Genomic DNA, 50,838 nt, shown 5'->3' with positions numbered 1-50,838 from the left:
CGCATGCAGTGGCGAACGGGACGGCGGCCCCAGCGTCGCGCAACAATTGAGATTTGGGGTAATGGGTCCTGGCCTTCGCCAGGACGACACTGAGTTTGCAGCACGGCATTTCTTCGTCATTCCGGGGCTCGCGAAGCGAGAGCCCGGAATCCATTCCTCCAAGCATCATGCGGCCCGATGGATTCCGGGTTCTCGCCTTGGCGAGCCCCGGAATGACGAGTAGATGGAGCCGTCCCCCTACCCCTTCGGCGGCGCCAGCGGCTGCACGATATCCTGGAACGGCGGCAGCGCCTCGCAGCGCGCGGCGTGCGCTTGCAGCGCCGGATAGCGCGCATCGAACAGATGCGGATGCGCCTCGCCGGTGAAGCGCAGCGCGCAGGCCACCGCGATGTCGGCATGGCCGATGCGATCGCCGAGCCAATATGGCAATGCTACCGACGCCCGCTCCTGCTCCAGCACCGCGAGCACGCGGGAGATCTGTCCCTCGCAACGCTCGACCCACAGCTTGAGCTGTTCCTTGCGCAGCACACGTTCGTAAACCAGGCTCACCGCCTTGTCGGCGAGCCCGGTCGCCAGCGCCATGATGCGCAGGTGCCGTCGCCGCTCGATGCCCGAACGCGCCAGCATCGCGCGCTCCGGCCCGACCAGCTCGTCGAGATAATCCAGGATCGCGCCGCTCTCGATCAGCGCCTCGCCGTCATCGAGCACCAGCGTCGGCACCCGCTGCACCGGATTATAGGCCGCAACCTTCTCCGCATCGCTGAAGGTCGACCACGGCTTGTGCTCGAACGGCAATCCATAGAACCGCAGCGCGATCGCGGTGCGGCGGACAAAGGGCGAGTCGTACTGGCCGATCAAAAACATCTGTCATCTCGTCGGTCATGCCGCGGCCGACCGCGCTTCGAAACCAGGCTTTCGAAGTGTGGCGGCCAAGCCGAGGACAAAGGTTGCGCTTTGCACCATCGTAGATGGGCTGCGCTGCATTGCAACCGGATCATGATCCGATCTGCATGACGAGCTATGCAATCACCGGCACATGCCTCGCCACATCGCGCGGCAGTTTGCCGTTGAGCCTCGGATCATCGGCCACCTCGATCTGCCGCTTGAACGCGCGGAAGCCGGAGCGCTGGTAGAACGCGACCGCGGAGGGATGATCGAAGGTGCAGGTGTGCACCCAGACGCGGCCGACGTCGCGCGACCAGGCGATCTCGAGTGCGCGATTCATCAGGAAGCGCGCGGCGCCGGTGCCGATGAACTTTGCGGTGACGCCGAAATAGAGCAGCTGGCATTCGCCTGCTACGCTGAAATCGAGTTCGAGCAGGCCTTCATCACGGCCATCCGCGACCAGCCCGTAGAGCTCGACGCCGGGCGCGTGAATCCGCGACGCAAGATCGGCGTCATCGAGCCCGGTGCGGGTGAACCACAGCCATTGCTCGCCGACGCGGAGGTAGAGATCGCGGTACCAGTCGAGCGCCGGTGGATCGACCTTGCGCAGCCGCCACGCGCCGGGCGGATCGTCGCGCATGGGCGGGCGCGCGGTCATTTCCAGATGTGTGACGACGGCGGCGATCTTGCCGTGAGGGATGTCGGAGTAACCGTCGGGCAGCAGCATTAAACGACCTTTGTTTCCACGTTACCGTACGGAAATATCGACATGTCACTGCGCAGATGCAATGCAACGCCGCGTAACAACGTTACCGATTTGTCAGTCGGTGTTTTGCCGAATCACGAGAGATAGAGAGCGCGCGGCGCCCACCACACATCCGGTGTCGTCCCTGCTTTCGCAGGGACGACGGTGGAGTTTGCCGCGCGACCGATCCCCTCACTCCCCCTCGTCGCTCGCCAGCACGCCCTTCACGGCGCGGGCCCAGCCGGCGAGCTTGCGCTCGCGCGTCGCCTCGCTCATTGCCGGCCGGAAGCGATGCTCGAGCCGCCAATTGTCGGCGAATTTTGCCGGCTCCGGATAGACGCCGGCATCGAGGCCGGCGAGATAGGCCGCCCCTAACGCCGTGGTCTCCTGGATCATTGGGCGGTCGACCGGCGCGTTGAGCAGATCGGCGAGCCGCTGCATGGTCCAGTCGGATGCGGTCATGCCGCCGTCGACGCGCAGCACGGTGTTGGCGGCATTGGCCTCCGGCCAGTCGGTGCGCATCGCTGCCCACAGATCGAAGGTCTGGTAGCAGACGCTCTCCAGGGTCGCGTGCGCGAGCTCGGCCGGGCCGGTGTTGCGGGTCAAGCCGAACAGCGCGCCGCGTACGCGCGGATTCCAGTATGGCGCGCCCATGCCGACGAAAGCCGGCACCAGGTAGACGCTCTGCATGCTGTCGGACTTGTCAGCGAGCGGCCCGGTCTCGGCGGCATGCTTGATGATGCCGAGCCCGTCGCGCAGCCACTGCACCGCAGAGCCGGCAACGAAGATCGAGCCTTCGAGCGCATAGGTGCGCTGGCCGCCGAGCTGGTAGGCTATGGTGGTGAGCAGCTTGTTCTTCGAGGCGACCGGCGTGGTGCCGGTGTTGAGCAGCGCGAAGCAGCCGGTGCCATAGGTCGACTTCATCATGCCGGGCTCGAAGCAGGCCTGGCCGATGGTCGCGGCCTGCTGGTCGCCGGCAATCCCCGAGATCGCGATCGGGCCGCCGAACAGATCAGCCGTGCTCTCGCCGAACCGGGCGGAGGAATCCTTCACCTCGGGCAGCATCGAGCGCGGCACACGCAGGAGGTTGATGAGGTCGTCGTCCCAGGCGCCGGTGTGGATGTTGAACAGCAGCGTGCGCGAGGCGTTGGTGGCATCGGTCGCGTGCACTCTCCCGCCGGTGAGCCGCCACAAGAGATAACAGTCGACGGTGCCGAACAGCAGCTCGCCACGCTCGGCGCGCTCGCGCGCGCCCGGCACGTGATCGAGGATCCAGGCGACTTTGGTGCCGGAGAAATAGGGATCGATGATCAGGCCGGTCTTGGCCGAGATCGCGGGCTCATGGCCTTCGGCCTTGAGCCTGGCGCAGATGTCGGCGGTGCGGCGGTCCTGCCAGACGATGGCGCGGTGCACGGCCTGGCCGGTGGCACGGTCCCAGACCACGGTGGTCTCGCGCTGGTTGGTGATGCCGATCGCGGCGATGTCCTTCGCCTTCAGGGAGGCCTTCTCCAGCGCCTCGCGGCACACCATCACGGTCGAGGTCCAGATGTCCTCCGGCTCGTGCTCGACCCAACCGGAGGCCGGGAAATGCTGCGGAAACTCCTGCTGCGCGACCGCGGCGATGGAGATGTCGCCGCGAAACACCATGGCGCGTGACGATGTGGTGCCCTGATCGATGGCCAGCACGAAAGACATGAGCGTTTCCCTTGAGGCTTGGTAGCAGGCGCCAAGGGAGCGGATTACCGCGGCGAGGTCAAGCTGGGTCGATGCGATGTCGCCGAAACCATCGGGCGCAACGGCGTCAGACCCGTCATCCTGAGGAGCGCCAACGGGTCCGCGCGAAGCGCGGCCCGATGACAGGCTCCGCGCGTCTCGAAGGATGCACGGCCACCAGCCGGGCCGTCGACCCTTCGAGACGGCCGCTACGCGGCCTCCTCAGGGTGACGGTGACAGATAAGATTACCGGGAGAGGAGACCGGCCGATCACATCGGCCGGTAGGTCCGCACATCCGACGGGACGTTGACGCCGATCTTGATCGCGCCGACCGAGCGGATGATGTCGTCGCCGAGCAACTGGGCGAAGCAGGCATAGCCCCAATCGTTCATGTGCAGGCCGTCGGCGATGACGAAATCGTTGATCGGGATCGCCTGCTTCTCGTGCCAGTCGCGCATCACCTCGAAGCGCGGGAAGATGCCGACATGGCGCAGCGCGGCGATGCGGCCGAGCAGCTTCACCATGCCCCGCGCGCTTTCCGGACGTTCGGTGACGCGCGGCGAATATTGCGGATCGACCAGCACGAGGTCGGCGCCGTCGGCCTGGATGCGCGCCACGCCGTCCTCGACCTGCTTGGCGGTCTCGACGGGATCGAGGTTGCGCAGCACCGCGTTGGTGCCGACCTGCCAGATCACCATGTCCGGATGCATGTCGATCACTTCGGTCTGCAGCCGCTTCATCATTTCCGGCGCGTCCTCGCCGCCCTTGCCACGGTTGAGCACGGTGATGTCGGCGGACGGATATTGCCGGCGCAGCTGCGCGGCGAGCCGGTTCGGATAGGTGAATTCCGGCGCCGACGAACCATAGCCCTGGGTCGAGGACGAGCCGAACGCGATGATGACGACCGGCTTGCCGGCGGCGAGCTTGGCCGCGACATGCGGCAGCGAGCCGGTGGTATTGGGCACGCCGGTCGGCTGATGACAGGGCACGCGGTGGAAGATGTCGGAGGCCGACCTCGCCACCTGCTTGACCTTGTCGAGCGCCTGGGAGGCAATGCCGGGCTGTTGTTGATTGGCGGTGTCGGCCGCCATCGCGGCGGGCTTGCCTGCATCAGGCCGTGCGGCGTCGGATTTTGTCGCGGCACCCGATGACAGCGCCGCATGCTGGTCGGCCTGGCCGGTCTGCGCACGCGACGGCGCGACCGACAGCGGCGCGAGCAGCGCGAGCACGGCCGCGGCGCGCAGGCTCGGCCCTGCGGCAAGGCAAAAAGGGAACGCGAAACGCATCAACTCTGCTTCCTCTAATTCTGCTGCACCGAGCCCAGATGGGCCGCATCAATCACGAATTTCGCCAGTGCGCGGCCGAGACAGGCATGAACCTTCTTGGCCAGGTCGACACCATGCGCGGTGCTGAACAGGTCAAAATATCCGGCGTCGCTCCATTGCTTCATGATCGCGAACCGGTCGAACAGCGGAACGTCGTGCTGCTGCGCCACCACCTTGATATTGTCGAGATATGGCGGTGCAGAGATCATCGTCTCCGTGCGCGGGCTGTATTGCAGATTGACCAGCACCACGTCTGCCCCGGCGCCCCGCAGCGCAACAACGCCTTCGTTGATGGCGGTACGGAAGTCGTCGGGATCGACCGCTCGCATAGCATCGACCGTTCCGGTCTGCCAGATAACCAAAGTAGGCTTTTTTGCCTCAACAAGCTTAACAAGGGCTCCCGCGGTCTCTTCGGCGGTGCTTTTTGCCTGTAATTCTACGGATAAATCGATGGTTGCCGCCGGAAACGCCTCTTTCAGCGCCGCCTGCAGCGTGGCCGGATAGGCACTCGCCTCGTTGCCGGGGATGGTCGAGGAGCGGCTGCCCACCACCAGCACGTTGAGCGGCTGATTGGCCTTCACCGCATCGGTAACCTTCGGCAGCGAGCTCTCGCTCGCCAGGAGATAGGCGGGCACGTCGCAAGGCGGTGCCGGTGGTGCGGGCTCGGGGGTGTCGCCGGCGCGCGCGGGCGCCGCCGCCAAAGTGGCGGCCAGCAACATCAGGCCCAGCATCGTCCGCGCGGACTTCATGCTCCCCCTCCCGCCAGATCGGCGTTGCCGGTGGCACCTTTTTTCGAGGCGCCTTTGTCGGCGGAGTGCTTGTACCACGAAATAATCCACGCCATGCCCCACATGATGAGGATGCCGCAGACGCTGATCAAGGCGTGCAATGCTGCACCGCCGGAGACTTCGGCCAGCACGAAGTGACCGGCAAAGGCGAGGAAAACCCCGAGACAGAATATCTCAAGCGAATGCTGGCCACACAGGATCAATGGTCGCAGCCAGCGCGATTTCAACCCCGGCCAATCCCGGGGCAGGAAGCGCACGGTGAGGGCTGCGAGCGCCAGGAAATGCGCGAACCGCAGCACGTCGAGGTCGGTCTTGTTGATCGGATACATCCACTGCTCGATCACCTTCGGCATGATGTGGCCGAGCTGCGGCACATACCAGGTCAGGGTCACGAAGAACGCCGCGACGAGATAGGCGATGCAGATCCACATCGTGATGTTCGACGACAGGATGCGCGACATCCGCCGCGCGCCGCCGAGTGCGCACCAGGCGCCGAACACGAACAGCAATTGCCAGGCGAACGGATTGAACGCCCAGAAGCCGTTCGGATAGGCCGACAGATAGAGATCGAACTGCCAGGTCAGCGCGTAGAGCAAGACCGACAGGCCGAGCGTGACGTCGGGCTTCCATTTCATCAGCCACAGGATCAGCGGCAAGAACAGCATCAAGACGATGTAAAGCGGCAGCACGTCCATGTTGACCGGGCGGAAGCGCAGCAGCAGCGCCTGCACGATGGTGACGTCAGGCTGCTTGAGGAAGTCCATGATCCCCATCTCTTCGGAATAGAGCGGGTTCTCGAACGAGGTCGCGACATAGGAGATCTCGGCGAGGAAGATCGTGAACAGGAAGACGTGCGCGACATAGATCTGCCAGACCCGGCGCAGGATGCGCGCGGTCGCGATCACGAAGCCGCCCTCCAGCATCGCGCGGCCATAGACAAAGGCCGCGGTGTAGCCGGAGATGAAGATGAAGATCTCGGTGGCGTCGGAGAAGCCGTAATTGCGGATCGTCAGCCAGGTCAAAAGATTGGTCGGCAGATGATCGATGAAGATCAGCCACAGCGCGAGCCCGCGGAACAGATCGAGCCGCAGCTCACGCTCGCCGGTCGCCGGCAGCGTGATCGCGGGCGCCGCCGCTGCAACCTTCGCCTCGGCTTTGGCGTCAGCCACCGGCGAACCGGCTATGGGATCGGCAATCGAGCTCATCAAACACCGTGTCAGCTGCGGACGCCCGCATGCCGTGCTGAAAAGATAATATCGGTCCGCGACTTGCCGACAAAGCGCAGAGTGCGGCGACATGCGGCCGCGCTTTAGAGCGGAACTATGTTGAAACCGCGATGAACGGACCGTCCACGGGGCCGGGTTTTCACAGCCCGGCAGGCGATTGGTTCCGGCTGACCAATTGGCTATGATGGCACCCTGATTGAGCGTGATCCGGTCGAAATCAGATCACGCACCAGGACCATCGGATTGAGCCGTATGTACCGCGCCATTACCCGCCAGATCGAAGTCACCGTCGAGCCGAACTTCATGCCCGAGCGCTCGTCGGTCGACCGGCGCGAGTATTTCTGGTCGTACAGGATCGTGATCGTCAATTCCGGCCCGGAAACGGTGCAGCTGCGGACGCGGCACTGGATCATCACCGACGCCACCGGCCGCCGCCAGGAGGTGCGTGGCGAGGGCGTGGTCGGCGAGCAGCCGGTGCTCGCGCCCGGCGAACGCTTCGAATACACCAGCGGCGTGCCGCTGCCGACCGCCTCCGGCTTCATGACCGGCAGCTACCAGATGGTCACCGAAGCCGGCGAGCGGTTCGAGATCGACGTGCCGACGTTCTCGCTGGACAGCCCGAGCCCGGACGGGAAGAGGGTGCTGAACTAGGCCGCGGCCGCCAATGATCCTGTTTTGCCCGGCGTGGCAGCAGACCTGCGTATTCTGCTCATCCGAGGCGCTCGTGGTCGTCCAGGCCGGCCTTCGGAATCGGCAGCTCGATCGTACAGACCGTTCCGTCGGAGCCGAATTCGCGGCGAACCACCGCATTTGGGATCGCCCTTTCAATGAGCTCGCTGCCAAAGCCGGCCGTCTCCGGTTGCTTGACGGCGGGACCGCCACTTTCGCGCCAGATAACCGTCAGATGCGATTGATCGCCCTGGGTGCGCAATGTCCAGCTCAGATCCACGGTACCGGCCTGTTGCGAGAATGAACCATATTTGGCCGCATTGGTTGCCAGCTCGTGGAAAACCAGGCCGAATGGCGTTGCCAGATCGGGAGGCAAGAAGATCGATCCACCCTTGACCTTGATCCGTTCGCTGTTGCCGGAGGTGTAGGGCTCAAGTTGTCTGCGCGCCAGTGTCGCGAGATCGGCCCCCTTCCAGTCGGAATCCACCAGCAGCGAATGGGCCCTGGCCAATGCCGTAAGGCGGCCATCCAACCTCTCGGTGAATTCATCGTAGGATTTGCTGAAGCGCCGGGTCTGATGCGCGATCGACTGCACGACCGTCAGGGTATTCTTGACCCGGTGCGTCAGTTCGCGCAGCAATAATTTCTGCTGCTCTTCCCACGCCTTGCGTTCGCTCACATCGCGCGTGCTTTCGAGGGCGAGCCGTCGCCCGTCAATCGTCTCGAGGATGATGCGGCTTTCAACGGTCAGTTCCCGGCCATTCTTGGTCTTGTGTTGAAGTTCGCCAGTCCAGTTGCCTTCATCGAGCAACTTGCTCCGCAACTCGGCGAATGATCCTCCGGGCACCATCGTGCCCAACAGCTGGTTCTTTCGTTTTCCAACCGCCTCGTCGCGGCTATAGCCGTAGAGCTGCTCGCTTCCACGATTCCACTCGAGGATGCCGCCGTCATAGTCCCAGATGAATATCGGATCGCGCGAAAGCTCGACAAGTTGCGTCTGCTGCCGGAGCTGGCGTTCGCTGATCCTGAGCGCATCTTCGATATGACGGCGGTCCGTCATGTCGACGAAGGTGAGGACGATCCCGTCGATCTTGTCGTCGACCGTTCGATAGGGGCGCAGGCGAACGTCGTACCAACGCCCGTTGCGACTGCGGATTTCATGCTTGATCGGGGAGAGATTGGCGAGCACCGCATGCGCGTCGCTGACAAGGTTCTGGTACTCCAGTCGATGCGCGAAATCCGCAATCGGGCGGCCTTCGTCGCTCGGCGTGATGCTGAACAGGTCGGTCACCTGCTGCGTGAAACGCTTGATGCGCAGGCTCGAGTCGAGGAACAGTATCCCGAAATCGGTCGCCGCCATCAGATTCTGGAGATCGCTGTGCGCGCGCGACACGGCCTCAAGCTTCAGCTTGAGCTCGCTGTTCACGGTCTGCAATTCTTCATTGATCGATTGCAGCTCTTCCTTGCTGGTCTCCAGCTCCTCGGAGGTTGAACGATATTCCTCGTTGATGGATTGCAGCTCTTCGTTGGCCGCGCGCAATTCCTCGTTGGCGGCGTCGGATTCCTCCCGGGTCGTCCGCAGCCGCGACTGGGTCTGCTGAAGCTCCTCGCGCAACCGGGCGACGATTTCCTTGGAGGCATCGTTCGCCGAGATGGCCCCTTCGATGGCGTGGTCGACCCGATCGCCCTCGATGAACAACACCACGGCGCTGCCGGCCCCGTGATCGTCGTGGTCGTCGAGTGGCTTCACATGCATCAGCACCCGGTGTGGCGCGCCGTTGAAGCGGACGGGGATCGGCAGGCTGAGCCAGGGCTGCGAGGTTTCGAATACCCGGTTGAGCGCCGACCTCAGCTCGAACCGCAGTTCCGGCCGCACCAGATCGACGATATTGCCGCTCAGCGGTCCGCCGGACGGTTGCAGGAATCGCCCCGCATTGTCGGACATGTGCAGCACGCGATGCGCCTGATCGACCAGTATGCTCGGTGGCGCGAGCTTTTCCAGTGCCTGGCGGTGCGCCGCAGCCTCATTGAGCAACGACGTCGTGCTTGGCGGCCTGATCGGATGCGCGGCCTGCTCGTGAATCAGGCCAACGCTGCCGAGCAGGCGCGGCAGCAGACGCAGTTCGCCCGGGCTGGCCGAGGACTGATAGATGCGCGCCTTGCGGTCGAACGTGCGGAACTGGCCGGGCGGATGGTCGGCGCTTTCCGACGTGCCCAGCATGAGAAATCCATCCGGATTGAGGGCATAATGGAACGTGTTGCACGCCAGCTCCTGCAATTCGCGATCCAGGTAGATCAGGAGGTTGCGGCAGGCGATGAGATCGAGCCGCGAGAAAGGGGGATCCTTGAGCAGGCTGTGACTGGCGAACAGCACCAAATCGCGCAGTTCCTGGCGGACGCGATATTGATCTCCGTCCCTGACAAAGAAACGCCGCAAGCGATCCTCGCTGACGTCCGTCTCGATCGCCGCCGGATAGATGCCCTCTCGGGCGATGGCGAGCGCCCGGGCGTCAATATCCGAGCCGAACACCTGGATGGTAGGCCGGATGTCCTGCCGCGAGGCCTGCTCCAGCAGCAGCATTGCGATCGAATACGCCTCCTCGCCGGTGGCACATCCGGGGACCCAGACACGGATCGAACGATCGCTCAGCTTGCCGTTGAACAGCTGCGGGATGACCTGCAGCTCAAGAGTCCGGAACGCTTCCTTGTCACGGAAAAACGACGTTACCGAAATCAGCAGGTCACCCAACAGCGCCTGTGCTTCATCGGTATTGTCACGCAGCACGTCGTAATAGTCCTTAGGGCTATCCGCCCGCGTGACCTGCATGCGCCGCGCAATCCTGCGCAGGATGGTCGCCCGCTTGTATTTGGAGAAATCGTGCCCGGTGCGAACGCGGACATGGGCGAGAATGCGCCGCAGCAGGTCCGCGTCCAGGCCGCGCAGCCCGCCGCCCGGTCCGTCATGGTTTTTTTCCCGCACCAGTTCGATCAGACGTTGCGCGATTTCGCCTATCGGTAGAACGAAATCCGCGATGCCGGTTGCGATTGCGCTGCGCGGCATCGAGGGGAATTCGGCCTCGTTGGGGTCCTGCACCAGGATGATGCCGCCCGATTCCTTGACCGCCCTGACGCCGACCGAGCCATCGGACCCGGCGCCGGTCAGGATGACCGCGCAACCATCCCCGTGCTGCTCCGCCAGCGAGCGGAAGAACAGGTCGATGGGGGCCCGCTTGCCGCGCGGCTCGTCGAATTCTGCGGTGGCGATTTCGTCGTTGGTGATGTGCAGCCGCCGGTCGGGCGGGATCACGTAGACATGGTCCGCCTTGAGCGGGATCGGTTCTCCGACCTGAAGGACGGGCATATGGGTGCGCGCGGCCAGGATGTTCGACATCTCGCTGCGCAGATCGGGGTCGAGATGCACCACCACGACGAAGGCGGCGCCGGTTTTCTCGGGTAATGCGGCAAACAGTTGCTGCAATGCGTGGACGCCGCCGGCGGAGGCACCAATCCCGACGACGACCGTCTTGGCGAGGTTCGGCTCACTCGTTTCGTCCCGTTCCTCGTCGCTGGTATCGGCCATTAGGCAGTCTCACTTACATTTTCGGTCGAGTCGGGATTTTTGATAATGTTATCACGAGTTTCGCGCGATGAATTTCTATTTGGGTTGATTTCGGAACCAACGAGCCATGCTGGGGTTCCCTCCTTGGGGCCATGGAGCACTTCATGGCAAACCGCGACATCCTTGCGATAGGCACCTCCGCCGGCGGGTTCGAAGCGCTGCGCTTTCTTGCCGGTGAGTTCTCACCTGATTTCCCGGCTGCCGTTCTCGTGGTGATCCATCTGCCGAGCCAATTCCGCTCGACCCTTGATGCGATCCTGACCCAGGCGGGTCCGCTGCCGGCGAGCTTCGCCGTGGATGGCGAGAAGCTCGAAAGAAGCCGGATCTATATCGCGCCGCCTGAGCGCCATCTCCTGGTGGAAAGCGGCCAGTTGCGGTTGGGATGGGGGCCACGCGAGAACAACGCCCGGCCGGCGCTTGATCCGTTGTTCCGTTCCGCGGCCCTGTGCTGCGCGCCCCGGTCCGTCGGTGCCGTCCTCACCGGTACGCTGGGCGACGGCGCGGCCGGCCTGTCGGCGCTCAAGCAATTCGGCGGCATCACGGTGGTGCAGGACCCAGGCGACGCCGCCTTTCCGGAAATGCCGACCACCGCCTTGATGCGTTCGCAACCCAATCATGTGGTCAGTCTCGCGAGTATGCCGGCGCTGTTCGAGAAGCTGGTGCGGCAACCTGCGGGCCAACCGGTACCGGTCACAGGAGCCATCGAATATGAAGTCAGCGTCGCAAGTGGCGGACAAGCCAGCATGAGCGAAATGGATCGCATCGGCCGGCGATCGGTGCTTGCCTGCCCCGATTGCCACGGCGTCATGTGGGAAATCGACGAAGGCGAGCTGGTTCGATATCGCTGCCACGTCGGCCACGCCTACACGGCTGAGCTGATGAGCCTTGCCCTCGACGACAATCTGCGGCGGGCGCTCGGCAGCGCGTTGCGGACACTCGACGAACGTATTGCGCTGGCCAGGAAGCTCGCGAGCGAGGCGAGTCTCGGTGGTCGAACGCAGATGGCCAAATCCTGGGCCAGCAGGGTGCGTGAGTTCGAACAGGAGGCAAAGGTCATCCGTGATTCGATCAACCGCACCGACGAGATAGCCGCGCGTTTCGCCGAATAGCGCGTGCTCCGAATGCGAAAAGGAGTTTCTCGAGATTTACGGAATGGTGTCGGCAACCTCCGATCGGTTAGCTCACTATGTATGACACAAGAGACAGATCATCGATGCCGCAGGGTCCTCCAGCACTTCTGAGCAAGCTGGCTGGGCGGCTGGAGCTATCGCCATCCGACCAACGGGCCCTCCTGGCTGCCGCTTCACCGCCGCGACACGTAGCCAAGGGCGATCATCTGATCGAGGAGGGCCAGAAGACCACATCATTGGTGATTCTTTGCAGCGGAATGGCTCGCGCTCTCAGAACGCTGGAAGACGGAAGCCAACAGATCGTCGCGATCTTCGTCGCAGGCGAAGCGCTGAATCCGGGCGAGCTCATGTTTCCTCGTTCCCGCACGGCAATCTCCGCGCTCACTCCAGCGACCTCGTTACCGATTCCGATCGAGAAGCTAAATCAACTGGTTTCCGAACGACCTACCATCGCGCGCGCATTGTGGTGGGAGACAGCTGCGCAAGCGGCGATCCAACAGGAGTGGATGGTCTGGCTTGGACGACGCTCCGCCTCGGTCAGATTGGCGCATTTGCTGTGCGAGGTGTCTTACCGCCTGCAAGCTGGCAATCAAAACGCTCAGGGTGTCTTCGATCTCCCGCTTACGCAGCATGAACTCGCCGACATCCTCGGACTTTCGACCGTCCATGTGAACCGAACCCTGCAATTCTTGCGCAATCGGAACTTGATCGAGCTGAGCCGGAACCGGCTCACGATCAGGGACAAAGCTGGTCTTCATGAGATCGCGGAGTTCGACATCCAATACCTAAGCGGACTCAAACAACCTGACGGGGGGAAGGAGGGCTGAATGCCTAGATTCTTTTTCAATCTGACCTCACACGGCAACGTCACGTTAGATGAAACTGGAACGGAGTTTCCGTCGCTTGAGGCAGCCTATTTCGATACCTGTCAGGCCATCCTGGACATCTCCATCGAAAAGTTGCGCTCACGGCAAGATCCCGCAACGGACAGTTTCGAGATCACCGATGAGCAGCGAAGCGTCTTGATGCTGGTGCCGTTTTGCGAAGTGCTGGTGCCTGCGGCTGCGAAAAACAGGCCGGTGAGACTGAAAACGATCCAGTTACTCGACAACTGCCGGGATCAGTTTGCGCGGAGCGCGGCATTGCAGGCCGATATGCGCGCCGAATTCGAACAGGCGAGAAAGACATTCAGTGACATTCGCGCGAATCTTGCGCGCATTGCCTCTCACACATCCGGGTAGAGCTGGCGCGTGGTCCAGCTGCATTGCAAAGTTTGGCTCCTGCCAGCGGATTGGGCGGCGCCGTCCGGCGGCGACCCGCCGGACAAGCCTGCGTGCGGAAACGCGCCCTTACTCCACGCCCGCTTCCTGCGGCGTGAACTCGTAGACCGACGAGCAGAACTCGCAGGTCACGACGACCTTGCCGTCCTTGACCATCTCGGCGCGATCGTTCGGCGCAAAACTCTTCAGCATCGATGACACGGCATCGCGCGAGCAGGAGCACTGCGCGCGCAGCGGTTGCGGATTGAAAACGCGGACGCCGCGTTCGTGGAACAGGCGGTACAACAGCCGCTCGCCGGACAGATCGGGATCGATCAGCTCGACGTCCTCGACGGTCGAGATCAGCGACTGTCCCTCGACCCAGGCGTCGTCGTCAGGAACGCTGTGCGTGGCCGTACCCTCGGGCGCATCGCCTGGATGCAGATCCGCCTGCTTGGCGCGCTCCGGCGCCTTGGGCAGGAATTGCAGCAGGATGCCGCCGGCGCGCCAGTGCAGCTTGCCGCCTTCGCCGCCGCGCATCTCCTCGCCGACCGCAAGCCGCACCCGCGTCGGGATCTGCTCCGAGCGCAGGAAATATTCGTGAGCCGCCTCTTCCAGGCCGCCACCATCGAGCGCGACCAGGCCCTGGTAGCGGCTGGTGTTCGAGCCCTGGTCGATCGTCATCGCAAGGTGACCCTTGCCGAGCAGCTCGCCCGAGCTCTGCCCCGGCTTGAGCTGCGCCGCGTCGTAGCGCGCATAGGCGCGCAGCCGGTCGGGCGCCTGGAAGTCGACGATCAGGAGCGAGACCGGACCTTCGGTCCGGGTCTGCAGGATGAAGCGGCCCTCGAACTTGACCGACGAGCCGAGCAGCGTGGTCAGCACGATGGCTTCGCCGAGCAGCTTGCCGACTGCCGGCGGATAGTCGTGCTTGTGCAGGATCTCGTCGAGCGCGGGGCCGAGCCGGGTCAGCCGGCCGCGCAGGTCCAGCGCGCCGACCTCGAAGGCCAGCACGGCATCGTCGACAGGAACCGCTGACGGCGCGCGGACTGGCGCCTCGGTCGTGATTTTGATGTCGGGGGATTGTGAAACCATGGCGCTCTATCTGGGGTCTCGGACCGTGAAATAAAGGGGTTCACTAAACCAGAGATGCGTCGTCCCTGCGAAAGCAGGGACCCATAACCACAGGGTTTTGTTGCGACACAAGGCGTCTCCCCTTGCGCCTTTCCACGGGCCGCGGCGTATGGGTCCCTGCTTTCGCAGGGACGACAGCGTTGAAGCGGCCCTACGCGACTTCGTTAAAGCACCAGGCCAGAATGCCCTTCTGCGCATGCAGACGGTTTTCCGCCTCGTCGAACACCACGGATTGCGGCCCGTCGATCACCTCGTCGGTGACCTCCTCGCCGCGATGCGCGGGCAGGCAGTGCATGAACAGCGCATCCGGCTTGGCGAGCGACATCAGCTTGGCATTGACCTGATAGGGCTGCAGCACGTTGTGGCGGTGCTCGCCCTCCTTGTCGCCCATCGACACCCAGGTGTCGGTGACGACGCAGTCGGCGCCGCGCACGGCGGCTTCCGGGTCGGTGCCGAGCACGATCGGCGCGCCGGTCGCCTTGATCCAGTCGCGCATCGGCTTCTTCGGCGAAAGCTCCGGCGGGGTCGCGACATTGAGCTGGAACTTGAACCGCTCGGCGGCGTGCGCCCAGGAGGCCAGCACATTGTTGTCGTCGCCGGTCCAGGCCACGGTCTTGCCCGCGATCGAGCCGCGATTTTCCTCATAGGTCATGAGGTCGGCCATCACCTGGCAGGGATGCGAACGCCGGGTCAGGCCGTTGATTACGGGCACGGTGGCGTGCGCCGCGAGTTCGAGCAGCGCGTCATGGTTGAGGATGCGGATCATGATCGCATCGACGTAGCGCGACAGCACGCGCGCGGTGTCGGCGATGGTCTCGCCGCGGCCGAGCTGCATCTCGGCGCCGGTCAGCATGATGGATTCACCGCCGAGCTGGCGCATGCCGACGTCGAACGACACCCTGGTGCGGGTCGACGGACGCTCGAAGATCATCGCCAGCGTCTTGCCCTCGAGCGGCTTCCTGGCCTTCTCATGCGCCTTCAGCTTCGCCTTCATGGCGGCTCCGGCGGAGAGCATGTTGCGCAACTCGCCGAGCGGAAGCTCGTTGATGTCGAGGAAGTGACGGACCGGCTTGCTCATTATCCGGCCTTCCTCGGCTGCGCCGCCGATAATGTCGCGCAGGCGCGCTCGAGCGAGGTGATCGACTGATCGATCTCGGCCTCGGTCACGATCAGGGGGGCGAGGAACCGCACCACGTTGTCGCCGGCGCCGACGGTGAGCAGCTTCTCGTGGCGCAACGCGGCGATCAAATCGCCCGACGGCACCACAGCCTTGACGCCGATCAACAGGCCCTCGCCGCGCACCTCCGACAACACGCCGGGATAGCGGTCGACGACGGAGGCGAGCTTCTGCTTGAGCAGCAGCGACATCTTCTGCACGTGCTCGAAGAAGCCGGGCTTGAGCATGACGTCGAGCACGGCATTGGCGGCGGCGACAGCGAGCGGATTGCCGCCGAAGGTCGAGCCGTGCGAACCCGGCGCCATGCCGGCCGCGGCCTGCGCGGTCGCCAGCACCGCGCCGATCGGGAATCCACCGCCGAGCGCCTTGGCCAACGACATCACGTCCGGCGTCACACCCGTGCGCTTGTAGGCGAACAGGTCGCCGGTGCGGCCCATGCCGGTCTGCACCTCGTCGAATGCGAGCAACAGGCCATGCTCGTCGCACAGCGCGCGCAGCGCCTTGAAGAACGCCTGCGGCGCGCCGCGCACGCCGCCCTCGCCCTGCACCGGCTCGATCAGGATGCCGGCGGTGTGCGGGCCGATCGCCTTCTTCACCGCTTCGATGTCGCCATGCGGCACCTGGTCGAAGCCGTCCATCGGCGGGCCGAAGCCCTCGAGATATTTCGCCGAGCCGGTCGCAGCCAGCGTGCCCAGCGTGCGGCCATGGAACGCACCTTCGAAGGTGATGATGCGGTAGCGCTCGCCATGCCCCTTGGAGAAGTGATGATGGCGGACCAGCTTGATCACGCCCTCCATCGCTTCCGCACCGGAATTGCAGAAGAACACGAAGTCGGCAAAGCTCTGCTCGCAGAGCCGCGCGGCGAGCATCTCGCCGTCCGGGCTCTTGAACAGGTTCGACATATGCCAGAGCTTGGTCGCCTGTTCCTGCAGCGCCTTGACCAGATGCGGATGCGCATGCCCGAGCGCGTTCACCGCAACCCCCGAGGTGAAATCGAGGTAACGGTCGCCATTGGTTGCGATCAGCCAGGCGCCCTCACCGCGCTCGAAGCCGAGATCGACCCTGGCGAAGACGGGGAGCAGATGCGACGAGGCGTTGGTCATGGCGTTCACTGCCGGTTTGAGGCCGACAATTGCCGCGCGCATTGACGCCAGCGCAGCAACGGCCAGCTTCGGAAAACAAAACGGCCGCCTTTGCGGGCGGCACGTGGGCAACATTCTATGCTGCGGCGGGACCGTGTCAATCGCCAGAAGCCGCCCTTTTTCCGGCCTTTCTGCAATGCGCAGCGAGCGCAATCCGGAGCATTCCGGTGCGGTGGAAAAGCCTCATTGCAATGCTTAACTGTGTGGGAACATGTGGACGCACGGCCGCGGACTCTTGCGCCAGAGTCACGCCATATTGTAGCGTTTGGCCTGTCGGGTACGACATCTCGTGCGGCAGTACTGGACCCTCTAAGTAGCCTTTGTGTCTCGCGTAAACGTTCGGGCGCAACACCGTGCCCGGCGAGGGCTAAGGGATTCTGGCCGCAGGGATATTTGTCCAGATTTGGCTCGCAGCGCCGCTCCAATGACTGGCCGGCGCCATGCGAAAGGAAGAATGCGATGACGGTATTGACCTGGTCCGACGATCGCGTCGAGCAGCTGAAGAAGCTCTGGGAGTCTGGCCTCTCGGCCAGCCAGATCGCAGCGGAACTTGGCAATGTGACGCGAAACGCCGTGATCGGCAAAGTGCACCGGCTCGGCCTCTCCGGCCGCGCCAAGGCTCCCTCCACGGCTGCGCCGCGGCAGCGCAAGGCCCGTCCCGCCCAGCACATGATGCGGGTGGCGCGCCCGGTCTCGCGCGGCAACACCGCGCTCGCGCATGCCTTCGAGGTCGAGATGGAGCCCGATCCGATCTCCTACGACAACGTGGTGCCGATGAGCCAGCGGCTGTCGCTGCTCGAGCTCAACGAGGCCACCTGCCACTGGCCGGTCGGCGATCCCTCGAGCCCGGAATTCTTCTTCTGCGGCGGCAAGGCGCTCGCCGGTCTGCCCTATTGCGCGCATCACTCGCGCGTCGCCTACCAGCCCGCCGCCGATCGGCGCCGGCCGTCGGCGAAGCCACAGATCAAGTAAGCACTCGGGAAACTAGCCTGGACTACAAAAACAAATCCCCGCGCAAGCGGGGATTTTTTTGTGTGCATCAGATTGTAGCCCCGATGTAGCGCAGCGCATGACGTGAGGTGAGCACGCAGATCAGCCTCCCTCCCCCCTTGCGGGGGAGGGTTGGGGAGAGGGGTACCGCTTGCTCCGCTGATGAAAATCGCGAAGAATATGAGCAAAGCTGCAACCGCGTCTTCGGTTGGGTTGATCAAGCGTCGCTACATGTCTCATAGCACCGCCCGGGGCTTACCCCTCTCCCCACCCTCCCCCGCAAGGGGGGAGGGAGCCCGACAGTTTGCTCACCTCACGTCACGACGAACCGATTCTCGCGCACAGCCACAGCCGTTACGGCTGCGGCTCGGCTTTCGCAAAGCGGTCGTCGAGCGCATAGCCGGCGCCGCGCACGGTGCGGATCGGGTCCTGCTCGCGGCCCGGATTGAGCAGCTTGCGCAGGCGGCCGATATGCACGTCGACGGTGCGCTCATCGATGTAGATGTCGCGGCCCCAGACGCTGTCGAGCAACTGCTCGCGGCTGAACACGCGGCCGGGATGCTCGAGGAAGAATTCGAGCAGCCGATACTCGGTCGGACCGAGATCGATCGGGCGGCCCGAGCGCGCCACGCGGCGCTTCTCGCGGTCGAGCTCGATGTCGCCATAGGTCAGTACGGTCGCAAGCCGCTCCGGGCTCGCGCGGCGCAAGAGGCCCTTCACCCGCGCCAGCAACTCCGGCACCGAGAACGGCTTGACGATGTAATCGTCGGCGCCGGTGGCAAGCCCGCGCACGCGCTCACTCTCCTCGCCGCGCGCGGTCAGCATGATGATCGGAAGCTGCTTGGTCTCGGGCCGCGCCCGCAAGCGGCGGCACAGCTCGATGCCGGACAGGCCCGGCAGCATCCAGTCCAGTACCACGAGGTCGGGAACGCGCTCCTTCAGGCGGGTGTCGGCATCGTCGCCGCGCCCCACGGTTTCGACATCGTAGCCTTCCGCATCGAGGTTATAGCGCAACAGCGTCGTCAGCGCTTCCTCGTCTTCGACTACCAGAATGCGTGCGCTCATCGGTCTAAGTTCTTTCTCTGTGGTGATCCGTTGCCCTGACGCAAACCGAAACGCCGTCGACTACGTGTTACCCGGTACCGTGGTGGCAAAGTTGGTCATGTCGCCCTTCGGGCGCTTGTCGGTGATCTGCTGGCCTTCGATCATGTAGAACACGGTCTCGGCGATGTTGGTGGCGTGATCGCCGATCCGCTCGATGTTCTTGGCGCAGAACATCAGATGGATGCAGAAGGAGATGTTGCGCGGATCCTCCATCATGTAGGTGAGCAGCTCGCGGAACAGCGAGGTGCAGATCGCATCGACCTCCTCGTCGCCCTTCCAGACGTTCATCGCCGCCGGCAGATCGTGCGCAGCATAGGCGTCGAGCACCGACTTGACCTGCGACAGCACGAGGTCGGTCATGTGCTCCAGGCCGCGGATCAGCTTCAGCGGCTGGAAATCGCTTTCCAGCGCCGCGACGCGCTTGCCCATGTTCTTGGCGAGATCGCCGATCCGCTCGAGGTCGGTGGCGACGCGCATCGCGCTGACGATCTCACGCAGGTCGATCGCCATCGGCTGGCGGCGCGCGATCGTCAGCACCGCGCGCTCTTCGATGACACGCTGCAGATTGTCGATCTCGATGTCGGCGGCGACCACGCGCTTGCCGAGCGCGACGTCGCGACGGATCAGCGCATCGACCGACTCGGTAATCATCCGCTCGACGAGGCCGCCCATCTCGGCGACCAGGCGGGTCAACTCCTGCAGGTCGCTGTCGAATGCCTTGGCGGTATGTTCAGAAGCCATCGCTTGTCTCCTCAGCCCGGTCAACCAAACCGGCCGGTGATGTAGTCCTGGGTGCGTCGATCGCTCGGCGAGGTGAAGATCTTGTTGGTGTCGTCAAACTCGATCAGCTCGCCGAGATACATGAAGGCGGTCTTGTCGGAGACGCGCGCCGCCTGCTGCATGTTGTGGGTGACGATCGCGATCGTGTAGTCCTCGGAGAGCTCCTGGATCAGCTCCTCGACCTTGGCGGTCGAGATCGGATCGAGCGCCGAGCAGGGCTCGTCGAACAGGATCACTTCGGGGCGCACCGCGACGGTCCGCGCGATGCACAGGCGCTGCTGCTGGCCGCCGGAGAGCGACAGGCCGGAGGCGTTCAGCTTGTCCTTGACCTCGTTCCACAGCGCGCCGCCGCGCAGCGCCTTCTCGACCCGGTCGTCCATCTCGGACTTCGAGATCTTCTCGTAAAGGCGGATGCCGAAGGCGATGTTCTCGTAGATCGTCATCGGGAACGGCGTCGGTTTCTGGAACACCATGCCGACCCGTGCACGCAGCAGATTGAGGTCGAGCTTGGGATCGAGGATGTTGGTCTGGTCCAGCATCAGCTGGCCGACCGCGCGCTGGCCCGGATAGAGGTCATACATCCGGTTGAAGATGCGCAGCAGGGTCGACTTGCCGCAGCCCGACGGGCCGATGAACGCCGTTACGCGGTTGGTGCCGAGCGTCAGGTTGATGTTCTTCAGCGCGTGGTGCTCGCCGTAATAGAAGTTGAGGTTGCGCACCGTGACTTTCGGCGGCGCTTCCGGAAGCGGAACCTGGGGAACATGGCCCGCGGCAGTCGTGGAGACGGAAAGCTCGGTCATTTTGCGGCCCTTTCGGCACCAAGGATGCGCGCGCCGATATTCAGCGCGAGGACGGTGAATGTGATCAGCAGTGCGCCGCTCCACGCCAGCTCTTTCCAGTAGGCGTAGGGGCTCTGCACGAAGTTGTTGATGGTCACCGGCAGGTTGGCCATCGTCTTGGTCAGATCCCAGCTGAAGAACTGGTTCGACAGCGCGGTGAACAACAGCGGCGCGGTTTCGCCGGCGACGCGCGCGGTCGCCAGCAGCACGCCGGTGATCAAGCCGCTCCGCGCAGCACGATAAGCGATCCGCTTGATCACCAGCGAACGCGGCAGGCCAAGGGCGGAGGCCGCCTCGCGCAGCGGATTGGGCACCAGCAGCAGCATGTCCTCGGTGGTGCGCAGCACGACCGGGATCACGATCACGGCGAGCGCAAGCGCGCCTGCGATCGCCGAGAAGCCGCGCATCGGCACCACCACCGCGCCATAGATGAACAGGCCGATGATGATCGAGGGTGCGCTGAGCAGGATGTCGTTGATGAAGCGGATCACCGAGGTGAGCTTGTCGTGTTTGCCGTACTCGGCGAGGTAGGTGCCCGCGAACAGGCCGAGCGGCGCGCCGATGCCGACGCCGATCACGGTCATGATGACCGAACCGACGATGGCGTTGAGCAGGCCGCCATCGGTGGAGCCCGGCGGCGGCGTATTCTGGGTGAACAGTTGCACGCTGAGGCCGGCAATGCCGTTGTAGAGCAGCGTGATCAGGATCAGCGCCAGCCAGGTGACGCCGAACAGCGCGGCGCCGACGCAGAGCGTGCGGATAACGATGTCGCTGCGGCGGCGGGATTTGTAGATCGGGTTCATGGCGTCACTTCCCCGCCTTCTGTTCAAGCCGCATCAGCATCAGCCGCGCGCCGGCGAGCACGAAGAAGGTCAGCACGAACAGCAGGAGGCCGAGCAGGATCAGGCCGGACTGGTGCAGGCCGTCGCTCTCGGCGAATTCGCTGGCGATGGCCGCCGAGATCGTGGTGCCCGGCGCGAAGATCGACGACGAGATGCGGAACGAATTGCCGATGATGAAGGTCACCGCCATGGTCTCGCCGAGGGCGCGGCCGAGCGCCAGCATGATGCCGCCGATCACGCCGACGCGGGTGTAGGGGATCACCACGCTGCGGACGACTTCCCAGGTGGTGCAGCCCATGCCGTAGGCGGCCTCCTTCAGCACGGGCGGCACGGTCTTGAACACGTCGACCGAGATCGCGGTGATGAAAGGCAGCACCATGATGGCGAGGATCAGCGCGGCGTTGAACAGGCTGAGATAGGACGGCGGGCCAGCGAACACCGCGCCCAGCACCGGGACGCCCTCGAAGATCCTGATCATGAAGGGCTGGAACGTGTTGGCCAGGAACGGACCGAGCACGAAGAAGCCCCACATGCCGTAAATGATCGAGGGGATGCCGGCGAGCAGCTCGATGGCGATGCCGATCGGGCGGCGCAGCACTTGCGGGCAGAGCTCGGTGAGGAACACGGCGATGCCGATGCCGACCGGAATGGCGATCAGCATCGCGATGACGGAGGTGATCAGCGTGCCGTAGATCGGCCCGAGCGCGCCGAGCACCGGCGGATCGGCCGAGGGCGCCCAGCGCTGCGTCCAGAGGAAGGCGAAACCGTATTCCTTCATCGCCGGCCAGGCGCCGACGATCAGCGACAGGATGATGCCGCCGAGGATCAGCAGAACCGAGATCGCCGAGATGCGGGTGATCCAGTAGAAGGTCAGATCACCCAGCTTGAAGGCGCTGAGGGCCTTGGCGCGATCGTAAGGTCCCGCGGCTTCCATCACATCGCTCTGAACAGCCATGTCTGCCACGCCAATCCCCTCGTTTTTATTTGAAACCTGCACAAACCGCCACGCCCCCGAAGCGATCTTCACTGACGCATGAGGCCGGGCGTCGTTCCGGTTGCGCCGGGGGCGCGAACCCGGGCCCCATCCGCGCGTCTTCGGCGGTGACGGAACCCGGGTCTTGGTCACTCAACCTGCGCCGCCGGTGAGGCGGCACAGGCCTTGTTCGGAAGCGTCTGACTTAGCTCTTGATGTCCGACGACCAGGTCTTCTCGATCAGCTTGACGACCGATTCCGGCATCGGGATGTAGTCGAGCTCTTCGGCCGCCTTGCCGCCCTTCTCGAAGGCGTATTTGAAGAACTTGAGCGCTTCCTGCGAGGCCGCCTTGTCGGTCGCGTCCTTGTGCATCAGGATGAAGGTCGCCGCGGTGATCGGCCAGGAGGCATCGCCCGGCTGGTCGGTCAGGATCACGTAGTAGCCGGGAGCCTTGGCCCAGTCGGCGTTCGACGCGGCGGCCTGGAAGGCAGCAACCGTCGGCTGCACCGTCTTGCCGGCCTTGTTGATCATGCCGGTGTAGGTCAGCTTGTTCTGCTTGGCATAGGCGTATTCGACATAGCCGATCGCGTTCTTGGTCTGGCTGATGTTGCCGGCAACGCCTTCATTGCCCTTGGCGCCGACGCCGACCGGCCACTCGACCGCGGTGCCCGAACCGACCTTGGACTTCCAGTCGGCGTTCGACTTCGAGAGATAGTCGGTGAAGTTGAAGGTGGTGCCCGAACCGTCCGAACGGCGCACGACGGTGATGGCGTCCGCCGGCAGGGTCAGCTTCGGATTGAGCTTGGCGATCGCCGCGTCATTCCACTTGGTGATCTTGCCGAGATAGATGTCGCCGAGCACTTCGCCCGACAGGATCAGATCGCCCGGCTTGATGCCTTCGAGGTTCACGACCGGCACGATCGCGCCCATCACCATCGGCCACTGAACGAGGCCGTCCTTCTCGAGCTGCTCGGCCTTGAGCGGCGCGTCGCTGGCACCGAAGGTCACGGTCTTGGCCTGGATCTGCTTGATGCCGGCGCCCGAGCCGATCGACTGATAGTTCAGGCCGTTGCCGGTCTCCTTCTTGTAGGCGTCAGCCCACTTCGAATAGATCGGGAACGGAAACGTTGCGCCCGCGCCGGTAATATCGGCAGCGAAGGCCGACGTCGAAGCGGCGACCATGCCGGCAGCGACGATTGCTTTGATGAAATTCATGGGGTGGTCTCCATCGTGTGAGCGAAGCGCCGAATGCGCCCGATCGCGCTCACGCCGGTCCATCTAGGAGCGGTCGGTGCTGCTTTTACGAAGGTTGGATGACAGTTGGATGACAGAGCTAAGCGACTGAAAATGCTTAGCTTTGGGTCAGCGACGGGGCCTTGGGCCGGGGAAAACAGGCGGTAAAAGTCGCGCCATTCTTTGGCACGCTCTCGATCAAAAGACGCCCGCGATGACGGTTAAGAATATGTTTCACCAGCGATAATCCGAGGCCCGTTCCGCCCTGGTTACGGCTGTCGCCGACGTCCACCCGGTAGAACCGCTCGGTCAGCCGCGGCAGGTGCTCCGGGGCGATGCCGGGACCGAAATCCCGTACCATGACACGGATTTCGGGGCTGCCCTCGCCCGATGCGCCCGGAACGGTCTGATTGAGCGACACTATGACGCGGCCGCCCGAGGCGCCGTATTTGAGGGCGTTCTCGATCAGGTTCTCGAACAGGCGGAGCAGTTCCTCGCGGTCGCCGGCGATCCTGACCGGGGCCTGCGGCAGGTCGACGTCGATCTCGACCTGGCGTTCGCTCGCCAGCACCTCGAGCCCGTCGGCCACCTCGCGGATGATCGGCACGATGTCGATCGAGGCCTCGGGCCGCACATGGGCCGACAGCTCGACCCGCGACAGCGACAAGAGATCGTCGATCAGCCGGGCCATGCGGTTGGCCTGGGTGTGCATGATGCCGAGGAAGCGCTCGCGCGCCCGCGCGTCCTCGCGCGCCGGCCCCTGCAAGGTGTCGATGAAGCCGGACAGCGCGGCGAGCGGCGTGCGCAGCTCATGGCTGGCATTGGCGACGAAGTCGGCGCGCATCTCCTCGACCCGGCGCAGCGGCGTCAGGTCGTGGAAGGTCATCAGCATGCACTTCTCGGTGCCGCCGAACTGGGTCGGCACCGGCACCGGCGTGATCACCAATTCCATCCAGCGATCGACCGGCACATGGTCGGTGTAGGTGGCGCGGCGCGGCTCGGTGGTCGCGATCGCCTCGCGCAGCGCGGTGATGATCTCAGGCGAACGCAGGGCGAATTGCGCCAATTCGTTCTTGCGCAGCGCCGGCGCGAGTTGGGCCGCGGCGGCATTGAGATGGATGACGCGCCCGGCGCGATCGAGCAGCACGGCGGGATCCGGCATGCCGGCCACGACGGCACTGACGGCCGCGGCCTCGACCGGATTGACGCCGCGGACATCCTCGCGCGAGGTCCCGGCATCATGCAACCGCCACGGCACCAGCGCCGCGGCGGCGATGCAGACGAACACCGCGCAGGCCCGCACCAGCGACAATTCGCCGAGCGCGACCACCACGCTGAGCGCCAGCGCCGCGGCAAGCAGGATCAGCGCGGAATGGCGCAGGCGATCGGGCCAGGGCGAGAAAATGGACTGTGGCGTATCGTCAATTGCCATCGCGGCGGCTTTCATCCCGTCGGTTCATGTCTCGCCCAGACGCGGTCATATCGACCGTCCCTCGGGAGGCATCGGGCTGCGTCATCAGACCCCGGAATCACCGCGCTTGCGGACCAGAACCGCCTCATGGTGCGGCTCGGCGCGGGGACCCGAATCAGTCTGCGGCAGCCGTTTGAGTCGGGCGCCGACGATAACCTCCCGAAACGTCAGCAAGATTACAGATATGACGAATGGAGCAATATAGTAGAGCAGGCGGAACAGCAGCATACCGCCGAGCAGGTCCTCGCGGTCCATCTGCCAGAGGCCGACCAGCATGGCGGCGTCGAACACCCCGAGCCCGCCGGGGGAGTGGCTGGCGAAGCCGAGCAGGGTCGCCGACACGAAGATGACCGCGACCACGACGAAGCCGAGATTGGGCTCGTCCGGCACCAGCACGTACATCGCCAGCGCGCAGAAGCCGAGGTCGACGATGCCGATCGCGATCTGCAGCAGCGTCAGCGGGCCGCCCGGCAAGGTCACCGTCCAGGGCCCGCGGCCGACCACCCGAGGCTGGGTCCAGACCCAGACCACATAGGCGACCAGCGCGATGATGATGCCGAACGCCAGCGTGCGGTTGAGCCAGGGCGGCAGCTGGTCGATGTTGGCGGCGGCTTCCGGGTGATAGGCGATGCCGAGCCCGAGCACCGCGGCGTTGCCGAGCCAGAACGTCAGGCCGGCGAGGAAGCAGATCTTGGCGACGTCGATCGCGTTCAATCCCCAGGCCGAATAGATCCGGTAGCGCACCGCGCCGCCGGTGAAGACGCTGGCGCCGACATTGTGGCCGATCGAATAGGAGGTGAATGCCGCGAGCGCATTAATGCGATAGGGCACGTGGGCGTGGCCGATCGCGCGCACCGCGAACAGATCGTAGAAGGTCAACGTGAAATAGCCGGCTGCGACGAAGAGCCCCGCCAGCATGATCTGCCGCGGCTCGGTGCTCTTGATGGCCTCGAGCACCTCGTTGGTGTCGATGCCGCGCAGCATGTGATACAGGACGTAGCAGGCGATACCGATGACGGCGATGCTGATGACAACACCCAGCCGATGCAGGAGTTGCTTCTGGCGTAGAAACGCCATCGCCCTGCGTATTGCTTCCAGCATCTAGACCTCGAATTGCGATCCCGCGACGACGGCTTCCGGGCGATCTCCGCCGGCGCTTCGCTGTGCCCTGCCCCGTGTAGCGCGTTTTAAGCCGGAGTGGAATTCGTCAAACGACAATAAAACGCGCATCTTCAAGATATTAGGGATGATTCATGACAGCGGGTGCACAAATATGCGCGTTTCTCGCCGTGTTCGACCAGGCTTGACATGCACGTGCGGCAGTTAGCCCGCCGAATGGCGCGCAAGACCATCCGGAAAACTACGGGAAGCTGCTGCGCCGCGCCGCATCCGGTCGACGAAATCGCCGCCGCAATGATCATTGCGACGGCGATGAGGCAAGCCCGCGGTTGGCTATGCCTGCGCAGTAGCCACCGCGGTGACGATATCGGCGGCATCGGGGAAATGTCCCTTCACGCGCCTGGCGATCACTTTGCCGTCAAGCCTGACCTCGAAGACGCCGCCCTTGCCGGGCAGCAGCTCCGCATCGAGGCCAAGGCGGTCGCGCAGCAGCGTCGCCGCCGCCCTGGCGCGCGCCTCGTAGCCGCAGGGACGGCAATAGGTGATCGAGAGATCGGTCATGGCGTGTTCTCCCATCTGCTCATGCTGCAAGATGCTGCGCGCTCGCGGCCTCGATGCCCGCGATCCAGCCAGCGACGGAGCGGCCGATCGCTTCCGGATGATCCTCCTGCAGGTAATGCGCGCCCGCGCCGAGCTGAATGACCGCGCAATGCTGCAGCCGCGCCGCGAACTCGGCGGCGAAGGCCGGCGACACCAACGCTCCGGGCGAGCCGGCGAACAGCAGCTTCGGATAGGTCGATGCCGCGAGCGCCGCGTGTGCCGTGGTGAGCGCCTGACGGACATCATCAGGCTCGCCTGCGATCGGCAGCTCGCGCGGCAGCATCAAGGTCGGCTTGCGACTCTCGCGCGTCGCGAACGGCGCGCGGTAGGCTTCCATCTCCTCGTCGCTGAGCGTGCGCAGGATCGAACCGGGCAGCACGCGCTCGACGAATGCGTTGTTGTCGAGGACCATCGCCTCGCCTACTCCCGGCGTGCGGAATTTCCGGAACGTGTCCCGGGCGGCCTCATGCTGGTGGAAGTCGGACCAGTCCCGCATCGGGCGGATGAATTCCATGAAGGCGAGCCCGCGCACGAGTTGCGGGCGGCGCGCGGCGAGATGGAAGGCGAGCGCCGTGCCCCAATCCTGGGCGACAAGATACGCCGAGGTGATGCCGAGCTCGTCGATCAGCGCGTCGAGATAGTCCGCCTGGTCGAAGAAGCGGTAGGCGATGTCGGGCTTGCCGGACTGGCCGTAGCCGATCAGATCGGGCGCGATGCAGTGCCCGACCGGCGCCACCAGCGGCATGATGTTGCGCCAGATGTAGGACGACGTCGGATTGCCGTGCAGGAACAGCACGTGCGGCGCGGCGCTGCGCCCAAGCTTGCGATAGGCCATCGTAGACCCGAGCACGGCGCGATGATGCAGGGTGATGTCGGCGGATGTCGTCATGGCAACTCCTTGAACACGGTTTGGAATGCGATCGTCTTGAAACGCTCGAGCGCGGCCGCGCTGCGCTCGACCTTCATGCGCAACATGGCGCCCTGCCAGGATGCGAGCAGGAAGTCGGCAAGCTCATCGGCATCGAAGTCGCACGCGATTTCGCGCGCGGCCTGCGCCTCGGTGATGCAGGCGGCGAACGGCGCGCGCCATTCCCGAAAGATCTCGTCGAGCTGCTCGCGCAGCATCTCGCTGGTGCCCGACGCCTCGAGGCTGAAATCGCCGATCAGGCAACCGCGCGTGAAGCCGTCATGGGCAAGCTTGCCGGTGATGAGATCGAGATAGCGGCGGAGCCGTTCGCGCGGCGGCAGCGTGGTGTCGCCGAGAGCTTCCGCGACGAGGCCGCGCACATAGGCGAAGTAGCGGTCCAGCACCTCGGAGGCGAATAGCTCCTTGGACCGGAAATGGTTGGTGAACGAGCCCTGCGGCGCGCCGGCGGCCGTGGTGACGTCGCGCACGCTGGTGCCGTGATAGCCGGTCCGGAACATTTCCTTCAGGCCGGCATCGAGGATGGCATCGCGGAGAGAGGGTTTTGGCATGGACGCAATTTAATACGTACGTACGTATTGATGTCAAGCCCGATAATGCATGCGGCGCGCGCCATGCGTGGCGGCGTCGCTCAGCTTCAATGGATCAAGGGTTTAAGGGTCAGCTCGCGGGCTTGCTGCGCGAGACCACCCAGTCGCGCAACCAGGAGCCGATCGCACAGCCGACGAGATAGAGCGCGAACATCATCAGGAAGAGATCGAGCCAGTAGCCGAAGCGGCCGGGCACGACCCGCGCGAATGATGCCGCCACCAGCGCGGCGGCGAGCAGCGCGAGCCAGATCATCCAGACCCGTGAGACGGCCTGCGCCCGATGCACCACCGCGATCCAGCCCATGCAGAAGCCGAGCAGCGCGGCGCCAAGCAGCCAACCCCAGAAGAATGTCGCGAGCACGGTCATCGCTACTTCACCACGAATTCGATGCGGCGGTTCTGCGCCTTGCCGTCTTCATTCTCGTTGCCGGCGAGCGGCTGCGTGCTGCCATAACCGATCGGCGTGAAACGGTTGGCAGGCAGTCCGGCGCGCACCAGGTAATCCACCACGGCCTGCGCGCGCCGCTCCGACAATGCCTGGTTGGCCGCCTCCTCGCCATCGCTGTCGGTGTGGCCGGCGACCTCGATCGTCGCATTGGGGCAGCGCATCGCGGTCTCGATCAGGCGGTCGAGCAGGCCGGCGGAATCAGGAACGATGTCGGCCTTCCCGGTCTCGAAGCGGATCTTGCCCTTGGAGAGGATCTCGGAAAACAGCTGCTGGCACACGGTGGGATCGACCGGCGCCGCCGCCGGCTTCACCGTGACCTCGGCCTTGTACTGCCAGCCCTGCGGAAAGTCCTTGCCGAGCCCGTCGCGGATCTGGCCGGCCGCGGCATCGTAGAGCGCATCGCCCGACAGCTTGACCTCGCGATCCGACACCACGAGCGTCCCGGTCGACAGCCGCGACAGCGCACCGAGCGCAGGCACCACCGCCGCCGCAAACCCCGAGGGCGCGCCGATGCTGGCCTTGAGATTGTCGACCACCTTTTCGCTGAAGAACTTGCGGCCGGCGGCGGCGACCAGCGCCGCATGCACGTTGTTGTCGGGCACGTAGCCGGTCAGCGTCAGCGTCACCGCGACCGGGTCCTTGTAGGCCTGAAACACGTAAGGCGGCGCCTTGATGTCGTTGGCGGTGATCGAATAGCCCTCCGGCAGGTTCTTCAGCGCCGCCGCGACCGCTTCGCGTCCGCCGAGCTCGCGCGCCATGCCCGCGAGGGCAACCTTGTTGTCGGTGAGCGTGACCTTGCCTTCCTTCAGCTTGCCGATCTGGTCGAGCAGCAACAGCGCCGCCGGATCGAATCGCTGTGGCGCGCCGCGGGCGAGCGCCATCTGATCGACCACCTCGACACCGCCGAGGCTGGCCTTCGCGGCCTCGGTCAGCTTGCTCTTGCTCGACGGCAGCGGCGCGTTGCCGCCAAGCGTGACGCGCACCACGTCGCGCTCCGCCGACCACACATAGGGCTTGGCCTCGGGAACGAGGCGGGTCTCGTCGTTGACCAGCCGCACACCCGGCACCGCTTCGACCGACGCCACCGCACTGAGGCGGCCGTCCTCGGAGAAGGCATTGGCGGCAAACGTCACGTCACGGCCGTCGACGCTGATGCGCCGCTTGTCGAGCACGGTGTCCTTCAGTGCGGCATTAGAGCGCGCAGCAATATCCGCCTCGACCGTCGCCGTCGAGGTCCAGGCCGCGATACCCCACAGGACGACCAGTGGAATCACCCCCGGCCACCACTTGCTACTCCACTTGAAAAGTCCGTGCATTCAGTGTCCTGCGGGTCGGGAACCAGAGAGAAAACAAACCCTTGGCTGACTGTCAAACCCCAAATCGACTGCCATGGCGAGGTGCCCTGTCGGACCGGGATAACAGTTTCTTCAGTGGTCTTTCGCTAAGTTTGCGGCGGAATGCAAATCGGCCAGCCCGTGCCCTCATGAAACAACTCCGCAACACCGTGATCCGTGCCGGGATGGAGGCGTTGTATTTTTCGGGTGCGCATATCCTGCTGCGGCCGATTTTCGCCGGCGTCGGCGCCATCTTCATGCTGCACCACGTCCGCCCTCGGCGCATCGACGCGTTCCAGCCCAACCATCATCTCGAGGTCACGCCGGACTTCCTGCGCGCGATGCTGACGCATCTGCGCGCGCTCGACGTCGAAATCATCAGCATGGACGAGGCGCATCGCCGCCTCACCGAACGGGATTTCGCGCGGCGCTTCGCCTGCTTCACCTGCGACGACGGCTATCGCGACAACCGCGATTTCGCGCTGCCTGTTATGCGCGAGTTCGGCGCGCCGTTTACGGTGTTTGTCGCAAGCGATTTCGCCGAGGGCTGCGGCAAATTGTGGTGGATCACCCTGGAGCGGATCATCGCGGCGGTATCGGCGATCGAGGTGCCGATCGCCGGCGTCATGACGCGGATCGACACCGCGACGCCGGAAGCCAAGCGCACAGCGTTCGGCCGCATGCATGACTGGCTGCGTTCGCTGCCGGACGAGCAGGAGATGCAGGCCCAGATCTCAGCGCTGTGCGCCCGCCACGGCGTCGACGAGGCCGGCATCGCGCGCGAGCTCTGCATGTCCTGGGACGAGTTGCGCGGCTTTGCCGCCGATCCGCTGGTCACGATCGGCGCTCACACCATCACGCATTGCAATCTCGCCAAGCTGAGCGAGACCATCGCGTCGTTCGAGCTCGCCACCAGCCGGGCGCGGATCGAGGACGCGTTGCAGCGGCAAGTCGCGCATCTCGCCTATCCCTATGGCGACCGGATCGCCGCCGGGCAGCGCGAATTCGCCCTCGCCAGATCAATCGGCTTCCGGACCGCGGTGACGACCCGGCCGGGCATGCTGTTTCCCGAAAGCGCCGACCATCTGACCGCCTTGCAGCGGGTCTCGCTGAACGGCAATTACCAGGACGCGCGGCTCTTGCCGGTGCTGACCTCCGGCGCCGCGACGGCAGTGTGGAACGGTTTTCGCCGCATCGATGCGGCTTAGAGCCTGCATACGTAGCCCGGATGAAGCGAAGCGCAATCCGGGACGGCCGCCGCCACGAATAGAGCTGCCCCGGATCTCGCTTCGCTGCATCCAGGCTACAGACCCTCTCCTTCCTTGACTCGATCCCCGGCCGCGATCAGAACCACTGGCAACGCAATGGAGGAGCGCATGTTCAAGGATCTGTTTTCACTGAAGGGCCGCGTCGCATTGGTGACCGGGGGATCGCGCGGCATCGGCAAGATGATCGCGGCCGGCTTCCTCGCGCAGGGTGCCGCCAAGGTCTACATCACCGCGCGCAAGGCAGGTCCCTGCGAGGCTACCGCCCAGGAGCTGTCAGCCGCCTATGACGGCGAATGCATCGCGCTGCCGATCGACATCTCGACCGTCGAAGGCTGCGACAAGCTCGCCGGCGAGATCATCAAGCGGGAGCCGAAGCTCGACATCCTAGTCAACAATGCCGGCGCGGCATGGGGCGCGGATTTCGACGAATTCCCGGAAAGCGGCTGGGACAAGGTGATGAACCTCAACGTCAAGTCGATCTTCTTCCTGACCAAGGCGCTGGCCAAGCCGCTGCGTGCGGCGGCGAGCCACGACAAGCCCGGCAAGGTGATCAACATCGCCTCGATCGACGGCATCTTCGTCAACCCGATGGAGACCTATTCCTACGCCGCCAGCAAGGCCGCGGTGATCCATCTGACGCGCCGGATGGCAACGCGCCTGATCAAGGACAACATCAACGTCACCGCGATCGCGCCAGGCGCCTTCAAGTCGGACATGAACCGCGCCGCGCGAGACCACGCGGATGAAGTCGCACAACGCGTGCCGTCGCGGCGGGTCGGCAGCGACGAGGATATGGCGGGCACCGCGATCTATCTCGCCTCCCGCGCCGGCGACTATGTGGTGGGCAACACCATCGCGGTCGACGGCGGTGTGGTCTACGCGACCGCGGGGCTGGAGATCGCGGGGTAGCAACCGCGACTCTCACAAGCATCAGGCATTCCCGCGCGCCGATCAGCGGGACGGTGATAAGAGGCGCCTCGCTGGGAGCGTGGCGCCTTCTTTGATCATGCAGGGCAATGGACGCGCCGAGAGCCGAATTAGCCGCAGTGCTCAGCTCCTGCCACAGGTTGTGGCACCTCTGGCATTTGTCATTCAAATGCATTACATTTGGTTGCGAATAAGGAGGGGTGCTATGGCGTCAAATGCCCTGATCCAAACCCGCATTGATGCGGACGTAAAGGAAAAGGCTACTGCGGTTCTAGAAAACATGGGCCTCACGGTATCCGACGCCGTGCGGATCCTGCTGACGCGCACGGCCAATGAAGGGATGCTTCCACTGGAACTCGTAAGCAACAGCCAAGCCTACGACAGCTGGTTTCGCGAGAAGGTGCGCCAGGCCCTGGCGGATACACGGCCCAGTCTCGATGATTCCGAGGTCAAAGCGCACTTCGCGCAACGTCGTGCCGCCGCGATTCGAAAAGCGGCTGAGCCTAAGCGGTGAAGCTCGTCTGGTCGCGCTTCGCGTTGTCCGATCGCGACGACATTTTCAGTTACATCGAAGCCGAGAACCCACTTGCTGCGGTTCATGTTGACGAGCGGATTGCCGATGCCGCGCGGCGCCTGCTCGACTTTCCTGACAGTGGTCGGCCCGGACGAGTCGCCGGCACGCGCGAGTTGGTCATCCCGCGCACACCTTATGTCGCGGCGTACCTTGTCGACGGTGAGACTGTTCGCATCTTGCGCGTGCTTCACGGCGCGCAGATGTGGCCCGACGAACTTGCAAATGACGATTGAGGCCGACTTCGTACCGGCATCTGGCCAAAAAAGAAAAGGGGCGAACCAGGACCTTCTCGGCTCACCCCTTTCCGGCCCCTCCGGGAGGAGAGGAACTGTCGGATCATGATGCGATCCGCATCACGATCCAGTTTTTTGTTTGAGCACGATCTCTTCGGAAAACCGCATCACACTTTTCCGGATCATGCTCGAGCGGATCAGCTCTCGATCCTCACATATTCAAAGTCGCCGGGCTTGTTGTCGATGCCGACCTTCGGCGCCGAGATCCAGGAGGCGAACTCGCCGGGCTCGGTGACCGGCTTCATCAGCGAGGCGATGAAGTCGCCGTCTGCGGTCGACGGCAGCCAGTCGTTCTTGCGGCTCGCCCACGTGGCGTCGTCGATCAAGAGGCCATCGGGCGTCGCATGGATGTCCTTGAACTCGCCGATCTGGCGGTGGAAGGCGGTGTTCGGCACCGTGAGCTTGTAGTCGATGCCGGCGGTCGAGATCACCTTGTTCCAGCGCAGCATGCCCTTGACGCAATCCTGCGTGTAGTCGTCGCGCAGCCGCATGTTGAGCGCGGTCAGCGCCGGCTCGTCGACCATCTTGATCTGGCCGTCCACCATCTTCATGACCGGATAGGTCGAGTTCTTGAGCTGGTGGTCATCCTCAATCGTGGTTTCCTTGTAGCGACCCTTGATGCCGGCGTTGAAGGCGTTGGCCGCGTTGGTTGAAACCTCCGAGCCGAACAGGTCGAGCGACAGCGAATAGTGCAGGTTCAGCTTCTTCTGGATGGTCGGCAGATCGATCACGCCGAGCGCGCGAATCCTGGCGGTGTCGTTCGGATCGGTGATGCCGGCTTCCTTCATCGCATCGCAGGTGCGCTGCACGACGCGGGTGATGCCGGTCTCGCCGACGAACATGTGGTGGGCTTCCTCGGTCAGCATGAAGCGGCAGGTGCGCGACAGCGGATCGAAGCCCGACTGCGCCAGCGAGTGCAGCTGCATCTTGCCGTCGCGGTCGGTGAAGTAGGTGAACATGAAGAACGACAGCCAGTCCGGCGTCGCCTCGTTGAAGGCGCCAAGCATGCGCGGCGAATCCGCATCGCCCGAGCGGCGGCGGAGCAAATCGTCGGCTTCCTCGCGGCCGTCGCGGCCGAAATATTTCTGCAACAGGTAGACCATCGCCCAGAGATGGCGACCTTCCTCGACGTTGACCTGGAACAGATTGCGCATGTCGTAGAGCGAGGGCGCGGTCTTGCCGAGATGGCGCTGCTGCTCGACCGAGGCGGGCTCGGTGTCGCCCTGGATCACGATCAGGCGGCGCAGCATCGCGCGATGCTCGCCGGGGACTTCCTGCCAGGCCGGCTTGCCGTAGTCTTCGCCGAACGGAATGACGCGGTTCTCTTCCTGCGGCGCAAGCAGGATGCCCCAGCGATATTCGGGCATGCGGACGTAGTCGAACTTGGCCCAGCCGCGCGGATCGACCGAATAGGCAGTGCGCAGATAGACCAGCGACTCCTGGAAGCCGTCAGGGCCCATGTCCTTCCACCAGTCCATGTAGCCGGGATGCCAGCCCTCCAGCGCCTTCAGCACCTGGCGGTCCTCGGCGAGATTCACGTTGTTTGGAATCTTGGTCGAGTAATCGACGTTCATGATGTTCATGTTCATGGCGTGCTCCTTAGTATCGTTTCGGTGCGTATCGCGTCTTGCTCAACCGTCATCCTGAGGAGCGCGTAGCGCGTCTCGAAGGATGCTTGTCTGGCATTCTTGCCTCCAATCATCCTTCGAGGCTCGCAAGCACTCGCACCTCAGGATAACGGCGGTATTCGCCTCTACACTCGCGTCATGTCGAATTGCGCCTTCTGGCCGGTGCCGTAGCGGCGCAGCGCGCCGTCTTCGCCGACCGCGTTGGGCCGCTGGAAGATCCAGTTCTGCCACGCGGTGAGGCGCGAGAAGATCTTCGATTCCATGGTCTCCGGCCCGACGAAGCGCAGATTGGCTTCCATGCCAGTGAGGCCGTCGGGCGAGAATGAGGTGCGTTCCTCGAAGAACACGCGGACCTCGTCGTCCCAGTCGATATCGTCGAGCGCGAAGGTGACGAGGCCGAGCTCCTCGGCCTCCTCGGCGTCTAGCGCCTTGCCGATCGCGCCTTGCGCGCGCTCGAGATCCGACGGATCGGCCTGGAAGCGCGATTGCAGCCGGGTCAGGCCGTGGCTCATCGGGTACGGCCCGAAATTCATCGCGGTCAGTTCGATCGCCGGCGGCGGACGGTTGTCGCCCTGCTTCTGGCCGATCAGCATGTAGGAGCGGTCCGCGGCGAACACGAGTTCGGCGAGGGTGCCGACGAAGCAGGAGCCGGGCTCGACCAGCGTCACCAGCGTGCGCGAGGTGACGTCGATGCGCTTGAGCACGCGCTTCCAGTAATGCCTGATTTCGTTGACCAGCCAGTGTGCCTTGTTGGTCTCCAGGAACGCGTCATAGGACACGACGTTGGCGCGGTCGCCATGGCTCTTGAACACCAGCATCGCGATCTCGAGCTCGTTGATGCGCAGATGCAGGATCGCATCGTCGAGCTCGCGGGCGACCTGCAGCGGCCAGAACGAGGCGCCCTGCGCGACCATGCCGTCGATGTCGGCGGGCGCGGTGGTTTCCGGCGCCTTGATCGAGATGGTGGCGATGCGCGCCGCGCGATCGATGTCGACGCTGACGAAGCCATAGCGGATCGCGCTGTCATCGATGGTGCGGTCGAGCTGCGTCAGCGCGAGGCCCTTGCCGGCGCCGTTGCGCTTCGACTTCGCGACGAATTCCTTGACGCGCTCGGCAAGCTTGCCCTCGAGCTTGGAGTTCGGCGCGATCTCGTCGACCAGCCGCCATTGCACCGCGCGCTTGCCCTTGATGCCTTCCTCGATGGTGCAGAAGAAATCGGCGTGGTCGCGGCGCACCTTGCGCTTGTCGACGACGCGGGTGAGGCCGCCGGTGCCCGGCAGCACCGCGAGCAGCGGCACTTCCGGCAGCGCGACGGCGGCGGCGCCGTCATCGGCCATCATGATGTGATCGGTCGCGAGCGCGAGCTCATAGCCGCCGCCGGCCGCAGTGCCGTTGACGACGGTGATGAAGCTCTGGCCGGAATTCTCGCTGGAATCTTCCAGGCCGTTGCGGGTCTCGTTGGTGAACTTGCAGAAATTGACCTTGTGGGCGTGGGTCGAACCCGCCAGCATGCGGATGTTGGCGCCGGCGCAGAACACCCGGTTCTTACCGGAGCGCATCACCACGACCTTCACCTCGGGATGCTCGAAGCGCAGCCGCTGCACGGCGTCCGCCAGCTCGATGTCGACGCCGAGATCGTAGGAATTGAGCTTGAGCTGATAGCCCTCGAACAGGCCGGCGTTCTCGTCGACGTCCATGGTCAGCGTCGCGACGTCGCCAGCGACGTCGAGCTTCCAGTGCCGGTAGCGCGACGGCTCGGTCTGGAAATCGATGTACTTCGCCCCGCCTGCAAGGACGCGATCGTCACCAGCCATGGGCCACCCTTACCTGTTGTTCGTTTGAAGCTTCGTCTTTGTCGTCATGCACAATAGTGCATGTTTTCAATCTAGTCCAGTTCAAAGCGCAAAAACATGCATTTTGTTTCATGTTTGGGAAAATCGCTCGCTCGGCCAATGGCCTAACACCGGCAGGAAATGTCAGGCCGCCAGAGCCGGGTCGTCGCGCAACGCAGCGCGAGCGAATTCGGTGACCGCGTCCAGCGTCACCGCGGGGGCCTCGCGGTGCGGCGAGTGGCCGGCGCCGGCGATCGCGGCGACATCGACCGGGCAATAGCACTCCTCCTGGGCGATCTCGACCTGGCGCATCGTGCCGTATTGATCATCCGCGCCCTGCACGATCAGCACGGGCACGCGGATATAGGCGAGATATTCGGAGATATCCCAATCGCGGAATTTCGGATCGAGCCAGGCGCCGTTCCAGCCATAGAAGGCGTTGTCGACATCCTTGTGCCAACGCCCGAGCTTCTCCTTCAGGTTGGTGGTCTCGTACGCGGTCTTGATCTCGGCGATCGAGTGCACCGAGATGTCCTCGACGATGAAGTGCGGCGCGAGCAGCGCGAGCCCGTGCAGGCGATGATCCTGATGCGCGCCGGCATAGATTGCGGCAATCGAGGCACCGTCGGAATGGCCGAGCAGCAGGCCGCGGCGGAAACCGACCCGGTCGAGCAGCTTCGGCAGCACGTCGAGCGCCTCGCGATGCATGTAGTCGACCGGACGCGGCAGTCTTGCCGGCGACGACGCGCCATAGCCGGCGCGCGAATAGGCGAACACGCCGGCGCCGGTCGCCGCCTGCAGCTTCTCGGGGAAGTCGCCCCACAGTCCGACGCAGCCGAGACCTTCATGCAGCATCACGATGGTCGGAGCTGTCTCGGGTGACGGACCGATCATGCGGTATTCGAGATCGGCGCCGTCGATGGTGAGGAAGCCGGTGGGTGAAAGGGTCATGTGAAGCTCCGTTCTCTCAACATGCGAGCGACGCAACAACGGCTCTCTCATTCCCTCCCCCTTGCGGGGGGGGGCAGGGAGAGGGGTGCCGCTTGCTCCGCTGCACGACGAAGGATGACAACAGCGCTGCGCTGTCCGATGACGTTGTAAGAGTTGTTGATGCGGCAGCGCTTGATCTCAGGCGTCGGCGCCCGGGGCTTACCCCTCTCCCCAACCCTCCCCCGCAAGGGGGGAGGGAGCCTGTCCAGGGTACTCACCTCACGGGAACGCCTACGCACACAGCTGCTCACTGGACGCCTCAGTGCTTTGCGCCTTCACCATCCCGCAACTTGAACCGCTGGATCTTACCCGTCGCCGTCTTCGGCAGATTGTCGACGACATCGATCCAGCGCGGATATTTCCACGGACCGATCTTCTGCTTGACGTGCTCCTTCAGCGCCTCGTGCAGGCCTTCGGCCGAACTCTCGGGGCGCAGCACCACATAGGCCTTCGGCTTCAACAGCCCTTCCGGATCGGCCTCCGGCACGACGGCTGCTTCCAGCACTGCAGGATGGGTGATCAGCGCGCTCTCCACCTCGAACGGCGAGACCCAGATGCCCGAGACCTTGAACATGTCGTCGGCACGGCCGCAGAAGGTGTAACGGCCGTCCGCATCGCGGGTGTATTTGTCGCCGGTGCGGGTCCAGGCGCCCTCGAAAGTGGCGCGGCTCTTGGCGCGCTGATTCCAGTAACTCTCGCCGGCCGAAGGCGCGTCGACCAGGAGCTCGCCGATCTCTCCGTCCGCGACGTCGGCACCAGCCTCGTTGACCAGCCGCACCTTGTAGCCGGGCACCGGACGGCCGGAGGAGCCGTATCTGATGTCGCCGGGCGCATTCGACAGGAAGATGTGCAACAGCTCGGTCGAGCCGACGCCGTCGAGAATGTCGACGCCGAACCGCGCGCGCCAGGCATTGCCGACCGATTCCGGCAGCGCTTCACCGGCGGATGTGCAGACGCGCAGGCGATTGCCGCAGGACTGCGCCTTGGTCGCCTCGTCGTTCAGCATTGCCGCGAACAGGGTCGGCACGCCGAAGAAGATGCTCGGGTGATACTTGTTCATCAGCGCGAACATCAGCGCCGGCGTCGGCCGCTCGGAGTTGAGCACCGTGCTGGCGCCGACCGACATCGGGAAGGTCAGCGCATTGCCAAGCCCATAGGCGAAGAACAGTTTTGCCGCCGACAGGCCGACGTCATCCTCGCGGATGCCGAGCACCTGTTTCGCATAGGTCTCCGCTGTCGCGGCGAGGTTGGAATGCAGATGCCGCACGCCCTTCGGCATGCCGGTCGAGCCCGACGAATAGAGCCAGAATGCCGGCTCGTCGGCATGGGTCGGCGCGGTCGCGAACACATCGCTCTCGCGCGCGATTTCGTCAGACAGTTTCTTGTGGCCATGTGCATCCTGGCCGGAGACCACGACATGCTCGAGGTCGGGCATGCGCGCGATGACGTCCTTCACGACCGGCAGCAGCGCCTCGGAGATGAACAGCACGCGCGCGCGGCAATCACTGAGGATGTAGGCGTATTGCTCCGCGGTCAGCAGCGTGTTGAGCGGCACCGGCACCACGCCGGCGCGGATCGCGCCGAGGAACACGATCGGGAAATCGACCGTATCCAGCATGATCATGGCAACCCGCTCTTCGCGGCGGACGCCGAGCCGGCGCAACATGTTGCCGACCCGCCGGGTCTGCTGCTGCAACTGGCCATAGGTGATCTGCGACACCGTATCGTCGAACACGACCTTATCGCCGCGGCCTTCGTCGACGTTGCGGTCGAGCAGCCAGGAGACCGCGTTGTAAGTCATGCCCCGCTCCTTGGACCTTTCTTGGGACCCAGACGCGCCACGCTTCCCTCTCCTGTGAATTTAAGAATTATAATTCATACAAAGCCACCAGCTTGGCTTGCTGTCAATCCTTATCGGCACTATGTTTCCTAAACCATTGGACCTGATTCAGTCAGGACCGCGCGTCGCACAGGGATCATGACCGCAGCCAACGATCCGGAAACCGACTTCCTCGAACAGCTCGGCCAGCGGGTGCGCACGATGCGCGCCCTGCGCGGCATGTCGCGCAAGGTGCTCGCCAAGGTCTCCGGCATTTCCGAACGCTACATCGCCCAACTCGAAAGCGGCAAAGGCAATGTCTCGATCGTGCTGCTGCGCCGTGTCGCAGGCGCGATGGGCGCGCATCTCGAGGACCTGATCCCGTCCAGCGAGCCCGTTCCCGACTGGGCCGTGATCCGCGATCTCCTGCGCAAGGCCTCACCGAACCAGATCGCGCAGGCCAAGGACATGCTCGCCGGCAGCAGCCCGCTGGCGCCGCGCCGCGCCTCGTTCTCCGGCATCGCGCTGATCGGCCTGCGCGGCGCCGGCAAGACCACGCTGGGGCGGATGTTGGCGAAGAAGATCGGCTGGAGCTTCGTCGAGCTCAACAAGGAGATCGAGGCGCAGAACGGCCTCTCTGTCGCCGAGATCATCGCGCTATACGGCCAGGAAGGCTTTCGCCGCATGGAGCAGGCCGCGCTGACGCAATTGCTGGCGCGCAAGGAATTGATGGTGCTGGCGACCGGCGGCGGCATCGTCTCCGAGGCTTTGACCTTCGATCTGATCCTGTCGTCGTTCTACACGATCTGGCTGAAGGCCGAGCCGGAAGAGCACATGGCCCGCGTCCGCCGCCAGGGCGACCTGCGCCCGATGGCCGACGACCGCTCGGCGATGGCCGAATTGCGTAACATTTTGGTCAGCCGCGAACCACTCTATGCTCGCGCATCGGCAGTGGTCGACACCGCCGGGCTCTCGGTCGATGCCGCCGCCGCGCGGCTGATCGATTCGGTGCGGCCGGTGTTGCAGAACGAGGCGCGCAGTTTCGGGCTGCGCAGCGTGGCGCTGTAGCCTTACGCGCAAGCTATCCCCGTCATTGCGAGCGAAGCGAAGCAATCCATCCTTCCACACGCGCGAATGCATGGATTGCTTCGTCGCTATCGCTCCTCGCAATGACGACGTGGGAAGGCCGTCACAACAGCCGGCTCTTCACATCCTCCGCCCCTTCGCGCAGCAGCGGCAGGAAGCGGTCGATCAATTCCTTGGCCGGCACCCGATCGACATGGGCGCCCATGTTGATGGCGGCGACGATGGTGCCGTCATAGCGGTGCACCGGCACCGAGATGGAGCGGAAATGCGGCTCGGCCTCGCGGTCGACCAGTGAATAGCCCTGCGCGCGATCGGCGATGATCGTCGCAAGCAGCTTCTTCGGATCAGTCACGGTCTGCGGCGTCACGGCTTCACGGCGCATCGCTTTCAGCCGCGCCGCGAGCTCGGCATCATCGAGCCGGCCGAGCATCGCGCGGCCGACCGAGGTGCAGAACGCCGGCAGCCGGTAGCCGATGTCGAGACCGGCGGAGAACACCCGCGTCGGGCTCGAGCGCGCGACGAACACCACGTCGTCGCCATCGAGCAGCGCAAGCGAAGCAATCTCCTGCGCCGCAGTCGCGATGCGATCGAGCACCGGCTGCAATACCGTCACCACCTGGTTGGATTGCAGGAACGAGCCCGCCAGCGTCAGCACGTGCGGCGTCAGCGTGAACAGCTTGCCGTCGGTGGCGACAAAACCGCCATGCGCCAGCGTGAACAGGATGCGGCGCGCGGTGGCGCGCGGCAAATCGGCAGCGCGCGCGAGATCGCTCAGCGTTGCCGGCCCGGTGACGGTGCCGAACACCTGCAACAGGCGCAGGCCACGATCGAGTGCCTCGACGAAGTCGGTGGCGCGCTCGTCCTGGTCGGTCCGTTTCAGCTTGGGCATGGGTGGCGGCTTTGAACGGTTCAAAAATTGCGCTTGCTGTACGAACCAGACATGGCATAATTCGCACATTCGTTCAATAGGCGAACAAATCCAAATCCGGGAGACGCCGCCATGATGAGCCAGGAAGCGAACGATCTGATCACCCGCACCGGCCGTAAGGACCCTTGCGGCAGACTGATGCGGAGTTACTGGCAGCCGGCGGCGCTGGTCGACGAGCTTGAAGGGCCGCGTCCGGTTCGGCCGGTGCGCCTGCTCGGCGAAAACCTGGTGCTGTTCCGCGGCGAGGACGGCAGCTACGGCCTGATCGATCGCCACTGCGCGCATCGCGGCGCCGACCTCGCCTTCGGCCGGCTCGAGAACGGCGGCCTGCGCTGCGCCTTTCATGGCTGGCTGTTCGACACATCAGGCCAGTGCATCGAGACGCCGGCCGAACCGGCCGGCTCGCAGCTCTGCAAGGGCATCAAGCAGCGCTCCTATCCGGTGGTGGAGAAGAGCGGCATCCTGTGGGCCTATCTCGGCGAAGGCGCCCCGCCGGCCTTTCCGGAGCTCGACTGCTTCGTCGCGCCCAGCAGCCACACGTTCGCATTCAAGGGCCACATGAACTGCAACTGGCTGCAGGCACTCGAGGTCGGCATCGATCCCGCGCACGCCTCCTTCCTGCATCGCTTCTTCGAGGACGAGGACACGTCAGCGGCCTACGGCAAGCAATTCCGCGGCGCCTCGGCCGGCAGCGACATGCCGATGACGAAAATCCTGCGCGAATATGATCGGCCGATCATCAATGTCGAGCACACCGAATACGGCCTGCGCCTGATCGCGCTGCGCCAGCTCGATGGCGACCGCACCCATGTCCGCGTCACCAACCAGCTGTTCCCGCACGGCTTCGTGATCCCGATGTCGACCGAGATGACGATCACCCAGTGGCACGTGCCGGTCGATGACGAGAACTGCTACTGGTACGCGATCTTCACCAGCTACGCGGCGCCGGTCGACAAGCAGAAGATGCGCGACCAGCGGCTCGAGCTCTACACGCTGCCCGACTACAAGTCGCGCAAGAACCGCAGCAACGATTACGGCTTCGATCCGCACGAGCAGGCGACCGAGACCTATACCGGCATGGGCACCGACATCAACGTCCACGACCAGTGGGCGGTGGAATCGATGGGCGCGATCCAGGACCGCACCAACGAGCATCTCGGCCAGAGCGACAAGGCGATCGTGCAGTATCGCCGCCTGCTGCGGCAGGAGATCGAGAAGGTCGGCGGCGGCGAGAAGCCGATGCTATTCCTCGACGAGGCCTCGGCGCGCAGCATCCAGGGCCCGGCGACGATGGACGGCATCGGGCCGACGCTCGGCTGGGAGCTCTACTGGATGGAAGTCGACGTCAAGCGCCGCCGCGGCGCGCCGTGGGCCGCGCCGGTGCCGCGCGAGATCGCGGGCAAGGTGCAGCATCTGACGGCGGCGGAGTGATGATGGCTTCGGTCGCGCACCACAGCATCCTTCACCTCGCGTCGACAGATGCGATCCGGGTGAGGGGGTACAGGTCCATCGACAAATCGAGGTGGTGGAGAGAGCCCCTCACCCCGACCCTCTCCCCGCAAAGAGCGGGGCGAGGGAGATGCGAAGGAGTGACACCTTGAGCTTCGTCGAGCGTCATGGCCTGTGGTCGGATCAGCAGAAGGAGGCCGCACAGCGCCTCCGCCGCATCGTCGCGGAGAAGAACCTCGAGGTCGTCAGGCTGTCGTTTCCCGACCAGCACGGCATATTGCGCGGCAAGACGCTGATCGCCAGCGAAGCGGTGCGCTCGCTGGAAGGCGGCTGCTCGATCACCACGACGATGCTCGCCAAGGACACCTCGCACAAGACGGTGTTTCCGGTGTTCACCGCTGGCGGCGGCTTCGGCATGAAGGAGATGGAGGGCGCGGCCGATGTGCTGATGGTCGCCGACCCCACCACGTTCCGCGTGCTGCCCTGGGCGCAAAACACCGGCTGGCTGCTGTGCGACCTCTATTTCAGCGACGGACGGCCGGTGCCGTTCGCGACCCGCAATCTCTATCGCAAGGTGCTCGATCAGCTCGGAAGCCGCGGCTACGATTTCGTCGCCGGGCTCGAGGTCGAATTCCATCTGTTCAAGCTCGACGACGCCCACATGGCGCCAGAGGATGCCGGCCAGCCCGGACGGCCGCCGTCGGTCAGCCTGCTGTCGCACGGCTATCAGTACCTCACCGAGCAGCGATACGACCAGATGGAGCCGGCGCTCGAGGTCATCCGCCGCGACATCATCGCGCTCGACCTGCCCTTGCGCACGGTCGAGGTCGAGTTCGGCCCGAGCCAGTGCGAATTCACCTTCGCGCCGACCACAGGGCTCGCCCCCGCCGACATCATGGTGTTGTTTCGCTCGGCGGTGAAGCAGATCGCGCGCCGCCACGGCTATCACGCGACCTTCATGTGCCGGCCGAAACTGCCGAACGTGTTCGCAAGCGGCTGGCATTTGCACCAATCGCTGGTGTCGCGCGCAAGCGGCGAGAACGTCTTCATGGCCAAGGAGACCGGCGAAGCCTTGAGCCCGCTCGGCCGCGCCTGGCTCGCGGGCCTGATCGAGCACGCACGGGCCTCGACTGTGTTCACGACGCCGACCATCAACGGCTACAAGCGCTACCGCTCCTATTCGCTGGCGCCGGACCGCGCGATCTGGGGCCGCGACAACCGCGGCGTCATGATCCGCGTGCTCGGCGGCACGAATGATCCTGCGACGCGGCTGGAGAACCGGATCGGCGAGCCGGCCGCCAACCCCTATCTCTACATGGCGAGCCAGATCCTCTCCGGCCTCGACGGCGTCGACCGCAAGCTCGATCCCGGCCCGTCCGCCGACACGCCCTACGAGACCAAGGCCGCACTGCTGCCGAAATCGCTGCGCGAAGCCGTGTTCGCGCTCAACGACGACCCGTTCTTCCGCGGGGCGTTGGGACCCGAGTTTGTGGACTATTACGTGTTCATCAAGAACGCGGAGATCGAGCGCTTCCAGGCCGAGGTCTCGGACTGGGAGCAGCGCGAATATTTCGAGATGTTTTGACTGCTAAAGCCTGATGAGCCTGATGAGATTAGGTTGAGCTGGAACGGCGTCGAAAGTTCACCTCTCCCTTGGGAGAGGTCGATTTGCACAGCAAATCGGGTGAGGGGTGACGGTCTATCGAGAGAGCAAGAGCCCTCACCCGGATTGCACTGGACGATGCTTCGCATCGCCAAGCGCAATCCGACCTCTCCCCGACGGGGAGAGGTGAACCAAGACCGCGCCAAGCCGATTCAACCGAAACTCATCCCGCTTTAGTCCCGTCATCCCCGCGCGAAGGCTTCGCCTTCGTCGCTGGAGGAGCGCGTCTTCGCGCGTCTCCAAGGATGCACGGCCACCAGCCGGGCCGAGACGCCTGCTACGCAGGCTCCTCAGGATGACGGGTATCGGTTTGTGCGCGGCAGCGCGTTGATGAGTTGCTGGGAGCACCGCAAGTAGTTTGAGGTGCTTTGATCTCGTAATCCGTCATCCTGAGGTGCGAGCGGAGCGAGCCTCGAAGGATGCACGGCCACCGGCCGGGCCGTCGACCCTTCGAGACGCGCTACGCGCTCCTCGGTGTGACGGAGCTGGAATTGACGCGTTGGTCCCGCCTCAAATCCCCAGATATTTGTGCTGCAGATCCGGCTCCGCCACCAGCTGCTCGCTCGTCCCGCTCCACACCGTCTTGCCGCGCTCGATGATGTAGTGGCGGTCGGCGATACGGGCGAGATTGCCGACGTTCTTGTCGATCACCAGCACCGACTGTCCGCGTCCCTTCAGCATCGACAGGCAGCTCCAGATCTCGTCGCGGATCAAGGGCGCGAGGCCTTCCGTCGCCTCGTCGAGGATCAGGAGTTTTGGATTAGTCATCAGCGCGCGGCCGATCGCGAGCATCTGCTGCTCGCCGCCGGACAGCGTGACACCCATATTGCTGGTGCGTTCGGCGAGCCGCGGAAACAGCGCGTGGATCTTGTCGATGGTCCACGGATCGGACGCGCCGAGCCGATTGCCGGAGGCCGCGACGAGATTTTCACGCACCGTGAGGTTCGGAAAGATCTGGCGGCCTTCCGGCACCAGGCCGATGCCGAGTTTTGCAATTCTGTAGGATGGCAGGCCGCGCACCGCCTCACCGGCGAAGCGGATGGCGCCTGATCGCGCGGGCGTCAGGCCCATGATGGAGCGGATCGTCGTGGTCTTGCCCATGCCATTGCGGCCCATCAGCGCGACCATCTCGCCCGACCTGATCTGCAATGACAGGCCGAATAGCACCTGGCTTAACCCGTAGCAGGTCTCGATCCCATCGACTTCGAGCAAGGTTTCAGTCATGACGCGTCACCGCATGCTGCTCGCCGAGATAGGCGCGCTTGACCTCTTCATCCCTGCGGATCGCATCCGGCACACCGCAGGCGATGACGCGGCCATAGACCAGCACGGTGATGCGGTCGGCCAGCGCGAACACCGCCTCCATGTCGTGCTCGACCAGCACGATGGTGACTTCCTTGCGCAACTCCCTGAGCAGCGCGACCATGCGCGCCGACTCGGTGACGCCGAGCCCGGCCATCGGTTCGTCCAGCAGCAGCAGCTGCGGCTTGGTCGCGAGCGCGACGGCAAGCTCGAGCTCGCGCTGCTCGCCATGGCTCAGTTGCGAGACCACGATATCGGCGCGCTTGCCGAGGCCGACACGCTCCAGCGCCGCGCGGGCGGTGTCGCGCAGATGCCGCTCCTTGCGCGCGTTGCCCCAGAAGCGGAACGAGTGGCCGTCATGCGCCTGCGCCGCCAGCGCGACATTGTCGATCGCCGAGAAATCCTTCAGCAGCGAGGTGATCTGGAACGAGCGCGCTAGCCCGAGCCTGGAGCGCTTGTAGGACGGCAGGCTGGTGACGTCGCGGCCGGCGAAGGTGATCGTGCCGGAATTCGGCATCACCTGCCCGGTGAGCTGGCTGATCAGCGTGGTCTTGCCGGCGCCGTTGGGGCCGATGATGGCGTGCAGCTCGCCGGGCACCACCTCCATCGAGAGGTTATCCGTCGCGGTGATGCCGCCATAGCGGCGGACCAGATTGTCGACGCGCAGCAAGGGTTCAGCCACGGCTCATCCTCCCGAGCAGGCCCATGATGCCGCCGCGCGCGAACAGCACGATCAGGAGCAAAACCGGGCCGAGGATCAGGCCAGAGAACTCGGTGAACTGCGACAGCAGCTCCTCGAGCAGCAGATAGACGATCGCGCCGATGACGGGGCCGAACAGCGAGCCCATGCCGCCCAGGATCACCATCACCATCAGGTCGCCGGAGCGGGTCCAATACATCACCGCGGGGCTGACGAAGTCGGTGTTGTTGGCGAGCAGCGCGCCGGCCAGGCCGCAAATCGTGCCCGATATGACGAAACAGACCAGGCGATAGCGGTTGGCGTGGAAGCCGATCGCCTGCATGCGCTGCTCGTTGGAGCGGACGCCCTGCACCACGAGACCGAAGCGCGAATTGACGATGCGCCAGATCAGATAGAGGCCGCCGAACAGGCAACCGAGGCAGAGATAATAGAACTGCGTGCGGTCGGACAGATTGATCAGTCCGGCGAAATCGCTGCGCTTGTAGACGGTGAGGCCGTCGTCGCCGCCGTAGCGCGACAGCGCGGAGGCGACGTAATAGGCCATCTGCGCAAAGGCCAGCGTGATCATGATGAAATAGACGCCGCGGGTGCGCAGGCTGAGCGAGCCGATCAGCAGCGCAAACAGCGCCGAGACCACGAGCGCTACCGGCCACTGGATGAAGCCGGAGCCGATGCCCTCGGCGGCGAGGATGCCGACGGCATAGCCGCCGATGCCGAGATAGGCGGCATGGCCAAAGCTCATCATGCCGCCATAGCCCATGATCAGATTGAGGCTCGCGGCGGCGAGCGCAAAGATCACGATGCGGGTGAACAGCGTGAGGATGAAGATATTGCCTGTCGCCGCCGAATAGACCGGCAGCAGAATGAGCGCGGCGCACATCAGCGCCGCAACCGCATTGGAGGCGTTGAGCTTGGGCTTCATCGTTTAGCCGCCGGGAACAGCCCCTCAGGCCGCAGCACAAGGATGATGGCCATCAGGAGGTAGATCAGCATTGAGGACAGCGCCGGCGCCGCGGTGGAAGCCGCCGCCCCGCTCAGCACCTTGCGCAGCAGGTCCGGCAGGAAGGCGCGGCCCATGGTGTCGATGATGCCGACGAAGAGCGCGGCCATGAAGGCACCGCGGATCGAGCCGATGCCGCCGATCACGATGATGACGAAGGCGAGGATCAGGATGTTCTCCCCCATGCCGATCTGCACGGTGAGGATCGGCGCCTGCATCAGCCCGGCGAGGCCGGCGAGCGCGGCCCCCAAGCCGAACACCAGCGTGAACAGCAGCTTGATGTTGATGCCGAGCGCCCCGATCATCTCGCGATTGGAAGCGCCGGCGCGGATCAGCATGCCGACGCGGGTGCGCATCACCACGAGATAGAGCATCGCGGCAACCGCCAGCGCGACCACGATGATCGTCAGGCGGTAGGCCGGATAATAGACGCCCGGAATGATCTGCACCGGCACGGTGAGCCAGGCCGGCAGCGGCAGCGCGAGCCCGGCCGGGCCCCAGATCAACCGCACGGCATCGTTGAAGAACAGGATCAGGCCGAACGTCGCGAGCACCTGGTCGAGATGGTCGCGGCCATAGAGATGCCTGAGCGCGACATATTCCAGCACAATGCCGAGCAGCAGCGTGGCGCCGAGCGCCAGCAGCGTGCCGAGCACGAAGCTGTCGGTCTTGGCCACGAAGGTCGCCGCGAAATAGGCGCCCATCATGTAGAGCGAGCCGTGCGCCAGGTTGACGAAATCCATGATGCCGAACACCAGCGTGAGGCCAGCTGCCAGCAGGAACAGCAGCAGGCCGAATTGCAGGCCGTTCAGCAGTTGTTCGACGACGAGATACATCGTGAGGCTACGTCACCTTGAGCGAAGCGGGATGGGGTGTCCGCGCATTGCACGCTGCGCGTTCTCCCTCGCCCCGCCCTTGCGGGGAGAGGGTTGGGGTGAGGGGCAGTCTCCACGAGCGGATTCGCGGAGAGTCCCCCTCACCCGATCGCTTCCCGCATAGCCGAAGCTTCGCTTCGGCGTCCTTCTTCAAGAACGGCCGCCGGAGGCGGCCTATGCTCTCCCCGCAAGCGGGGCGAGGTGAACAGAAAGCAAGCCACAGGCCAGAATTGCCTAGCAATCACTTCATCGAACACTTGTCGTGGAATTTGTCCTGGTCGTCCTTGACGATGGTCGCGACCGTCTTCAGCGAGAGCTGGCCGTCGGCGTCCTTGACCACGTCCTGCAGATAGAAGTTCTGGATCGGGATGTGGTTGTTGCCGTACTTGAACGGGCCGCGCAGCGACTTGAAGTTGGCCTTCTCCATCTCGGCCTTCATCGCGTCCTTCTTGGTGAGGTCGCCCTTCACCGCGATGACGGCGCTGTTGATCAGCTGGGCGGCGTCATAGGCCTGGGCGCCGTAATAGGTCGGGCGCAGGCCGGGATACTTCTTGTGATAGTCCTCGACGAACTTCTTGTTCTCGGCGTTCGGCAGGTCGTTGACCCATTCCTGCGCACCGGGAATGCCGATCGCGTTGTCCTTCTGCAGCGGCAGCGACAATTCGTCGACGGTGAAGGCGGTATAGAGCGGGATCTGCGCCTTGATGCCGGCCTGGGCGTACTGGTTCAGGAACTGGACGCCGGCCGCACCGGGATAGAACACGAAGATCGACTCGGCCTTCGAGTTGCGCGCCTTGGTCAGCTCGGCGGAGAAGTCGAGCTGGCTCGGCCACACCGTGTATTCCTCGCCGACCACCTCGCCCTTGAAGGTGCTCTTCACGCCCGCGAGCATGTCCTTGCCGGCGGCGTAGTTCGGGCCGATCAGGAACACCGACTTGACGCCCTTCTGGTTCATGTAGAGGCCCATCGCGGCGGGCGTCTGGTCGTTCTGCCAGGAGGTCGAGAACACATAAGGCGAGCACAGTTCGCCGGCGAGTTGCGACGGACCGGCATTGGCGGAGATCAGGAAGGTCTTGGAATCGACCGCGGTCTTCAGCGACGCCAGCAGCACGTTCGACCAGATGTAGCCGACGATGAAATCGACCTTGTCGGACTGCACCAGCTTCTCGGTCTTCTGCTTGCCGACATCAGGCTTCTGCTGGTCGTCCTCATAGATCACCTCGACCGGCTTGCCGTCGATCTTGCGGCCGAGATGGTCGAGCGCGAGCTCGAACGAGTTGCGCATGTCGTTGCCGATCACGGCGGTCGGACCGCTGAAGGTCGAGACAAAGCCTATCTTGACGCTGTCAGCCGCCGTCGCAGGCTGCGCGAGCGCCAGAGCCATGGCGCCTGCCAGCCAAAATGCCTTTTTCATATTCACTCCCCTCCTCAACCAAAGATCCCACGAGGCTCGATCAGGCGCCCCGGAGTCACGCTTTGCGCGCGCCGTTCTGTGACGTATTTTGTGCGCGATATCGCAAGTGTGCAGCAAGCATGAACCGACGGCCCTCGATTAGAACCTTCGGCGCATACCCCAGCACCGTGCATCATAATTCGTCCAATTCGGCCATGGCAAGAAATATAATGCCGGTTGCGCGGGCAACGATTGTCGCAGGCCCCGGCTCCCGCCAACGGCACCGGCGCGCAGTGCAGCAGGCTTTAACGATCCGGTAAAGCAGCCGGAAACCACAGCCCTGCACGCGCCCGCGGACTTCATGGTCCGGAAAGCATCACCGGGCGACGCTGCCGCCAAAGGGGTGCGTCACATGCTGAATTACATCTTCGGCTTCAATGTCCGGATGGGCCGGTTGGCCTTCTTCTTCTGCAGCTTCGTGACCGGCCTCGGCTTTCTGATGCTGGTCTACGGCATCACCGGCAACGCACCGGCGAGCGGCAGGATGGACGTGCTGCTGGCGCAGGCTGCGAGCAGCCCCGCCTTGATCTTTTCCTTCTATGGCATGCTCGTCGTCTACTTCATGCTGCAGTCGATGCGGGTGCGTGACATCGGATGGGATCCGGTCTGCGTGATGGCGGCATGGATCGCCCTCATGGTGCTCGACAGGGTCATTGCCGGACGATTTCCCGAATACGCGCTGACCTATCAGCACACCGCAACGGTGGTCGGCACAGTCGTCAATGGCGTGATGAACCTCGTCCTGACGTTCTGGCCCGGCAGCGGTCATGTCGGTGAAGCGTCGTCCTTGCCGCGCGAGAGCGGCGGCGACGGCATGTTTGAACGAAGCAGCCCACCGGCCGCATCCGGCAGCCGCGTGGCGCGGATTGCCAGCGGCGAATTCGGCGGCAAGACGCGTTAGCGGCCCCCTCTCTCCGTCGTCCCTGCGAAAGCACTAGTGCATGCACAGATCTCTGAGGGACCATCCAGCGGCTGCGGCGTGGAAGTATTGC

Annotated in this window: 47 protein-coding genes; 14 read left to right on the top strand and 33 right to left on the bottom strand. The window is 64.3% G+C overall.

The window, feature by feature from the left end; genetic code table 11:
* Positions 1-237: 237 nt before the first annotated feature.
* The 6 genes from QDT69_RS35950 to QDT69_RS35925 form a co-directional block, all read right to left on the bottom strand.
* Positions 238-864: a glutathione S-transferase family protein gene (locus QDT69_RS35950; RefSeq protein WP_279711194.1), complete on the bottom strand. Its 627-nt coding sequence runs from the start codon at positions 862-864 to the stop codon at positions 238-240.
* A gap of 154 nt (positions 865-1,018) precedes the next feature.
* A complete protein-coding gene (locus QDT69_RS35945) occupies positions 1,019-1,612 on the bottom strand; it encodes a GNAT family N-acetyltransferase (protein WP_279711193.1) in 594 nt (197 codons plus the stop codon).
* 210 nt (positions 1,613-1,822) lie between these two features.
* Positions 1,823-3,325, bottom strand: a complete 1,503-nt coding sequence (gene glpK / locus QDT69_RS35940; protein ID WP_279711192.1) for a glycerol kinase GlpK — start codon at positions 3,323-3,325, stop codon at positions 1,823-1,825.
* A 288-nt stretch (positions 3,326-3,613) separates the two neighbouring features.
* Complete coding sequence (locus QDT69_RS35935) at positions 3,614-4,630, bottom strand: SGNH/GDSL hydrolase family protein (protein WP_279711191.1); 1,017 nt, start codon at positions 4,628-4,630, stop codon at positions 3,614-3,616.
* A 14-nt stretch (positions 4,631-4,644) separates the two neighbouring features.
* Positions 4,645-5,418, bottom strand: coding sequence for an SGNH/GDSL hydrolase family protein (locus tag QDT69_RS35930; protein ID WP_279711190.1), 774 nt, complete (start codon positions 5,416-5,418; stop codon positions 4,645-4,647).
* Complete coding sequence (locus QDT69_RS35925) at positions 5,415-6,662, bottom strand: OpgC domain-containing protein (RefSeq protein WP_074131133.1); 1,248 nt, start codon at positions 6,660-6,662, stop codon at positions 5,415-5,417. Before QDT69_RS35925 ends, QDT69_RS35930 begins: the two co-directional genes overlap by 4 nt.
* Before the next feature lie 273 nt (positions 6,663-6,935).
* On the opposite strand from QDT69_RS35925, the gene apaG reads away from it, so the two are divergent.
* On the top strand, positions 6,936-7,334 hold the full coding sequence (apaG, locus tag QDT69_RS35920; protein ID WP_279711188.1) for a Co2+/Mg2+ efflux protein ApaG: 399 nt from the start codon (positions 6,936-6,938) through the stop codon (positions 7,332-7,334).
* A gap of 58 nt (positions 7,335-7,392) precedes the next feature.
* Here apaG and QDT69_RS35915 read toward each other — a convergent pair whose 3' ends face one another.
* On the bottom strand, positions 7,393-10,932 hold the full coding sequence (locus tag QDT69_RS35915) for a chemotaxis protein CheB (protein ID WP_279711187.1): 3,540 nt from the start codon (positions 10,930-10,932) through the stop codon (positions 7,393-7,395).
* A gap of 143 nt (positions 10,933-11,075) precedes the next feature.
* Between QDT69_RS35915 and QDT69_RS35910 the strand changes: the two genes are divergently transcribed.
* From QDT69_RS35910 to QDT69_RS35900, 3 genes are all read left to right on the top strand, one after another.
* Positions 11,076-12,080, top strand: coding sequence for a chemotaxis protein CheB (locus QDT69_RS35910; RefSeq protein WP_279711186.1), 1,005 nt, complete (start codon positions 11,076-11,078; stop codon positions 12,078-12,080).
* Between the two features lie 104 nt (positions 12,081-12,184).
* The gene (locus tag QDT69_RS35905) at positions 12,185-12,928 is read left to right on the top strand and encodes a Crp/Fnr family transcriptional regulator (RefSeq protein ID WP_279711184.1); all 744 of its coding nucleotides are present in this window, start codon (positions 12,185-12,187) and stop codon (positions 12,926-12,928) included.
* Complete coding sequence (locus QDT69_RS35900; RefSeq protein WP_279711183.1) at positions 12,929-13,342, top strand: hypothetical protein; 414 nt, start codon at positions 12,929-12,931, stop codon at positions 13,340-13,342. It abuts the gene before it with no gap.
* Positions 13,343-13,450: 108 nt separating this feature from the next.
* Here the strand turns inward: QDT69_RS35900 and QDT69_RS35895 are convergent, their stop codons facing one another.
* The 3 genes from QDT69_RS35895 to QDT69_RS35885 form a co-directional block, all read right to left on the bottom strand.
* A complete protein-coding gene (locus QDT69_RS35895; RefSeq protein WP_279711182.1) occupies positions 13,451-14,452 on the bottom strand; it encodes an Hsp33 family molecular chaperone in 1,002 nt (333 codons plus the stop codon).
* Positions 14,453-14,642: 190 nt separating this feature from the next.
* A complete protein-coding gene (gene argF / locus QDT69_RS35890) occupies positions 14,643-15,569 on the bottom strand; it encodes an ornithine carbamoyltransferase (RefSeq protein WP_095731199.1) in 927 nt (308 codons plus the stop codon).
* Positions 15,569-16,771 (bottom strand): aspartate aminotransferase family protein, encoded by a 1,203-nt coding sequence (locus tag QDT69_RS35885; protein WP_279711181.1) that lies wholly within the window; start codon positions 16,769-16,771, stop codon positions 15,569-15,571. Before QDT69_RS35885 ends, argF begins: the two co-directional genes overlap by 1 nt.
* Between QDT69_RS35885 and QDT69_RS35880 the strand changes: the two genes are divergently transcribed.
* Together QDT69_RS35880 and QDT69_RS35875 are read left to right on the top strand one after the other, a co-directional pair.
* Complete coding sequence (locus QDT69_RS35880; RefSeq protein ID WP_279711180.1) at positions 16,770-17,009, top strand: hypothetical protein; 240 nt, start codon at positions 16,770-16,772, stop codon at positions 17,007-17,009. The two genes, QDT69_RS35885 and QDT69_RS35880, sit on opposite strands and share 2 nt — an antisense overlap.
* 260 nt (positions 17,010-17,269) lie before the next feature.
* Positions 17,270-17,782 carry a GcrA family cell cycle regulator gene (locus QDT69_RS35875; RefSeq protein WP_018269585.1) on the top strand — a complete coding sequence of 171 codons (513 nt, stop codon included), beginning with the start codon at positions 17,270-17,272 and terminating at the stop codon, positions 17,780-17,782.
* Between the two features lie 372 nt (positions 17,783-18,154).
* Here the strand turns inward: QDT69_RS35875 and phoB are convergent, their stop codons facing one another.
* The 13 genes from phoB to QDT69_RS35810 form a co-directional block, all read right to left on the bottom strand.
* On the bottom strand, positions 18,155-18,865 hold the full coding sequence (gene phoB / locus QDT69_RS35870; protein WP_016844067.1) for a phosphate regulon transcriptional regulator PhoB: 711 nt from the start codon (positions 18,863-18,865) through the stop codon (positions 18,155-18,157).
* A gap of 60 nt (positions 18,866-18,925) precedes the next feature.
* On the bottom strand, positions 18,926-19,645 hold the full coding sequence (gene phoU / locus QDT69_RS35865; RefSeq protein ID WP_021076558.1) for a phosphate signaling complex protein PhoU: 720 nt from the start codon (positions 19,643-19,645) through the stop codon (positions 18,926-18,928).
* 20 nt (positions 19,646-19,665) lie between these two features.
* Positions 19,666-20,484 carry a phosphate ABC transporter ATP-binding protein PstB gene (gene pstB / locus QDT69_RS35860; RefSeq protein WP_016844065.1) on the bottom strand — a complete coding sequence of 273 codons (819 nt, stop codon included), beginning with the start codon at positions 20,482-20,484 and terminating at the stop codon, positions 19,666-19,668.
* Positions 20,481-21,326: a phosphate ABC transporter permease PstA gene (pstA, locus tag QDT69_RS35855; protein WP_279711179.1), complete on the bottom strand. Its 846-nt coding sequence runs from the start codon at positions 21,324-21,326 to the stop codon at positions 20,481-20,483. Before pstA ends, pstB begins: the two co-directional genes overlap by 4 nt.
* A 4-nt stretch (positions 21,327-21,330) precedes the next feature.
* Positions 21,331-22,320 carry a phosphate ABC transporter permease subunit PstC gene (gene pstC / locus QDT69_RS35850; protein ID WP_279711178.1) on the bottom strand — a complete coding sequence of 330 codons (990 nt, stop codon included), beginning with the start codon at positions 22,318-22,320 and terminating at the stop codon, positions 21,331-21,333.
* Positions 22,321-22,543: 223 nt separating this feature from the next.
* The gene (gene pstS / locus QDT69_RS35845) at positions 22,544-23,554 is read right to left on the bottom strand and encodes a phosphate ABC transporter substrate-binding protein PstS (protein ID WP_279711177.1); all 1,011 of its coding nucleotides are present in this window, start codon (positions 23,552-23,554) and stop codon (positions 22,544-22,546) included.
* A gap of 136 nt (positions 23,555-23,690) precedes the next feature.
* Positions 23,691-25,004 carry an ATP-binding protein gene (locus QDT69_RS35840; protein ID WP_279711176.1) on the bottom strand — a complete coding sequence of 438 codons (1,314 nt, stop codon included), beginning with the start codon at positions 25,002-25,004 and terminating at the stop codon, positions 23,691-23,693.
* An 84-nt stretch (positions 25,005-25,088) separates the two neighbouring features.
* Positions 25,089-26,144 carry a lysylphosphatidylglycerol synthase domain-containing protein gene (locus tag QDT69_RS35835; protein WP_050424197.1) on the bottom strand — a complete coding sequence of 352 codons (1,056 nt, stop codon included), beginning with the start codon at positions 26,142-26,144 and terminating at the stop codon, positions 25,089-25,091.
* A 351-nt stretch (positions 26,145-26,495) separates the two neighbouring features.
* The gene (locus tag QDT69_RS35830; protein WP_279711175.1) at positions 26,496-26,723 is read right to left on the bottom strand and encodes a SelT/SelW/SelH family protein; all 228 of its coding nucleotides are present in this window, start codon (positions 26,721-26,723) and stop codon (positions 26,496-26,498) included.
* A gap of 19 nt (positions 26,724-26,742) precedes the next feature.
* Positions 26,743-27,651 carry a haloalkane dehalogenase gene (locus QDT69_RS35825; RefSeq protein ID WP_279711174.1) on the bottom strand — a complete coding sequence of 303 codons (909 nt, stop codon included), beginning with the start codon at positions 27,649-27,651 and terminating at the stop codon, positions 26,743-26,745.
* Positions 27,648-28,238 (bottom strand): TetR/AcrR family transcriptional regulator, encoded by a 591-nt coding sequence (locus QDT69_RS35820; protein ID WP_279711173.1) that lies wholly within the window; start codon positions 28,236-28,238, stop codon positions 27,648-27,650. The genes QDT69_RS35825 and QDT69_RS35820 overlap by 4 nt, the downstream gene beginning before the upstream one ends.
* Positions 28,239-28,347: 109 nt before the next feature.
* The gene (locus QDT69_RS35815) at positions 28,348-28,644 is read right to left on the bottom strand and encodes a hypothetical protein (RefSeq protein ID WP_279711172.1); all 297 of its coding nucleotides are present in this window, start codon (positions 28,642-28,644) and stop codon (positions 28,348-28,350) included.
* A gap of 2 nt (positions 28,645-28,646) precedes the next feature.
* On the bottom strand, positions 28,647-30,041 hold the full coding sequence (locus QDT69_RS35810; protein ID WP_279711171.1) for an OmpA family protein: 1,395 nt from the start codon (positions 30,039-30,041) through the stop codon (positions 28,647-28,649).
* A 167-nt stretch (positions 30,042-30,208) separates the two neighbouring features.
* Between QDT69_RS35810 and QDT69_RS35805 the strand changes: the two genes are divergently transcribed.
* The 4 genes from QDT69_RS35805 (at position 30,209) to QDT69_RS35790 (ending at position 33,061) form a co-directional block, all read left to right on the top strand.
* A complete protein-coding gene (locus QDT69_RS35805) occupies positions 30,209-31,267 on the top strand; it encodes a polysaccharide deacetylase family protein (RefSeq protein ID WP_279711170.1) in 1,059 nt (352 codons plus the stop codon).
* Between the two features lie 168 nt (positions 31,268-31,435).
* Positions 31,436-32,236 carry an SDR family NAD(P)-dependent oxidoreductase gene (locus QDT69_RS35800; protein ID WP_050424227.1) on the top strand — a complete coding sequence of 267 codons (801 nt, stop codon included), beginning with the start codon at positions 31,436-31,438 and terminating at the stop codon, positions 32,234-32,236.
* Positions 32,237-32,459: 223 nt separating this feature from the next.
* A complete protein-coding gene (locus tag QDT69_RS35795; protein ID WP_279711169.1) occupies positions 32,460-32,768 on the top strand; it encodes a type II toxin-antitoxin system RelB/DinJ family antitoxin in 309 nt (102 codons plus the stop codon).
* On the top strand, positions 32,765-33,061 hold the full coding sequence (locus QDT69_RS35790; RefSeq protein ID WP_050424190.1) for a type II toxin-antitoxin system mRNA interferase toxin, RelE/StbE family: 297 nt from the start codon (positions 32,765-32,767) through the stop codon (positions 33,059-33,061). The genes QDT69_RS35795 and QDT69_RS35790 overlap by 4 nt, the downstream gene beginning before the upstream one ends.
* Before the next feature lie 197 nt (positions 33,062-33,258).
* Here the strand turns inward: QDT69_RS35790 and boxB are convergent, their stop codons facing one another.
* From boxB to QDT69_RS35770, 4 genes are all read right to left on the bottom strand, one after another.
* Positions 33,259-34,710 carry a benzoyl-CoA 2,3-epoxidase subunit BoxB gene (gene boxB, locus QDT69_RS35785; RefSeq protein WP_279711168.1) on the bottom strand — a complete coding sequence of 484 codons (1,452 nt, stop codon included), beginning with the start codon at positions 34,708-34,710 and terminating at the stop codon, positions 33,259-33,261.
* A 164-nt stretch (positions 34,711-34,874) separates the two neighbouring features.
* Positions 34,875-36,563 carry a 2,3-epoxybenzoyl-CoA dihydrolase gene (boxC, locus tag QDT69_RS35780; protein WP_279711167.1) on the bottom strand — a complete coding sequence of 563 codons (1,689 nt, stop codon included), beginning with the start codon at positions 36,561-36,563 and terminating at the stop codon, positions 34,875-34,877.
* A 162-nt stretch (positions 36,564-36,725) separates the two neighbouring features.
* Entirely contained in the window at positions 36,726-37,532 is an 807-nt protein-coding gene (locus tag QDT69_RS35775; RefSeq protein WP_279711166.1) for an alpha/beta hydrolase, read from the bottom strand.
* Positions 37,533-37,830: 298 nt separating this feature from the next.
* The gene (locus QDT69_RS35770; protein ID WP_279711165.1) at positions 37,831-39,372 is read right to left on the bottom strand and encodes a benzoate-CoA ligase family protein; all 1,542 of its coding nucleotides are present in this window, start codon (positions 39,370-39,372) and stop codon (positions 37,831-37,833) included.
* Positions 39,373-39,546: 174 nt separating this feature from the next.
* On the opposite strand from QDT69_RS35770, the gene QDT69_RS35765 reads away from it, so the two are divergent.
* Positions 39,547-40,458 (top strand): helix-turn-helix transcriptional regulator, encoded by a 912-nt coding sequence (locus QDT69_RS35765; RefSeq protein WP_225163424.1) that lies wholly within the window; start codon positions 39,547-39,549, stop codon positions 40,456-40,458.
* A gap of 121 nt (positions 40,459-40,579) precedes the next feature.
* Here QDT69_RS35765 and QDT69_RS35760 read toward each other — a convergent pair whose 3' ends face one another.
* Entirely contained in the window at positions 40,580-41,365 is a 786-nt protein-coding gene (locus QDT69_RS35760; RefSeq protein WP_279711164.1) for an IclR family transcriptional regulator C-terminal domain-containing protein, read from the bottom strand.
* A 111-nt stretch (positions 41,366-41,476) separates the two neighbouring features.
* Between QDT69_RS35760 and QDT69_RS35755 the strand changes: the two genes are divergently transcribed.
* Both QDT69_RS35755 and QDT69_RS35750 read left to right on the top strand, forming a co-directional pair.
* Positions 41,477-42,835, top strand: coding sequence for an aromatic ring-hydroxylating dioxygenase subunit alpha (locus QDT69_RS35755; protein ID WP_279711163.1), 1,359 nt, complete (start codon positions 41,477-41,479; stop codon positions 42,833-42,835).
* A 166-nt stretch (positions 42,836-43,001) separates the two neighbouring features.
* Positions 43,002-44,438 (top strand): glutamine synthetase family protein, encoded by a 1,437-nt coding sequence (locus QDT69_RS35750; RefSeq protein WP_279711195.1) that lies wholly within the window; start codon positions 43,002-43,004, stop codon positions 44,436-44,438.
* Positions 44,439-45,026: 588 nt separating this feature from the next.
* Here the strand turns inward: QDT69_RS35750 and QDT69_RS35745 are convergent.
* The 5 genes from QDT69_RS35745 to QDT69_RS35725 form a co-directional block, all read right to left on the bottom strand.
* The gene (locus QDT69_RS35745; RefSeq protein WP_279711161.1) at positions 45,027-45,740 is read right to left on the bottom strand and encodes an ABC transporter ATP-binding protein; all 714 of its coding nucleotides are present in this window, start codon (positions 45,738-45,740) and stop codon (positions 45,027-45,029) included.
* On the bottom strand, positions 45,733-46,500 hold the full coding sequence (locus QDT69_RS35740; protein ID WP_279711159.1) for an ABC transporter ATP-binding protein: 768 nt from the start codon (positions 46,498-46,500) through the stop codon (positions 45,733-45,735). Before QDT69_RS35740 ends, QDT69_RS35745 begins: the two co-directional genes overlap by 8 nt.
* Positions 46,493-47,440, bottom strand: a complete 948-nt coding sequence (locus QDT69_RS35735) for a branched-chain amino acid ABC transporter permease (protein ID WP_279711157.1) — start codon at positions 47,438-47,440, stop codon at positions 46,493-46,495. The genes QDT69_RS35740 and QDT69_RS35735 overlap by 8 nt, the downstream gene beginning before the upstream one ends.
* On the bottom strand, positions 47,437-48,354 hold the full coding sequence (locus tag QDT69_RS35730) for a branched-chain amino acid ABC transporter permease (protein ID WP_279711156.1): 918 nt from the start codon (positions 48,352-48,354) through the stop codon (positions 47,437-47,439). The genes QDT69_RS35735 and QDT69_RS35730 overlap by 4 nt, the downstream gene beginning before the upstream one ends.
* A 280-nt stretch (positions 48,355-48,634) precedes the next feature.
* Positions 48,635-49,807 (bottom strand): ABC transporter substrate-binding protein, encoded by a 1,173-nt coding sequence (locus tag QDT69_RS35725; protein WP_279711155.1) that lies wholly within the window; start codon positions 49,805-49,807, stop codon positions 48,635-48,637.
* A 391-nt stretch (positions 49,808-50,198) separates the two neighbouring features.
* Between QDT69_RS35725 and QDT69_RS35720 the strand changes: the two genes are divergently transcribed.
* Positions 50,199-50,747, top strand: a complete 549-nt coding sequence (locus QDT69_RS35720; RefSeq protein WP_279711154.1) for a hypothetical protein — start codon at positions 50,199-50,201, stop codon at positions 50,745-50,747.
* The last annotated feature ends 91 nt before the right edge of the window (positions 50,748-50,838 follow it).

This window comes from Bradyrhizobium sp. CER78, from assembly GCF_029846235.1.
GTDB lineage: Bacteria > Pseudomonadota > Alphaproteobacteria > Rhizobiales > Xanthobacteraceae > Bradyrhizobium.
Note: the sequence above shows the minus strand (reverse complement) of the source record. Positions and strands in the feature narration are given on the sequence as shown.

Excerpts from the sequence above, each read along its gene's own strand:
- QDT69_RS35950 (WP_279711194.1), bottom strand. The coding sequence starts at position 864 with ATGTTTTTGATCGGCCAGTACGACTCGCCCTTTGTCCGCCGCACCGCG.
- QDT69_RS35945 (WP_279711193.1), bottom strand. The coding sequence starts at position 1,612 with ATGCTGCTGCCCGACGGTTACTCCGACATCCCTCACGGCAAGATCGCC.
- glpK (WP_279711192.1), bottom strand. The coding sequence starts at position 3,325 with ATGTCTTTCGTGCTGGCCATCGATCAGGGCACCACATCGTCACGCGCC.
- QDT69_RS35935 (WP_279711191.1), bottom strand. The coding sequence starts at position 4,630 with ATGCGTTTCGCGTTCCCTTTTTGCCTTGCCGCAGGGCCGAGCCTGCGC.
- QDT69_RS35930 (WP_279711190.1), bottom strand. The coding sequence starts at position 5,418 with ATGAAGTCCGCGCGGACGATGCTGGGCCTGATGTTGCTGGCCGCCACT.
- QDT69_RS35925 (WP_074131133.1), bottom strand. The coding sequence starts at position 6,662 with ATGAGCTCGATTGCCGATCCCATAGCCGGTTCGCCGGTGGCTGACGCC.
- apaG (WP_279711188.1), top strand. The coding sequence starts at position 6,936 with ATGTACCGCGCCATTACCCGCCAGATCGAAGTCACCGTCGAGCCGAAC.
- QDT69_RS35915 (WP_279711187.1), bottom strand. The coding sequence starts at position 10,932 with ATGGCCGATACCAGCGACGAGGAACGGGACGAAACGAGTGAGCCGAAC.
- QDT69_RS35910 (WP_279711186.1), top strand. The coding sequence starts at position 11,076 with ATGGCAAACCGCGACATCCTTGCGATAGGCACCTCCGCCGGCGGGTTC.
- QDT69_RS35905 (WP_279711184.1), top strand. The coding sequence starts at position 12,185 with ATGCCGCAGGGTCCTCCAGCACTTCTGAGCAAGCTGGCTGGGCGGCTG.
- QDT69_RS35900 (WP_279711183.1), top strand. The coding sequence starts at position 12,929 with ATGCCTAGATTCTTTTTCAATCTGACCTCACACGGCAACGTCACGTTA.
- QDT69_RS35895 (WP_279711182.1), bottom strand. The coding sequence starts at position 14,452 with ATGGTTTCACAATCCCCCGACATCAAAATCACGACCGAGGCGCCAGTC.
- argF (WP_095731199.1), bottom strand. The coding sequence starts at position 15,569 with ATGAGCAAGCCGGTCCGTCACTTCCTCGACATCAACGAGCTTCCGCTC.
- QDT69_RS35880 (WP_279711180.1), top strand. The coding sequence starts at position 16,770 with ATGGCGTTCACTGCCGGTTTGAGGCCGACAATTGCCGCGCGCATTGAC.
- QDT69_RS35885 (WP_279711181.1), bottom strand. The coding sequence starts at position 16,771 with ATGACCAACGCCTCGTCGCATCTGCTCCCCGTCTTCGCCAGGGTCGAT.
- QDT69_RS35875 (WP_018269585.1), top strand. The coding sequence starts at position 17,270 with ATGACGGTATTGACCTGGTCCGACGATCGCGTCGAGCAGCTGAAGAAG.
- phoB (WP_016844067.1), bottom strand. The coding sequence starts at position 18,865 with ATGAGCGCACGCATTCTGGTAGTCGAAGACGAGGAAGCGCTGACGACG.
- phoU (WP_021076558.1), bottom strand. The coding sequence starts at position 19,645 with ATGGCTTCTGAACATACCGCCAAGGCATTCGACAGCGACCTGCAGGAG.
- pstB (WP_016844065.1), bottom strand. The coding sequence starts at position 20,484 with ATGACCGAGCTTTCCGTCTCCACGACTGCCGCGGGCCATGTTCCCCAG.
- pstA (WP_279711179.1), bottom strand. The coding sequence starts at position 21,326 with ATGAACCCGATCTACAAATCCCGCCGCCGCAGCGACATCGTTATCCGC.
- pstC (WP_279711178.1), bottom strand. The coding sequence starts at position 22,320 with ATGGCTGTTCAGAGCGATGTGATGGAAGCCGCGGGACCTTACGATCGC.
- pstS (WP_279711177.1), bottom strand. The coding sequence starts at position 23,554 with ATGAATTTCATCAAAGCAATCGTCGCTGCCGGCATGGTCGCCGCTTCG.
- QDT69_RS35840 (WP_279711176.1), bottom strand. The coding sequence starts at position 25,004 with ATGGCAATTGACGATACGCCACAGTCCATTTTCTCGCCCTGGCCCGAT.
- QDT69_RS35835 (WP_050424197.1), bottom strand. The coding sequence starts at position 26,144 with ATGCTGGAAGCAATACGCAGGGCGATGGCGTTTCTACGCCAGAAGCAA.
- QDT69_RS35830 (WP_279711175.1), bottom strand. The coding sequence starts at position 26,723 with ATGACCGATCTCTCGATCACCTATTGCCGTCCCTGCGGCTACGAGGCG.
- QDT69_RS35825 (WP_279711174.1), bottom strand. The coding sequence starts at position 27,651 with ATGACGACATCCGCCGACATCACCCTGCATCATCGCGCCGTGCTCGGG.
- QDT69_RS35820 (WP_279711173.1), bottom strand. The coding sequence starts at position 28,238 with ATGCCAAAACCCTCTCTCCGCGATGCCATCCTCGATGCCGGCCTGAAG.
- QDT69_RS35815 (WP_279711172.1), bottom strand. The coding sequence starts at position 28,644 with ATGACCGTGCTCGCGACATTCTTCTGGGGTTGGCTGCTTGGCGCCGCG.
- QDT69_RS35810 (WP_279711171.1), bottom strand. The coding sequence starts at position 30,041 with ATGCACGGACTTTTCAAGTGGAGTAGCAAGTGGTGGCCGGGGGTGATT.
- QDT69_RS35805 (WP_279711170.1), top strand. The coding sequence starts at position 30,209 with ATGAAACAACTCCGCAACACCGTGATCCGTGCCGGGATGGAGGCGTTG.
- QDT69_RS35800 (WP_050424227.1), top strand. The coding sequence starts at position 31,436 with ATGTTCAAGGATCTGTTTTCACTGAAGGGCCGCGTCGCATTGGTGACC.
- QDT69_RS35795 (WP_279711169.1), top strand. The coding sequence starts at position 32,460 with ATGGCGTCAAATGCCCTGATCCAAACCCGCATTGATGCGGACGTAAAG.
- boxB (WP_279711168.1), bottom strand. The coding sequence starts at position 34,710 with ATGAACATGAACATCATGAACGTCGATTACTCGACCAAGATTCCAAAC.
- boxC (WP_279711167.1), bottom strand. The coding sequence starts at position 36,563 with ATGGCTGGTGACGATCGCGTCCTTGCAGGCGGGGCGAAGTACATCGAT.
- QDT69_RS35775 (WP_279711166.1), bottom strand. The coding sequence starts at position 37,532 with ATGACCCTTTCACCCACCGGCTTCCTCACCATCGACGGCGCCGATCTC.
- QDT69_RS35770 (WP_279711165.1), bottom strand. The coding sequence starts at position 39,372 with ATGACTTACAACGCGGTCTCCTGGCTGCTCGACCGCAACGTCGACGAA.
- QDT69_RS35760 (WP_279711164.1), bottom strand. The coding sequence starts at position 41,365 with ATGCCCAAGCTGAAACGGACCGACCAGGACGAGCGCGCCACCGACTTC.
- QDT69_RS35755 (WP_279711163.1), top strand. The coding sequence starts at position 41,477 with ATGATGAGCCAGGAAGCGAACGATCTGATCACCCGCACCGGCCGTAAG.
- QDT69_RS35745 (WP_279711161.1), bottom strand. The coding sequence starts at position 45,740 with ATGACTGAAACCTTGCTCGAAGTCGATGGGATCGAGACCTGCTACGGG.
- QDT69_RS35735 (WP_279711157.1), bottom strand. The coding sequence starts at position 47,440 with ATGAAGCCCAAGCTCAACGCCTCCAATGCGGTTGCGGCGCTGATGTGC.
- QDT69_RS35730 (WP_279711156.1), bottom strand. The coding sequence starts at position 48,354 with ATGTATCTCGTCGTCGAACAACTGCTGAACGGCCTGCAATTCGGCCTG.
- QDT69_RS35725 (WP_279711155.1), bottom strand. The coding sequence starts at position 49,807 with ATGAAAAAGGCATTTTGGCTGGCAGGCGCCATGGCTCTGGCGCTCGCG.
- QDT69_RS35720 (WP_279711154.1), top strand. The coding sequence starts at position 50,199 with ATGCTGAATTACATCTTCGGCTTCAATGTCCGGATGGGCCGGTTGGCC.